Annotated in this window: 62 protein-coding genes and 2 tRNA genes (2 of these 64 only partly in view); 31 read left to right on the forward strand and 33 right to left on the reverse strand. The window is 37.8% G+C overall.

Going from position 1 to position 55,935, the window contains the following annotated elements:
- On the reverse strand, positions 1-213 hold the 5' end (the start) of the coding sequence (locus tag C7H19_RS02970; protein ID WP_106455398.1) for a HEAT repeat domain-containing protein. 543 nt of this gene lie to the left of the window's left edge; 213 of the gene's 756 nt are visible here — the first part of the coding sequence; it begins with the start codon at positions 211-213; the stop codon falls past the left edge of the window.
- Positions 214-566: 353 nt separating this feature from the next.
- Between C7H19_RS02970 and hslO the strand changes: the two genes are divergently transcribed.
- The 9 genes from hslO to C7H19_RS03015 all read left to right on the forward strand — a co-directional run bounded on the left by hslO (position 567) and on the right by C7H19_RS03015 (position 5,904).
- Positions 567-1,466 (forward strand): Hsp33 family molecular chaperone HslO, encoded by a 900-nt coding sequence (hslO, locus tag C7H19_RS02975; protein ID WP_106455399.1) that lies wholly within the window; start codon positions 567-569, stop codon positions 1,464-1,466.
- 48 nt (positions 1,467-1,514) lie between these two features.
- Complete coding sequence (gene ispF / locus C7H19_RS02980) at positions 1,515-1,991, forward strand: 2-C-methyl-D-erythritol 2,4-cyclodiphosphate synthase (protein WP_106455400.1); 477 nt, start codon at positions 1,515-1,517, stop codon at positions 1,989-1,991.
- Positions 1,992-1,993: 2 nt separating this feature from the next.
- A complete protein-coding gene (locus tag C7H19_RS02985; protein ID WP_106455401.1) occupies positions 1,994-2,581 on the forward strand; it encodes an ATPase in 588 nt (195 codons plus the stop codon).
- Positions 2,562-2,741 carry a hypothetical protein gene (locus C7H19_RS02990; protein WP_106455402.1) on the forward strand — a complete coding sequence of 60 codons (180 nt, stop codon included), beginning with the start codon at positions 2,562-2,564 and terminating at the stop codon, positions 2,739-2,741. The genes C7H19_RS02985 and C7H19_RS02990 overlap by 20 nt, the downstream gene beginning before the upstream one ends.
- A gap of 113 nt (positions 2,742-2,854) precedes the next feature.
- On the forward strand, positions 2,855-4,039 hold the full coding sequence (locus C7H19_RS02995) for a ScyD/ScyE family protein (protein WP_106455403.1): 1,185 nt from the start codon (positions 2,855-2,857) through the stop codon (positions 4,037-4,039).
- A 79-nt stretch (positions 4,040-4,118) separates the two neighbouring features.
- Positions 4,119-4,478, forward strand: coding sequence for a HesB/IscA family protein (locus C7H19_RS03000; protein WP_106455404.1), 360 nt, complete (start codon positions 4,119-4,121; stop codon positions 4,476-4,478).
- A 53-nt stretch (positions 4,479-4,531) separates the two neighbouring features.
- Positions 4,532-4,951 carry a tetratricopeptide repeat protein gene (locus C7H19_RS03005; protein WP_106455405.1) on the forward strand — a complete coding sequence of 140 codons (420 nt, stop codon included), beginning with the start codon at positions 4,532-4,534 and terminating at the stop codon, positions 4,949-4,951.
- A 14-nt stretch (positions 4,952-4,965) separates the two neighbouring features.
- Positions 4,966-5,841 (forward strand): M48 family metallopeptidase, encoded by an 876-nt coding sequence (locus tag C7H19_RS03010; RefSeq protein WP_106455485.1) that lies wholly within the window; start codon positions 4,966-4,968, stop codon positions 5,839-5,841.
- Positions 5,820-5,904: transfer RNA gene (locus C7H19_RS03015), tRNA-Leu, on the forward strand. Before C7H19_RS03010 ends, C7H19_RS03015 begins: the two co-directional genes overlap by 22 nt.
- Positions 5,905-5,964: 60 nt before the next feature.
- Here the strand turns inward: C7H19_RS03015 and C7H19_RS03020 are convergent.
- Both C7H19_RS03020 and C7H19_RS03030 read right to left on the reverse strand, forming a co-directional pair.
- The gene (locus C7H19_RS03020; protein WP_106455406.1) at positions 5,965-6,306 is read right to left on the reverse strand and encodes a helix-turn-helix domain-containing transcriptional regulator; all 342 of its coding nucleotides are present in this window, start codon (positions 6,304-6,306) and stop codon (positions 5,965-5,967) included.
- 332 nt (positions 6,307-6,638) lie between these two features.
- Positions 6,639-7,298, reverse strand: coding sequence for a hypothetical protein (locus C7H19_RS03030; protein ID WP_106455407.1), 660 nt, complete (start codon positions 7,296-7,298; stop codon positions 6,639-6,641).
- A gap of 487 nt (positions 7,299-7,785) precedes the next feature.
- On the opposite strand from C7H19_RS03030, the gene C7H19_RS25490 reads away from it, so the two are divergent.
- Positions 7,786-7,935, forward strand: a complete 150-nt coding sequence (locus C7H19_RS25490; protein ID WP_181280513.1) for a hypothetical protein — start codon at positions 7,786-7,788, stop codon at positions 7,933-7,935.
- 14 nt (positions 7,936-7,949) lie between these two features.
- Here C7H19_RS25490 and C7H19_RS03035 read toward each other — a convergent pair whose 3' ends face one another.
- Complete coding sequence (locus tag C7H19_RS03035) at positions 7,950-9,296, reverse strand: TRAP transporter large permease (protein WP_106455408.1); 1,347 nt, start codon at positions 9,294-9,296, stop codon at positions 7,950-7,952.
- 9 nt (positions 9,297-9,305) lie between these two features.
- Positions 9,306-9,929, reverse strand: coding sequence for a TRAP transporter small permease subunit (locus C7H19_RS03040; RefSeq protein WP_181280514.1), 624 nt, complete (start codon positions 9,927-9,929; stop codon positions 9,306-9,308).
- Between the two features lie 96 nt (positions 9,930-10,025).
- Between C7H19_RS03040 and C7H19_RS03045 the strand changes: the two genes are divergently transcribed.
- The 3 genes from C7H19_RS03045 to C7H19_RS03055 all read left to right on the forward strand — a co-directional run bounded on the left by C7H19_RS03045 (position 10,026) and on the right by C7H19_RS03055 (position 13,558).
- Entirely contained in the window at positions 10,026-11,156 is a 1,131-nt protein-coding gene (locus tag C7H19_RS03045) for a TRAP transporter substrate-binding protein (RefSeq protein ID WP_106455409.1), read from the forward strand.
- A gap of 220 nt (positions 11,157-11,376) precedes the next feature.
- On the forward strand, positions 11,377-13,200 hold the full coding sequence (locus C7H19_RS03050; protein WP_106455410.1) for an acyl-CoA dehydrogenase family protein: 1,824 nt from the start codon (positions 11,377-11,379) through the stop codon (positions 13,198-13,200).
- The gene (locus C7H19_RS03055) at positions 13,169-13,558 is read left to right on the forward strand and encodes an acyl carrier protein (RefSeq protein ID WP_106455411.1); all 390 of its coding nucleotides are present in this window, start codon (positions 13,169-13,171) and stop codon (positions 13,556-13,558) included. Before C7H19_RS03050 ends, C7H19_RS03055 begins: the two co-directional genes overlap by 32 nt.
- A 43-nt stretch (positions 13,559-13,601) precedes the next feature.
- Here C7H19_RS03055 and C7H19_RS03060 read toward each other — a convergent pair whose 3' ends face one another.
- Entirely contained in the window at positions 13,602-14,573 is a 972-nt protein-coding gene (locus C7H19_RS03060) for an FkbM family methyltransferase (RefSeq protein ID WP_106455412.1), read from the reverse strand.
- A gap of 204 nt (positions 14,574-14,777) precedes the next feature.
- On the opposite strand from C7H19_RS03060, the gene C7H19_RS03065 reads away from it, so the two are divergent.
- The 4 genes from C7H19_RS03065 to C7H19_RS03080 are packed head-to-tail and all read left to right on the forward strand — an operon-like array spanning position 14,778 to position 19,384.
- On the forward strand, positions 14,778-16,238 hold the full coding sequence (locus C7H19_RS03065; protein WP_106455413.1) for an MBOAT family O-acyltransferase: 1,461 nt from the start codon (positions 14,778-14,780) through the stop codon (positions 16,236-16,238).
- On the forward strand, positions 16,238-17,215 hold the full coding sequence (locus tag C7H19_RS03070) for a hypothetical protein (RefSeq protein WP_106455414.1): 978 nt from the start codon (positions 16,238-16,240) through the stop codon (positions 17,213-17,215). The genes C7H19_RS03065 and C7H19_RS03070 overlap by 1 nt, the downstream gene beginning before the upstream one ends.
- Positions 17,216-18,457, forward strand: a complete 1,242-nt coding sequence (locus C7H19_RS03075; RefSeq protein WP_106455415.1) for an NAD(P)/FAD-dependent oxidoreductase — start codon at positions 17,216-17,218, stop codon at positions 18,455-18,457.
- A 36-nt stretch (positions 18,458-18,493) separates the two neighbouring features.
- Entirely contained in the window at positions 18,494-19,384 is an 891-nt protein-coding gene (locus tag C7H19_RS03080; protein ID WP_106455416.1) for a hypothetical protein, read from the forward strand.
- A gap of 2 nt (positions 19,385-19,386) precedes the next feature.
- Here the strand turns inward: C7H19_RS03080 and C7H19_RS03085 are convergent, their stop codons facing one another.
- The 7 genes from C7H19_RS03085 to minC form a co-directional block, all read right to left on the reverse strand.
- Positions 19,387-19,917 (reverse strand): GIY-YIG nuclease family protein, encoded by a 531-nt coding sequence (locus C7H19_RS03085; RefSeq protein WP_106455417.1) that lies wholly within the window; start codon positions 19,915-19,917, stop codon positions 19,387-19,389.
- Between the two features lie 3 nt (positions 19,918-19,920).
- Positions 19,921-20,247, reverse strand: a complete 327-nt coding sequence (locus tag C7H19_RS03090; protein ID WP_106455418.1) for a hypothetical protein — start codon at positions 20,245-20,247, stop codon at positions 19,921-19,923.
- A 175-nt stretch (positions 20,248-20,422) separates the two neighbouring features.
- Positions 20,423-23,479, reverse strand: a complete 3,057-nt coding sequence (gene ppc, locus C7H19_RS03095) for a phosphoenolpyruvate carboxylase (protein ID WP_106455487.1) — start codon at positions 23,477-23,479, stop codon at positions 20,423-20,425.
- Between the two features lie 90 nt (positions 23,480-23,569).
- A complete protein-coding gene (locus C7H19_RS03100) occupies positions 23,570-23,764 on the reverse strand; it encodes a hypothetical protein (protein ID WP_106455419.1) in 195 nt (64 codons plus the stop codon).
- Between the two features lie 5 nt (positions 23,765-23,769).
- On the reverse strand, positions 23,770-24,057 hold the full coding sequence (gene minE / locus C7H19_RS03105) for a cell division topological specificity factor MinE (RefSeq protein ID WP_106455420.1): 288 nt from the start codon (positions 24,055-24,057) through the stop codon (positions 23,770-23,772).
- A 41-nt stretch (positions 24,058-24,098) separates the two neighbouring features.
- Entirely contained in the window at positions 24,099-24,899 is an 801-nt protein-coding gene (gene minD / locus C7H19_RS03110; RefSeq protein WP_106455421.1) for a septum site-determining protein MinD, read from the reverse strand.
- A 29-nt stretch (positions 24,900-24,928) separates the two neighbouring features.
- Positions 24,929-25,825, reverse strand: coding sequence for a septum site-determining protein MinC (minC, locus tag C7H19_RS03115; RefSeq protein ID WP_106455422.1), 897 nt, complete (start codon positions 25,823-25,825; stop codon positions 24,929-24,931).
- A 322-nt stretch (positions 25,826-26,147) separates the two neighbouring features.
- Between minC and C7H19_RS03120 the strand changes: the two genes are divergently transcribed.
- The gene (locus C7H19_RS03120) at positions 26,148-26,615 is read left to right on the forward strand and encodes a hypothetical protein (RefSeq protein WP_106455423.1); all 468 of its coding nucleotides are present in this window, start codon (positions 26,148-26,150) and stop codon (positions 26,613-26,615) included.
- Between the two features lie 72 nt (positions 26,616-26,687).
- Here C7H19_RS03120 and C7H19_RS03125 read toward each other — a convergent pair whose 3' ends face one another.
- The gene (locus C7H19_RS03125; protein WP_106455424.1) at positions 26,688-27,791 is read right to left on the reverse strand and encodes a class I SAM-dependent methyltransferase; all 1,104 of its coding nucleotides are present in this window, start codon (positions 27,789-27,791) and stop codon (positions 26,688-26,690) included.
- A 235-nt stretch (positions 27,792-28,026) separates the two neighbouring features.
- On the opposite strand from C7H19_RS03125, the gene C7H19_RS26175 reads away from it, so the two are divergent.
- Positions 28,027-28,179 (forward strand): HAD-IIB family hydrolase, encoded by a 153-nt coding sequence (locus C7H19_RS26175; protein ID WP_146136486.1) that lies wholly within the window; start codon positions 28,027-28,029, stop codon positions 28,177-28,179.
- Between the two features lie 214 nt (positions 28,180-28,393).
- Here C7H19_RS26175 and C7H19_RS03135 read toward each other — a convergent pair whose 3' ends face one another.
- Positions 28,394-29,710 (reverse strand): four-carbon acid sugar kinase family protein, encoded by a 1,317-nt coding sequence (locus tag C7H19_RS03135; protein WP_106455425.1) that lies wholly within the window; start codon positions 29,708-29,710, stop codon positions 28,394-28,396.
- A 465-nt stretch (positions 29,711-30,175) separates the two neighbouring features.
- Here C7H19_RS03135 and C7H19_RS03140 point away from each other — a divergent pair, with 465 nt between their 5' ends.
- Complete coding sequence (locus tag C7H19_RS03140; RefSeq protein WP_106455426.1) at positions 30,176-31,186, forward strand: LysR family transcriptional regulator; 1,011 nt, start codon at positions 30,176-30,178, stop codon at positions 31,184-31,186.
- 35 nt (positions 31,187-31,221) lie between these two features.
- Positions 31,222-32,190, forward strand: a complete 969-nt coding sequence (locus tag C7H19_RS03145) for a M48 family metalloprotease (RefSeq protein ID WP_106455427.1) — start codon at positions 31,222-31,224, stop codon at positions 32,188-32,190.
- Here C7H19_RS03145 and C7H19_RS03150 read toward each other — a convergent pair.
- The 5 genes from C7H19_RS03150 to C7H19_RS03170 all read right to left on the reverse strand — a co-directional run bounded on the left by C7H19_RS03150 (position 32,187) and on the right by C7H19_RS03170 (position 35,569).
- Positions 32,187-32,576, reverse strand: coding sequence for a YidH family protein (locus tag C7H19_RS03150; protein ID WP_106455428.1), 390 nt, complete (start codon positions 32,574-32,576; stop codon positions 32,187-32,189). The two genes, C7H19_RS03145 and C7H19_RS03150, sit on opposite strands and share 4 nt — an antisense overlap.
- Complete coding sequence (locus C7H19_RS03155; RefSeq protein ID WP_106455429.1) at positions 32,573-33,007, reverse strand: YidH family protein; 435 nt, start codon at positions 33,005-33,007, stop codon at positions 32,573-32,575. Before C7H19_RS03155 ends, C7H19_RS03150 begins: the two co-directional genes overlap by 4 nt.
- A 137-nt stretch (positions 33,008-33,144) precedes the next feature.
- Positions 33,145-34,335: a TRC40/GET3/ArsA family transport-energizing ATPase gene (locus C7H19_RS03160; protein WP_106455430.1), complete on the reverse strand. Its 1,191-nt coding sequence runs from the start codon at positions 34,333-34,335 to the stop codon at positions 33,145-33,147.
- A gap of 53 nt (positions 34,336-34,388) precedes the next feature.
- Positions 34,389-34,772 carry a DUF2358 domain-containing protein gene (locus tag C7H19_RS03165; protein ID WP_106455431.1) on the reverse strand — a complete coding sequence of 128 codons (384 nt, stop codon included), beginning with the start codon at positions 34,770-34,772 and terminating at the stop codon, positions 34,389-34,391.
- A 14-nt stretch (positions 34,773-34,786) separates the two neighbouring features.
- A complete protein-coding gene (locus tag C7H19_RS03170) occupies positions 34,787-35,569 on the reverse strand; it encodes an endonuclease/exonuclease/phosphatase family protein (RefSeq protein ID WP_106455432.1) in 783 nt (260 codons plus the stop codon).
- Positions 35,570-35,663: 94 nt separating this feature from the next.
- On the opposite strand from C7H19_RS03170, the gene C7H19_RS03175 reads away from it, so the two are divergent.
- The 4 genes from C7H19_RS03175 to C7H19_RS03190 all read left to right on the forward strand — a co-directional run bounded on the left by C7H19_RS03175 (position 35,664) and on the right by C7H19_RS03190 (position 38,439).
- Positions 35,664-36,296, forward strand: a complete 633-nt coding sequence (locus tag C7H19_RS03175) for a restriction endonuclease subunit R (RefSeq protein WP_106455433.1) — start codon at positions 35,664-35,666, stop codon at positions 36,294-36,296.
- Position 36,297: 1 nt separating this feature from the next.
- On the forward strand, positions 36,298-37,257 hold the full coding sequence (locus C7H19_RS03180; RefSeq protein ID WP_106455434.1) for an Npun_F2552 family protein: 960 nt from the start codon (positions 36,298-36,300) through the stop codon (positions 37,255-37,257).
- A gap of 364 nt (positions 37,258-37,621) precedes the next feature.
- Positions 37,622-37,819: a TLTLP motif-containing protein gene (locus C7H19_RS27340; RefSeq protein WP_106455435.1), complete on the forward strand. Its 198-nt coding sequence runs from the start codon at positions 37,622-37,624 to the stop codon at positions 37,817-37,819.
- A gap of 107 nt (positions 37,820-37,926) precedes the next feature.
- Positions 37,927-38,439, forward strand: coding sequence for an inorganic diphosphatase (locus C7H19_RS03190; RefSeq protein WP_106455436.1), 513 nt, complete (start codon positions 37,927-37,929; stop codon positions 38,437-38,439).
- Positions 38,440-38,528: 89 nt separating this feature from the next.
- Here C7H19_RS03190 and C7H19_RS03195 read toward each other — a convergent pair whose 3' ends face one another.
- Entirely contained in the window at positions 38,529-39,014 is a 486-nt protein-coding gene (locus C7H19_RS03195; RefSeq protein ID WP_106455437.1) for a glutathione peroxidase, read from the reverse strand.
- Positions 39,015-39,139: 125 nt separating this feature from the next.
- On the opposite strand from C7H19_RS03195, the gene C7H19_RS03200 reads away from it, so the two are divergent.
- Positions 39,140-40,003: a dienelactone hydrolase family protein gene (locus tag C7H19_RS03200; RefSeq protein ID WP_106455438.1), complete on the forward strand. Its 864-nt coding sequence runs from the start codon at positions 39,140-39,142 to the stop codon at positions 40,001-40,003.
- 4 nt (positions 40,004-40,007) lie between these two features.
- Here C7H19_RS03200 and C7H19_RS03205 read toward each other — a convergent pair whose 3' ends face one another.
- Positions 40,008-40,571 (reverse strand): Uma2 family endonuclease, encoded by a 564-nt coding sequence (locus C7H19_RS03205; RefSeq protein ID WP_106455439.1) that lies wholly within the window; start codon positions 40,569-40,571, stop codon positions 40,008-40,010.
- Positions 40,572-40,656: 85 nt separating this feature from the next.
- Here C7H19_RS03205 and C7H19_RS03210 point away from each other — a divergent pair, with 85 nt between their 5' ends.
- Positions 40,657-41,130 (forward strand): hypothetical protein, encoded by a 474-nt coding sequence (locus C7H19_RS03210; RefSeq protein ID WP_245927254.1) that lies wholly within the window; start codon positions 40,657-40,659, stop codon positions 41,128-41,130.
- On the opposite strand, the gene C7H19_RS03215 is transcribed toward C7H19_RS03210, so the two are convergent.
- The 3 genes from C7H19_RS03215 to C7H19_RS03225 form a co-directional block, all read right to left on the reverse strand.
- Complete coding sequence (locus C7H19_RS03215) at positions 41,094-41,798, reverse strand: lipoate--protein ligase family protein (protein WP_106455489.1); 705 nt, start codon at positions 41,796-41,798, stop codon at positions 41,094-41,096. The two genes, C7H19_RS03210 and C7H19_RS03215, sit on opposite strands and share 37 nt — an antisense overlap.
- A gap of 66 nt (positions 41,799-41,864) precedes the next feature.
- Complete coding sequence (locus tag C7H19_RS03220) at positions 41,865-42,344, reverse strand: YbjN domain-containing protein (RefSeq protein WP_106455440.1); 480 nt, start codon at positions 42,342-42,344, stop codon at positions 41,865-41,867.
- A 350-nt stretch (positions 42,345-42,694) separates the two neighbouring features.
- A tRNA-Ala gene (locus tag C7H19_RS03225) sits at positions 42,695-42,767 on the reverse strand.
- A gap of 75 nt (positions 42,768-42,842) precedes the next feature.
- Here C7H19_RS03225 and trhO point away from each other — a divergent pair.
- Together trhO and C7H19_RS03235 are read left to right on the forward strand one after the other, a co-directional pair.
- Positions 42,843-43,706 (forward strand): oxygen-dependent tRNA uridine(34) hydroxylase TrhO, encoded by an 864-nt coding sequence (trhO, locus tag C7H19_RS03230; RefSeq protein WP_106455441.1) that lies wholly within the window; start codon positions 42,843-42,845, stop codon positions 43,704-43,706.
- A 48-nt stretch (positions 43,707-43,754) separates the two neighbouring features.
- Positions 43,755-44,471 (forward strand): LmeA family phospholipid-binding protein, encoded by a 717-nt coding sequence (locus C7H19_RS03235; protein ID WP_106455442.1) that lies wholly within the window; start codon positions 43,755-43,757, stop codon positions 44,469-44,471.
- A gap of 140 nt (positions 44,472-44,611) precedes the next feature.
- On the opposite strand, the gene C7H19_RS03240 is transcribed toward C7H19_RS03235, so the two are convergent.
- Complete coding sequence (locus tag C7H19_RS03240; RefSeq protein WP_106455443.1) at positions 44,612-45,190, reverse strand: globin family protein; 579 nt, start codon at positions 45,188-45,190, stop codon at positions 44,612-44,614.
- A gap of 232 nt (positions 45,191-45,422) precedes the next feature.
- On the opposite strand from C7H19_RS03240, the gene C7H19_RS03245 reads away from it, so the two are divergent.
- A complete protein-coding gene (locus tag C7H19_RS03245; protein ID WP_106455444.1) occupies positions 45,423-46,079 on the forward strand; it encodes a HEAT repeat domain-containing protein in 657 nt (218 codons plus the stop codon).
- 116 nt (positions 46,080-46,195) lie between these two features.
- Here the strand turns inward: C7H19_RS03245 and rne are convergent, their stop codons facing one another.
- Both rne and C7H19_RS03260 read right to left on the reverse strand, forming a co-directional pair.
- Positions 46,196-48,172 (reverse strand): ribonuclease E, encoded by a 1,977-nt coding sequence (rne, locus tag C7H19_RS03250; RefSeq protein WP_106455445.1) that lies wholly within the window; start codon positions 48,170-48,172, stop codon positions 46,196-46,198.
- A 582-nt stretch (positions 48,173-48,754) separates the two neighbouring features.
- Positions 48,755-49,915 carry a cysteine desulfurase family protein gene (locus tag C7H19_RS03260; RefSeq protein WP_106455447.1) on the reverse strand — a complete coding sequence of 387 codons (1,161 nt, stop codon included), beginning with the start codon at positions 49,913-49,915 and terminating at the stop codon, positions 48,755-48,757.
- A gap of 320 nt (positions 49,916-50,235) precedes the next feature.
- On the opposite strand from C7H19_RS03260, the gene C7H19_RS03265 reads away from it, so the two are divergent.
- Positions 50,236-50,427: an antitoxin AF2212-like protein gene (locus tag C7H19_RS03265; RefSeq protein WP_106455448.1), complete on the forward strand. Its 192-nt coding sequence runs from the start codon at positions 50,236-50,238 to the stop codon at positions 50,425-50,427.
- Between the two features lie 104 nt (positions 50,428-50,531).
- Here the strand turns inward: C7H19_RS03265 and C7H19_RS03270 are convergent, their stop codons facing one another.
- The 5 genes in view from C7H19_RS03270 to C7H19_RS03290 are tightly spaced (at most 12 nt apart) and all read right to left on the reverse strand, a layout consistent with a single transcriptional unit that may run on beyond the window.
- On the reverse strand, positions 50,532-51,461 hold the full coding sequence (locus C7H19_RS03270; protein ID WP_181280515.1) for a glycosyltransferase family 2 protein: 930 nt from the start codon (positions 51,459-51,461) through the stop codon (positions 50,532-50,534).
- Between the two features lie 2 nt (positions 51,462-51,463).
- Entirely contained in the window at positions 51,464-52,927 is a 1,464-nt protein-coding gene (locus C7H19_RS03275; RefSeq protein ID WP_106455450.1) for a lipopolysaccharide biosynthesis protein, read from the reverse strand.
- Complete coding sequence (locus C7H19_RS03280; protein WP_181280516.1) at positions 52,924-53,712, reverse strand: DUF6817 domain-containing protein; 789 nt, start codon at positions 53,710-53,712, stop codon at positions 52,924-52,926. The genes C7H19_RS03275 and C7H19_RS03280 overlap by 4 nt, the downstream gene beginning before the upstream one ends.
- Before the next feature lie 7 nt (positions 53,713-53,719).
- Positions 53,720-54,910, reverse strand: coding sequence for a glycosyltransferase family 4 protein (locus C7H19_RS03285; RefSeq protein ID WP_106455452.1), 1,191 nt, complete (start codon positions 54,908-54,910; stop codon positions 53,720-53,722).
- A 12-nt stretch (positions 54,911-54,922) separates the two neighbouring features.
- A protein-coding gene (locus C7H19_RS03290) for a glycosyltransferase family 2 protein (RefSeq protein WP_106455490.1) crosses the window boundary here: on the reverse strand, positions 54,923-55,935 show its 3' portion. It continues 43 nt past the right edge of the window; 1,013 of the gene's 1,056 nt are visible here — the last part of the coding sequence; its start codon lies beyond the right edge, outside the window — the gene reads right to left on this strand; the stop codon is at positions 54,923-54,925.

The raw sequence follows: 55,935 nt of genomic DNA on the forward strand, positions 1-55,935 counted from the left end.
AATCAAATGAGGGATCGCCCGTTCTTCTTGCAATTCACAAAAAGCTCTCGCCGCAAGCATTCTTTGCGGTGCATCAGGGGCTCTCAACAAGAGTAACATCGGTTCTGGATCTTGAAGTGAGGAGGGACTCTCTTCGATTGGATCTAGATGATCCAGAGGGCTATCGATTTCGTCTTGTAGGGTTAATAAATTAAATTCATCGTCGTCGTACATAATACCTAGATTACCATTACCTCAGTACACTTGGGAATTTGATTTAAGAAAAAAATTAATGCTTTTCCGATACCTTCTGCTAAACGTGGCGGTACAGCATTACCAAGAAAGTCACATGGCTTTCTTCTAATTCTCTCATTTACTACACACATTATTGTAATCTTGTCAATAGCGAGTTTTTGCGAAGAAAGTCCACTTTATTACTCTGAGAAATTTTGTTAACTTATATGAAGGGAATCATAAAAAGGCGTGAAGAAACAAGGCGAAACGAGTAAAAAGACGATCGGGTAATTTCATGCTCTTGTTTTTCTTTTACGTCGACATACACTCTTATTTTATAGGTTACATTTACGATGGCAGCAGATCAATTAATACGCGCAACAGCCGCAGATGGTGGAATTAGAGCAGTAGGAGTGATTTCAACACGTCTTACAGAAGAAGCACGCCAACGCCACAAACTTTCTTATGTCGCTACAGCCGCGTTAGGACGGGCAATGACTTCGGGCTTATTACTAGCATCTAGTATGAAACGGGAAGGCTCACGAGTCAATATTCGCATCAAAGGTAATGGCCCGATGGGAGGTTTATTAGTCGATGCGGGTTTAGATGGTACAGTACGAGGTTATGTTGATAACCCAGATGTCGAATTACCTCCTAATGCTAAAGGTAAATTAGATGTTGGTGGTGCAATTGGACACGAAGGATATTTATATGTAGTTAGAGATGTGGGTTATGGCTATCCCTATTCCAGTACTGTTGAATTAGTTTCTGGGGAAGTTGGGGAAGATATAGCCAATTATCTCGTCACTTCAGAACAAACACCATCAGCTTTATTAGTTGGGGTATTTGTTGGACCCGAAGGCGTGACCGCATCTGGTGGTATCTTATTACAAGTGATGCCCAAAGCGGCCAGAGATGAAGATTTAGTCGCCATCCTAGAATCACGAGTTAGTGAATTAACGGGTTTTACGCCCTTGTTACGTTCGGGCAAAACCTTACAAGAAATCTTTCAACAATTACTCGGTGATTTAGGTTTAGTTATTTTACCAGAAGTTCAGATGATACGCTTTGACTGTAAGTGTTCTTTTGAACGGGTTTTAGGCGCACTAAAATTACTGGGTAAAGATGAGTTATTGGATATGATCGAAAAAGATAACGGTGCAGAAGCAACCTGTCATTTTTGCGGCGAGGTGTATCATGCGAGTAGTGACCATCTCATGCAGTTAATTGATGATTTACAGGCTACCGTATAGAGATAAAATCATCTAGACAAAGATATTCAAAACGCAGCAAAAATATAAATGTCTATTCGTATCGGTAACGGTTACGATATCCATCGCTTAGTAGAAGGAAGACCCTTGATTTTAGGGGGTTTAAAAATAGCTCATACTGTAGGATTATTAGGACACAGTGACGCTGATGTACTGACTCATGCGATTATGGATGCTATGCTTGGGGCATTAAGTTTGGGAGATATTGGGCATTATTTCCCCCCATCAGATCCTCAATGGGCGGGGGCGAATAGTCTGTTATTATTGGCTTCTGTCAATCAGCTTATCCAAGAAAGAGGCTGGCAAATCGAAAATATTGACTCGGTTATTGTTGCAGAAAGACCCAAACTTAAGCCTCATTTACCCCAAATGCGCGAAAAAATAGCCAAAACTCTGAAGATTTCCCCCGAACAAGTTAGTATTAAAGCAACGACTAATGAACAGTTAGGCCCAGTTGGGCGAGAAGAAGGTATTGCAGCTTATGCGGTGGCGTTACTGGTTTCTTAATTATGCCTAATGTTTATATTATTGGCGGTGCAAATGGCTCAGGAAAAACGACTGTAGCAAAAAGATTATTACCCAACTTTCTTAACGTTTTTGAATATGTTAACGCTGATGAAATAGCAGTAGGATTATCGCCTTTTAAGCCAAATTCAGTAGCTATTCAAGCAGGAAAGTTGATGTTAGAACGGATCGAAACATTAAAAAATACGGGTGTTGATTTTGCCTTTGAAACTACTCTAGCTGCTCGTAACTTTGTTCGTATCCTACAAAGTTGTCAAGCTTTTGGCTATACGGTCAATTTAATTTATTTTTGGCTCTTAACTCCAGAATTAGCTATTTTTAGAGTTCGTAGACGAGTAGAAAGTGGAGGACATGATATCGCAGAAGAAGTGATTCGTCGTCGTTATGAACGTGGGCGTAGCAATTTAACTCAATTGTATTTACCTTTATGCGATCGCTGGATTATTTATAATAACTCTAGAAATGAGCCTCAATTAGTGGCTGAACGCCCACTTAATAAACAACCTATTATTTATGATTCCTCAATCTGGCAACAAATAACAGAAGTAACTCATGAAGAACAAAATTTCTGATCAATTATCCAGTCAAATCGATGCGGGTGTCAAAGCGGCTATTGCAGAAGCGATCGAAAGACATCGTAAACTAGGAGAATCTATCAGTATCTTAAAAGATGGTCAAATTGTCACCCTAAGCGCCGATGAAATTTTTTCTTTGACGGAAAAATCTAATTAACCTAAATTAAATATAGTAGTTCGTTACAAACTGTTAGAGATTGCAGAAAATTGTTATGTCTGTGGGTAAAATCGGGAAACATATCTCTAAACGATTGATTCATAGATTAAAAAATGTTTAAAACAATTTTAGGATTGTCATTAGCGACTTTAGCGATTTCTAGTCAGTCCGCTTTGGCTAGTAATTTTGTTCCTACGGTTCTCCAAACAGGTTTACAAAGTCCCAGAGGCATGACTTTCGGTCCCGATGGTAAACTATATCTTACAGAAGCGGGCACTGGCGGAAATGGGGCTTGTGTTCCTTCGCCTAGCGCACCTGGTCAAACTCTATGTTATGGTGCTACAAGCTCCCTTGCACGTCTGGATCTTCAAAGTAATACACTTGAACGCATTACAACGGGTTTACCTTCTCTTGCTTTAGCAGATGGAGGAGATGCTACGGGACTTCAAGATGTTTCTTTTGATGCGAATGGTAATTTATATGGTGTGATTGGATTTGCGAGTAATCCATCGAATCGTGATACCGTTATTGAGGTACAAGATTTCGCTCATTTGATTAAAATTGACTTATCGAATCCCTCCCAATGGTCATTAGTAACGGATATTGCCCAATACGAAATAGATAATAATCCTGATGGGGGCGATGTCGTTAGTAATCCTTTTTCGGTTGCGGTTCAAGGGAATAATATTTATGCAACAGATGGCGGAGGTAATGCTCTTTATACCATTAATAATGATGGAACCATTTCTACAGTTACAGTAGTTCCAAAACGCGATGTTTCTAATCCAATTCCTGGGCTACCAGATCCTTTCCCCATGCAAGCTGTACCAACTGGAATAGCGATCGGTCCAGATCAAGCAGTCTATTTATCTGAGTATACCGGATTTCCTTTTCCTCCTGGTGGCGCGAATATTTATCGCTATAACCAAGGAAATTTAGACATTTATGCCAGTGGTTTTACGAATATTATCGATATTGCTTTCGCCCCAGATAATAGTCTTTATGTCCTTGAATATGCCACCGATACTTTAGGAGGAAATTCTCAGGGTAATCTCTGGAAAGTCAAGCCAGATGGAACAAAAGAGAATGTTTATAATCAAGATTTAATAAATCCTACTGGTTTAGCAATTAGTCCCGACGGAAAAATATATATTGCAAATAAAGGATATATTGCAGGTGAAGGAGAATTAATTCAATTACAATCAGTTCCAGAAAAACAAACACCATTAGGTGTATTATTAACGACATCTTTGTGTGTTTTCCTCTTAAAAAAACAAAATAAACAGATTAACCCTTAGCTAAAGAATTCTTGAACTCGCTAGAATAAAGAATAGAACTAGATCAACTGTAATAAAAACAAAGAGAAGAGAAAAACGGATGACTCAAGCTACTCAAACCCAAGCCCAAAGAGGCATTCAACTCACAGAAACCGCCCTGAGACACGTCACTATGTTACGAGATCAGCAAGGGAAAGATCTATACTTGCGCGTCGGAGTTCGTCAGGGAGGATGTTCGGGAATGTCTTATATGATGGACTTTGATGATCCCAAGAATATTGGCGAACATGACGAAGTTTTTGACTATGATGGCTTTAAAATTATCTGCGATCGCAAAAGTTTACTCTATCTCTATGGTCTAGTACTAGATTACAGCAACGCCATGATTGGTGGTGGCTTTCAATTTACGAACCCAAATGCGGCTCAGACTTGTGGGTGTGGTAAGTCTTTTGGTGTTTAATAATAAGTTGGGTGGGCATAACCCACCTTTGACTTTACATGAAAGGAAAATAAATGACAGAAATAGCAACAACCCTCTTTGAAGAAGGATTAAAACGGTATCAAGAGGGAGAAGCACCCGAAGTATTACTCCCAGTTTTTCAAGATATTTGCGATCGCACCCCAAAAAATGCCTCGGCATGGGCTTGTGTAGCATGGTTATACTTATTGATGGATAAACCCAAAACCGCCCTCAAAGCAGCCCAAAAAAGCGTTAAACTAGATGCAACTTCACCTCAAGCTAGAATTAACTTAGCCTTAGCAATCTTAGATTCTGGTGAAAAGGGCGTGCGTCCCCATATTCAAGTTGTCCAACAAATTATGACCCTAGATGCTGAGATCCGTAAAGATATCGAAGAAAATATCGAAGATGGACTCAGCAGAAAACCCGACTGGGAAAGCTTAAAACGTATTAAATCTTGGTTGAATTCTTAACCTACAATAATTCTATGGGACTCGAAAAATCCTTACTCATTGGACTAAGAGCAGATGATTTTCGTCATCCTCTTGACTTACAAGCGACTAATACCCTAAAACAGTTACCAGGACTAGATGTCGCCATTAGAAGCTTACTAGGAAACGTAGCCGAACAGTTTTTCTATCTCAACAATATCGCCTCTAGTGTTTTGGTGGGAGAAAAACAACTCCCCCACTTGCATAAATTACTCATTGATGCTTGTTCGACTCTAGACTTAGAACCGCCACAACTCTACGTTCAACAAAACCCCGTACCCAATGCTTATACATTCGCCATGCGGGGAAAACAACCCTTTATGGTGTTGCATACTTCCCTCATTGATCTCCTCACCCCCGAAGAAATTCAAGCCGTGATCGCCCATGAATTAGGTCATCTAAAATGTGAACATGGGGTTTATCTGACGATGGCAAATATCATGATTCTCGCGGCGGGACTTTTTCCCAATTGGGGTACAATGATTGCTCAGTCGCTACAAATGAGGATGCTAGAATGGGTTAGATGTGCTGAATTCAGTTGCGATCGCGCAGCTTTACTCGCTGTACAAGATCCCAAAGTCGTCATGTCAGTGTTAATGAAACTCGCGGGCGGATCTCCCACACTTGCCCCCCAGCTTAACTTAGATGCCTTTATCGAACAAGCTAGAGCCTATGAGACATTCTCGACAAGCGAAATAGGAGAAATGCTCAAATCGGCTCAAACTCAACAGTTAACCCATCCCGTCCCCGTATTAAGAGCAAAAGAGATCGATCGCTGGGCTAGTTCTCCAGCTTACTCCAGCTTGCTAGAAAAGCGCAAAACAGGTTATAATAGTGAAGCGCAATTCAAGGGCGAATGGCGGAATTGGTAGACGCACCGCACTCAAAATGCGGCGGGGCAGCCCCCCGTGTCGGTTCGAGTCCGACTCCGCCCATATATTATTCTGTAGGGGTTTGGTTGTTAAACCCGTTTGGTGGTCAAAACCCACATCTATTTATTTATCGTTAGTTTTTTCTTTTTTTTCTGCAACCTGAACCGTAATATCAACATTTAACCTTTTACGAAACACATTAAGGATAGCAATTAAATTGTTCATTGTCGGGTTGCCTTTTGTCGACAACATTCTATGAAGACTTTTGCTTGGTTTAGAGGTAGACATTGCAAGTTCTTCAAATCCCACAGTTGAATTAACAAGCTCTTTTAATATAAGCTTTGCGGTTTCTGTCTCACCGTTTAAAAAAAGATTAATCGCTTCATTAAATAATGCTCTGGCGAATTCGGGGTCTTTTTTAACTCTCTCGTTGACTGTTTCTTTAAAATCTCTAGTTAGTTTCATAGTAATTATCGCTCTTTTTTGAATTTTTTCTCTTTTTTAACCTCTTTTTTGCGTGTTTTATACTCTTGATATAATTTTTTGGCTTCTTTAATATCAGATTGTTGGCTTTTCTTTGTTCCACCACCAAACAAAATTATAAGATAAGTAGTTAAGCGAAATAAATTACCTATCGAACAGGAATGAAATTTTTGCTATACAAGGAAAGTTATTAGTAAATAATTTAGCACAGGTACTTATCATTTATAGCCGCAGTTAACACCCGCGACTTTCAGTCATGAGTGTTCACGGCGGTTATAAACTGGTTGAAATATAGTTTAAAATCGCACCTCGAATTAATTTCCTTTGAAGCGATTGTTTATTTCAATATTTTCACCAGGAAATATCTGCTGATGAGTGATAACTGTAGCTGAAGCTGACAAAACCATTATTAGCAAAATAATAACAGCGCATCCACATCCACATCCCATCATACCTACATCAGAGTTTTTTTGAGCATTGAGTTGATGTTGTTCATAAATTTCTAACTCAGCTTCCACTATGAATAATCCTTCCTCAATCTTATCGGGATTAGAATAATTTTCCACTATTTTTTGTAAAATATAGCCCCCCGCAGGAGACGTGGTAATTAAACAACGTCTTCCATCAAAAAATTCCAGTTCTAAATTAATTGTAACTACTGAAGCTCCTGCCGATGCACCAACTACTGTCCCGATGATTGCTCCAGTTTCTCCAAATAATAAACCTCCTGCCAATCCTCCTAAAAGTCCTCCTGCCACAACTTCATTGGAGTCAGATTTTAAGGTGTGATACAAAACACTTTTTAATTCATTTCTTAGATCTAAAGCCAGTTCATAAATTTTATAATTAGAATTTCCTGTCAAACCCTTATAAACTTTTTCTTTGGTTTTTAACAGCATTTCATAACCGTTCGCAGTTAATAATTGATAAGTCCCCTTTGGAATATCCCCTATCAAAACTGTTAGGGTTTCCAAATTATCGGGTTTTATGATTTCATTGACTTCAATAATTTGGTAATTTTGTCTAATTTCTTGGTGTGAAGATAGGCGATGTGTACCCTTTTATGGTAAATTTCTTGACGGGGAGATTAAATTACTACTCGACTGATTCTCTATAAATTCTTTTTTTCCACACTTACTACAAACCCATCGATTACTCGATTTTAGAAACGACATTTTATTGTCGCAGTTTTTACATAATTTAGTTTCCATAAGTTAATACCCTCAAGGTTACAGTGATAGTGTTCCCTGAGAAATGGGTGAAATCGACAGTTGCAGAGGTGAAGAACTCAACTGGTCAGGATAAGTACATACAATTCGCTTTAAACCGATGTCTTGACCAACGGTACTGATAAGGACAGGTTGGCAGCAATCAAAATCGTTTTTGACAACGCTCACAAATGGCATGAGTGCCAACTGGAACAAAGACTAGAAAAAATTGAAAAAATATTGATGAATAAAGATGATAAATAAAGCACGACAAGACCGACTGGTTAAACAGTTCCGCAAAAGATATCTTCATGCTTGGATAACAAGTCTAGAGGATGATGCCGAACTAACCGAAGCTATCGATGCTATTTTCGGGGGTTGCCAAACCCTTATAAAATTCTAATACTGGTTTAATATCTAACTAACCCCAGTTGTCGTCGAAAGATCGATCAACCAACGCACCGTCTGGGGAAATAGCATAACAATCACCAAGACAATAAACTGTAGTACCATAAACGGAATCGCGCTTTTATGAATTTCTAGGGTACTAATTTCTTTGGGGGCGACACTTTGTAGATAAAACAGAGAAAAGCCCACAGGAGGCGAAATAAAAGCCGTCTGTAAATTAATCGCCATCACTACACCAAACCATACCATATCTATACCGATCGCTTGTGCTGCGGGAACAAATAAAGGCATCGCAATAAAACAAATCTCGATAAATTCGAGGAAAACACCCAGTAGAAAAATCGCAATATTACTAAAAATGACAAAACCTAAATAACCACCGGGTAAACGAGTCAGCAAGCTTGTAATTAAAGTTTTTCCTCCCAAAGCATCAAAAACTAAACCAAACAACGAAGAACAGAATAAAATCATTACAACTAAAGCAGTAATGATAGCCGTTGAATGGGCGGCATCTCGAAGCAGTTGCGGGGTGAGACGTTTGTTAAAAAAGGCGAGTAAACAAGCTCCGACGGCTCCGACGGCTCCTGCTTCAGTTGGAGTGGCTAAACCAAAGAAAATACTTCCTAAAACGATAAATATTAAAATAATTGGCGGGACAACGGCTTTAAAAATCTGTTTTGTTAAATCTTTGCCTTTAGGTATTTCGAGATCTTCTGGTAAAGCGGGAACCATTTCGGGTTTAAAGACGGCTAAACCCAAGATGTAGAGCATATAGGAGCCTGATAACATCAAACCCGGAATTAATGCCCCTAAAAATAAATCTCCCACTGAAACCCCAATTTGATCGCTCAGAATGACTAAAACTAAACTTGGGGGTATGAGTTGCGCTAAAGTACCAGAAGCGATAATGACACCAGCCGCTAACTTTTTATCATAGCCATAACGCAACATAACGGGTAGTGAGAGCATACCCATAACAATGACAGTAGCTGCAACGACTCCTGTAGTAGCTGCTAAAAGAGTACCTACAATAACAACAGCTAATGCAAGTCCCCCCCGTAACCGGCCTAAAATAAAACCAAGGGTTTCTAATAATTCTTCGGCTAATCCTGATTTTTCTAAAACTGCTCCTAAAAAAACAAAATAGGGAATTGCAAGAAGGGTAAAATTAGACATCGTGCCGAACCAAATATTTGGTAACAAAAGTAAGCGATGAAGGTCAAAAGCACCTACAATTAAACCAATTAGTCCGAATACGATCGCTGTTCCCGCAAAAGAAAACGCAACCGGATAGCCACTCATTAAGATAATAAAAAAGCCAAGAAACATTAAAATCGCCAGCCATTCAAAGCCCATTTTTTCCCTCTATTCGATGTTAATGTTTTCTGAAGTTTCGATACGGATGCGTTCTGCTACTGTCTGATATCCCAGTAAAACGGCTAAATATTTGATCGCTTGAGAGATACTTTGTATCAAAAGTAACAGTAAACATAACGGAATCATGCTTTTAATCGGTGCGCGAGGTAAACCATCTGCATCAGGCGACATTTCCCACGTTCCCCATGTTCCATTCGGTAAGTAACCCCAAGATTGTAAAACGGGATTAAAAGTAACCCAAATACCAATTAAGCAAAACGGAATTAGAAAAAAAATTGTACCTAAAAAATCAATGAGCGATCGCTGTTTTTCCGTAAAATGAGCATATAAAAAATCGACTCGCACATTTTCGCCATGTTTGAGGATATAAGCAAAACCGAGTAAAAATGTCAAGGAAAATAAATACCATTGAAGCTCAATAAAAACATTAGAAGCGAGAGTAACACCAATAAAACGCCCAATATAGCGAGCTATGACGTTATAAAAACCCACACCCACCGTTAATAAAACGAGCCAATTGATGAACCATCCTATCTTATCTGTAAAAGTGTCGATCGCACTCGATAATTTAAGGAGCGATCGTATTTGAGGAAATCGTCTTGAGTCGCGCATACCGTCTAATCAAATACCCCATTCTACCGAAATTCAAGGCTCATCTCATGATATTCTGAAAAAAAATTATCGAAACGTGAGTGCGGTAACTTGTCTATGAAACGTCGAGCAGTAGTTAGGGCTTTTACATCTGGGGCAATGGCAGCCGGTGGAGTGGCGATCGTTGGGGGATGTCAAGCCGCCCAAAATCAGTCTACTGGACAACAAACTAATACAAACGCTCTACCGAATATCGAATGGCAAATGGCGACAAGTTGGCCCCCATCACTAGAAACGATCTTTGGTGGCGCACAAGTATTAGCCGATCGCGTAGCCGCACTCACTGGCGGTAAATTTAAGATTACGCCTCGTTCTGCTGGAGAAATAGCCCCCGCCTTAGAAGTTCTCAGCGTCGTGTCTCAGGGCGCGGTACAGTGTGGCCATACCGCATCTTATTACTATATTGGGAAAAGTCCGGTGCTGGCGTTTGGTACAACAGTTCCCTTCGGTTTAACCGCACAACAACAGAATGCGTGGCTGTATGAAGGAGGCGGATTAAAAAAATTACAGGAAATATACGCCAATAAATTTAACGTGATCGAGTTTCCCTGTGGTAATACGGGAACTCAGATGGGAGGATGGTTTCGCAAAGAAGTTTCATTTCTTAATGATCTCAAAGGCTTAAAAATGCGGATACCGGGGTTAGGGGGACAAGTTATGTCAAAACTCGGCGTAACCGTCCAAAGCTTACCCGGTGGCGAAATCTTTCAAGCATTGCAAACAGGGGCGATCGATGCTGCCGAATGGGTTGGCCCCTATGATGATGAGAAACTAGGATTAAATAAAGTAGCCAAATATTATTATTATCCGGGTTGGTGGGAACCTGGAGCAACATTAGAGCTACAAGTGAACTTGAACGAGTGGAAAAAACTACCGCCTCAGTACCAAGAAGCCATTACGACAGCCGCTTTTGAATCAAATACAACCATGTTAGCCCGTTATGATTCTCGTAATAATGAAGCCCTGCAACGACTTTTAACCAGTGGAACCCAAGTACGCCCTTATAGTCAAGAAATATTAGCAGCAGCCGAGCAAGCGTCTTTCGCGCTTTATGATGAATTTGCCGCCAAAGATGCAGATTTTAAAGCCGTGTATGATGAATGGAAACAGTTTAGAACAAGAATTTATGCTTGGCACAAACTCAATGAGGGCAGTTTTACGAATTTTGTCTATTCGCAATTGAAATAAAGATCCGAAATGCCAAAGCTTATTTTAAAAGAAATATTTTCTAAAACGGGAATCATAAGAATAATCAAGCAAAATCACTAAAGATCCGCTTGCACCTTTGAATAAATGTAGTTAGAATGAATGCTAATTTTTGTAAACTATCGAGCCCTAGCGCGACAGTCTAAACCTGATTGTGTTGGAGATAGTCACAAAAAAAGAGTTGATCTAACATAAGAGGGTTATGCAAAAGCTCAAACCGTATTGGGTTGCTGAGGCGCTCGAAAAAGATTTAGGAGATCCTTTAAACCCAGACAGTATCATGTCATACAAACGGGTTGTGGAACTCGATGAACTAGAAGCATTTCCAGAACAAGAAATTAACTGGCTCTACAACTGGAATTTACAACATTATTACGTCCCTGTTGACTGTAGTGGTGAGTTTACCTCTTTTGAAGAGTTTGTCGCTTTTGTTCGGGTTCTCTGTCGTCGAGATCAAACCATTGGAATTAGCTTTACGACTCTTTTTTGGTCATTTATTACCTGGATGGCAGGAACAGACGAACAAAAGCAAAAACTAGCCCACTATATCAAAAACGAACACGGGGCGATGTGTTTGGGTTATTCCGAACGCGCTCACGGAAGTGATTTAGTAGGAGGCGATCTCACCGCGAGAAAAGTTCCAGGCGGTTATATTCTAAATGGCGAAAAATGGCCAATTAATCGCGCTACGATTTCTGGTGTAACTTATATTTTGGCTAAAACCGATCCCAATGGCGGGCCAAAATGTCTGACATTGTTCATGGTAGACAAACGGGAACTCGATCCAAATCAATACTACAACTTACCCAAAATCTTAACGCATGGGATTAGGGGATCTGATATGAGTGGCATTGGTTTCAAAGATTGCTTTGTTCCCGACTCCCATCGCATAAAAGACGAAGGAGATGGCTTAGAATTCGCCCTCAAAGGCTTCCAAATTACTCGAATGCTCTGCGCGGCGTTTTCTCATGGTGCAGCCGATACCGCCCTTAGAACAACGCTAGGATTTGCTACTAAGCGCATTGTTTACGGAAAAACGGTGATGGAACTTCCCCAACCTCGTAAAACCCTAGTTGATGCGTTTTTAGATATTTTGATTTGTGACTGTGAAACCATTGGGGCGGCGAGAGGTTTTCATATTATTCCCGAACAGTTTAGCGTGTGGGCTTCGGTGGTGAAATATTTCGTCACAACTCAACTCGAAACCATGATTAATAATGTTTATGTGGTTTTGGGATCTCGCTTTTATATGAGGGAAGAACACGAAGCGGGAATCTTTCAAAAAGTGTTACGAGATAACTCTATTATCAGTATGTTTGATGGTAGTACGGTAGTGAATCTCCATGCGTTAATCTTACAATTGCGCCCCTTGACAAAATATCGCTCTCGCCGTAAACCAGAAACAATGGAGAAGATTCAAGCTCATTTAGAGGCTATTTTCTCTTTGAATCAAAATGTACCCCCATTTCAACCCGAAAAACTCGAATTATTTGGGCGTGGGGTTGATGATCCTTTACAGGGTTTAGAAATAGCCATTAAGCAACTCGAAGCTTTAAAAAATCAGGCTGATGTAGATGCAAATGTTCTAGAAAACCTGTTATATTTGAGCGATTTAGTGTTACAAGAATTAAATGCTCATGATGAACAGATTAGCAATTCTAAATTTGAGTATGGTCATGATCAGTCACCGGAACTCTTTGAAATTGCGAAAAAATACTGTACTTTACATACTGCCGCTACCTGTTTACATATGTGGATTTATAATCGGGAAATCGGGAGTGATTTTTTTGCAAAAGGCGAATGGTTAGTTCTAAGCTTACATCGATTATTACGCAGCCCGTTATTAAGTACAGTCCGAATATTACCCTACTCAATCTCTGATGAATATGTAGAAAACGTCGCTCAAGAACTACTTAAGCTTTATCAAGAAGATAAACACTTTTCAATTGTTCCTTTTCAACACGCCCAATTAAATCAAAAAGAGGATAAAATTTATGCAGACTCAAAACTCCAACTTCAAACTTAATGAGCAAAACGACGAATTAAATGTTAATCAAGCAATTCAATCTTGGTTAGTTCAACAGTTAGCTCAACTTTTATCTTTAGACACAAAAACAATTAATGTAACAGAACCTCTAACCCGCTATGGACTTGATTCTATTGATGCTGTAACCTTAGTGGGTGATTTAGAAGATTGGCTAGATGTTGAGTTACCTTCTACTCTTTTTTGGGATCATCCAACCATCGAGAAATCCTCTCAATATATTACAGAAAACTGCGATATTCCCAGCACTTCTTTAGCAAATTCTGAATCTGAAGTTGAAGCGCAGAAAGTCCCTGAACCCGCTAACAGTAAAAAAGGTTGGGGATTATTTGGTCGTTAAATCTATTGGGTAGAGACGCAATTCGCTCACGTCTCTACATCTTTTAGGCTTTAATTGCGTACAAAAATCCAATATTGTTACTAGCTGGTAGGCGTGAAAAAGAAGCAAAACCCGCTTGATTTAGATAATTTAATAGGGGTTCGGGGCCTTTTTTATGCCATTCCATCATGACCATTTTAATTCGATTAATTTGTCCTGTTTCGCTTAATACTTTGAATATTTCATACTCAGCCCCTTCACAATCTACTTTCGCAATAATATCAACATCTGGATATTGTTTTATGATGGATTGGAAAACCTCATAAGTTGCTTTGAGTTTCATTTCTGCTGTCGCTATTTTTTTATCGGGAGAAGGCTTAAAGTTATTGTCAATTCCTGACATTCCAATACTTCCTTTAACATCATAGTCAAATTCAATTGTTAAGGTTTGTTCTTGTTCAGCAATTCCATATTGATAAGGCTTAATTTTCTGAGCAATTTCTGGATTGAGAGCAAAATTATTTAAAGCTTGTTTATAGGTAATTTCAAAAGGCTCATAACCAAAAACAGCTAAGACATTACTACGACTAGCAAAATAAAGACTCGCAAATCCTACATTCATGCCGATATCGATAACAACAACAGGCTTTTCATGGACAAAATTATAAATGCCTAAAAAATAAATTTCATTGATAATAGAAATGTCTTGCTCACTTTCAATTATAAATTTTGCGCCTTTTAATTCGGCAATTAAATTATTATGTTCATCAATATAAAACTTAGTTTTTAAAACATTTTGGAGAATTTTAGCACGATTAAAAATATCTGATTTTAAAATAAAATCATGCTGCCCTTTGCTTAAAAATATATTGAGAGGCTTGAGCAACAATTGATGAGTGTTAGCATCTAATTCAATCGCTGTAGGGCTAATGTTATTTTGCGATAAACGTTCAGCCCAATATTGATCGCCAAGATGAGAAAAATTCCTAAATTCTTGATATTTTTTATAGATATTTGTAATTTTTTGAGAAAGCATTTACAGGAACTCCCAAGATTTATAAATAGACAGAATAAAGTTATGGACAAGTTTGACAAAATTTGGTAGACTTGTCAAGAATTTAATAGAGTTCACTGATAACTAAAATGCCAAGTTATCAATTCCAGAGAAAATAAGAAGATTAAATGATCTTCTAGTCATGGAATATATTAGTTGATATAGCTTATTGTTGAAGAGAAAGCCTTGAATTACTCAGATTTTTCTTTTTGGTGGATTCTCCTAGGCTTTGGCATACCGTTTTTAACGGTTCGCTATATAGCCAAGTCGTTTAATCTGTGGCGAGATATTTTTGATGCGATCGGATTAGCCTTTCTATCGTTAACGATGTTTCGCAATGCTAGTCCAACTAGCTTTATTATCTTTATTTTTGAACTCATTTTTAATTATCTGATGGTGCGGTGGATGCTGCGCTGTTCGGGAGACAAAGCTAAAGCGATCGCAACAGTCTTGATTATATTTAATCTGTCTGTTCTAGCCTATTTTAAATATCTCATCTTTTTTGTTGAAGGAGTGATAGGACTATTTGTCACCATTCCCGAAAACTGGCAAAATTATTTACCGATTACCGTTAAAAATCGCATTCCCCCAGGAGTCTCATTTTATACATTTCAGATGGTTGCTTTTGTCGTAGACTCCCTGACAGCACGAAAGAAGAAACCGATTGGTATTTTAGATTACATTAACTTTATTTCTTTTTATCCTCAGTTAGTCGCAGGTCCCATTGAGCGTAGAAGTGATTTATTACCTCAAATCGAAAATTTTCGCCTAAAATTCACCATCGAAAATATTGAGCTTGGTTTACGCTGGCTTTCTTTGGGATTATTTATGAAGTTTGTCGTCGCTGATAATTTGGCTCCTTATATTGAGCTAGACAAACAAATCGATAATCCTTGGATGATTTGGTGTATGACGTTGTTCTTTACACTAAGAATTTATTTTGACTTTGCGGGTTACAGTTTTATCGCACTTGGCCTCGCCTATTTTCTGGGCGTGCGACTCACAATTAACTTTCTTGCACCTTATACATCCCAAAGTATCAATGAATTTTGGCGACGCTGGCACATTACTCTAAGCACTTGGTTTAGAGATTACGTTTTTTTGCCTCTGATGGGATCAAATAAAAAATGGGCCCCATTTTATCTATTTATTACCTTCACTCTGTCTGGATTTTGGCATGGTGCGGCATGGAACTTCATTATTTGGGGAGCTTATCACGGTGCGTTGTTGTTAGTCTTACGCTATTTGGGTAGACCTTTTTACGGATTTGTCGGACGCTATGTCTCTCAACCACAGATTATTTCTTGGGCGTTAACTTTTGGGGCTGTAACTTTTGGCTGTCTTTTCTTTATGGAATCTGATATGTCTCGGTTAATGACCAAATTACAAACGATTATCACTCCCTGGAAATACTCATTAACCAATATTGGAGCGTTTTTGAGTTCCTATAGCCTCAATCAAGGCACAGCTTTAGTGGTTACTTTAGTTTTGGCTATGTTCGTTTTATTTTTAGAACATCTGGCGGTTTGGCAAAAGAAATTTGAATACGAATTGCTCCTATCTCGTTGGCTCTCACCTGTTTTACTAGGATTAACTATACTATTAGCAGCAAATACTAATTCTGACTTTATTTATTTTGAATTCTAATGAATAAAACTAATATATCTAAGCTTTTTCCCTGGTTGATTTCGGCGGGTGTCGCTTGGACAATCGGCTGTATTTATAACGTTTATTATGGTGGTGAACTAAGCTGGCTAAGGCGTATGTATGAGCAAAAAGCGGCTTATGCGGCACAGATTGAAGCACCTAATCGTTTAATTATTACGGCAGGTTCAGGCGTACATTACAGTGTAAATGCCGAATGGATGGAAAAAAAGCTCGGTATTCCTGTATTTAATTATGGATTACAAGGGGATATGGGATTAAATGTGATTAAACCTTTGATCCTAGAACAAGCTCGCAAAGGCGATATTATCGTTCTAATTCCTGAATATTTAATGCTAATGGATAAAGATGGTTTAGGTGATGGTGATGGGTTATATGGTTCGGCTCCTTTTGGTTGGGCGGTAGGTCAACCAGGTTTAGGCGGTATTCCTCCGAAGAAGCTCATCGAGGACACTTGGTTATTAGGTGTAACGACTTTACGGGCGGCAACTAAATCGACGATTGATGTGATCGAAAAAGGTCGTATGACTGGATATCTATCTGATCCCATTACAGAACATGGTGACCCAACAAAAGTAAAAGAAAGGACAGGGAAATGGTGGGAATTAAAATTAAATAACTCCGTTTCTCCTCATTCAATAAAAGTAATTGAGCAGTTTCGTAAAGATCTTGAAGCGAAAGGAGCGCATTTAATCGTTGCTTTGCCTTGGATTTATGGTTCGACTGATCAAACCACAAAAGACAGCATTCAAAAAAGCGCAGACAAGCTTTCTCAAGTAGTTCCAACTCTCTATAATCATCAAACCTTAAATATTCAAACAGATAGTAGTATTTTTGCCGATACTCACTATCATCTACTCCCTCCGGCTCGAATCGTGCGATCGCAAGAACTGATTGATCAACTCAAACCGTATCTTGCTGAATATATCAAGCAACCTGAGTTACAGACTAAAAAATAAATGAATATCGCTCAACCAATTAATATTTGTGTTTTGGGTGGTGGATTTGGCGGACTGTATACGGCTCTTTACTTCAGTCATTTTAGCTGGGTGAAAAACCGAAAATGTCAAGTTACATTAATTGAACCAAACGATCACTTTTTATTTACACCTCTTCTTTATGAATTATTAACAGGAGAGTTACAACGTTGGGAAATTGCCCCATCCTATCAAAAATTATTACAAGGAACTCATATTCAATTACGTCAGCAAACGGTTAAAACAGTTGACTTAAAAGCGCGTTCCGTTGACCTCGAAAATGGGGAAATTTTAACCTATGATTATTTAGTCTTGGCTGTTGGAACCCAAAATCGTTGGGCAAATATCCCTGGTTTAGAAACCCATGCTTTATCCTTCCGTACTCTAGCTGATTTAGAACGTCTGCAAACTCAACTCCACATCCTCGAAAATTCAGAACGTCAATATCTCCGTTTAGCTGTCATTGGCGGTGGACCCAATGGCGTAGAATTATCCTGTAAGTTAGCCGATCGCTTGGGAAATCGTGGACAAGTTCACCTCATTGAGCGGGGTGAATCCCTTCTTAAAAACTTCTCCAGTGCCATCGCTAAGGCATCATACAAGGCTTTAAAGACTCGTCGGATTGTAATACATCATAATTCTGAAGTTGAGGCGATTACAGCCGATTCCGTGGGGATTACCCAAAACCAACAAACCCAAAATCTCCCGTTTGATTTAGTGATTTGGACAGCCGGAACTCAGTCTAGGGAATGGTTACGCCATCTAGAATGTCAACAAACTGAGCTTGGTAGACTATTGATTCGTCCCACACTACAATTACTAGATTATCCCGAAGTGTTTGCCCTGGGTGATATTGCTCAAATTGCCCACTCGCGTCAAAATATTCCAGCTACGGCACAAGCCGCCTTTCAACAAGCCAGTTGTGCGGCCAAAAATCTTAAAGCTATTCTTTTAGGACAGCCCTTAAAACCGTTCTTTTATCTTCATTTAGGAGATATGCTAACTTTAGGCAGAAGATCGGCAATTATTTCTAGTTTTGGGATTAATATTGATGGCCGAATTGCTGATATTAGCCGACGATTTATTTATATTTTGCGTCTACCTACCCAACGACATAAGATACAAGTTCTTAAACATTGGGGAAAAAACACACTAATCAAATTAGGTCGCTGGTTACGTTGGCAAAGACAACAGTTATTTTCTCAAAAACCCGCCAAACCTTAGAGCAAATTATATTATTTTTGTCAGGAAGAATTTTAAATGTTAAATCCTTTTAGAAAATTTTCGGAAAGATTGCAAAATATTCAAAATGAGCTAAAGCAACTAAACACAACTAATAAAGCTCTTTTAAAAACACAAGAATCACTGAAAAATATAATGATTGAAGATTATCTAAAAAATCATTTAATTAATAATCCTAAATATAGTGAACCAAAAAAATTAAATAAATATGAGTTTAAAGCTTATTCTCAAGGTGGCGAAGATGGAATTATTAATGAGATTTTTCGTCGAATTGGTACAACAAATCAATATTTTGTAGAATTTGGTGTTGGTGTTGGACTCGAAAATAATAGCGCTTTGTTACTAACATTAGGATGGCGTGGACTTTGGATCGAAGGAAGCGAGAAATACTGTAAAAACATTAAAGAAAAGTTTAAGTATATTATCAAAAATAATCAATTAACTCTAATAAATAATTTTGTTGATGCTGACAATATAGAATCTTTATTTAAAAAAGCCAATGTACCAGAAGAATTAGACTTATTATCAATTGATATTGATGGGAATGATTACTGGATTTGGAAAGCGATTAATCAATATCGTCCGAGAGTAGTTATTATAGAATACAATGCTGCTTATCCTCCTCAAGTCAGTTGGACAATTGAATATAATCCGAATCATCGCTGGGATTATAGTAATTATATGGGAGCAAGTTTATTAGCTTTAGAAAAATTAGGAATTTACAAAGGATATAAATTAGTCGGCTGTAGTTTTACAGGGGTAAATGCTTTTTTTGTTCGTGATGATTTAGTCAATGAGCATTTTCTAGAACCTTATACAGCAGAAAATCATTATGAACCTGCCCGCTATTTCTTGTGTGAACAAACTGCGGGACATCCCAGATCATTTGGTAAATTCGAGACAGTATAAATTTATGGTTTTAGGTCTAATAATCCTTCTTCTTTAAGTTTAGGTGAAAATCGTATTTCTAGTTGTACACCGCGTTCTTTTAGCTGTTGCAAGATAGTTTCTTCGACGCGGCGAGACACTTTCTTTAAAAGTTTAATTTGTCCCATTTCATCCAATTTTTGATAGTCTTGTTTTTCGGTTTCACTCATCACTAATTTAGCATCGATTGGTTGTGTCCATTTGGCTTCATCCATTTGAATTGAGCCATTTTCACTCAGCCAAGCTTGACGAATTTCTTCTAAAATCGTTCGACTAGGACGACTAATTGTTTGTAATTTTATCCAATAACAATGATTTGGTTGCCGGACCAAATGTTGTTTTAAACTCAGATAAATATCTCTAGAATAACCAACGAATTGTAAGACTTTTTCTTGATCAAAAATCGCATAAACGCCAATTTTTCCTTGGATTTCTTCAGAGATTATACCGTTTTCATCCAAAAAAGGAAGATAATCAAGACTGCTAAGAGAGAGAATTTCTGTTTGAGTCGTCATAAATTAATAAAAAACCTTACGATAAATAGCACAAAGCCGGCTTGGTTGAAAAATTTTGGCTTTAAACATAAAATGAGGCGGCACATTAATAATTATATATTCCTCCGAATTATGATAGGGTTCAAACTCGCAAGGCATACCTTTAGGGGTTTTTAGACTATAAGGAACGGGTTGAAAAAATAATTCGGTAAATTCAATGTTTGCGCCTTGAACCTGTTGTCTAATCTGTTTTAAAAACGACTCATCAGTTAGCAAATTGAACAATGTCGCTTTAGTATTAGGTTCAAGATGAAAACTTGTATCGTAGTTTTCAACGATTTTTAGCTTCATAAAATTACTTTGGGGAAAGAAATCTTTACCCCGACAAATTAATTCTTTACAATAGTAGGGGTTTAGTCACTAAACCCTACTATCAATTGATCATATCAATGGTTCGCAATCAACAAAAAGTGCATCAATTATCATTTACAAAACTTTACTGATGACTGATGACTGTTAACTGAAATCAGCCCGTATTTCTCATTCCTGCCGCAATACCATTAATAGTTAACATCGCACCTCGTAAGAGATCTTCTTTGTTATAACGATAATGAATAATTGCTGACTGAGCTTGGAACTGACGTAAACGTTTAATCAAAGAGACTTGTAAAAAGCCCAAAGGAAGAATTGAGCGATTTCGTAAATCGACAGAACGTTGTAAATTGGGATCACCATCGAGCAAACGGCCATGACCTGTAATCGCTTGAATCAGAGTCCGAGTTAGATGATATTCTTCTGAAATACGATCGTATAGCCGTTCAAAACGTTCCTTGTCTTCGGGTTTCGATAACTCTTCCACATAATGACGCGCCATCTGTAAATCAACTTTTGATAGCGTCATTTCGACTTTGGAGATGACTACTTTAAAAAACGGCCATTTAAAATAGTAATAGCGTAACAGTTTGAGATTTTCTTCGGGATCTTGCACCAAAAACAATTCTAACGCCGTTCCCACGCCATACCATGCAGGTAATAAAAAGCGGCTTTGTGTCCAACTAAAAACCCAAGGAATAGCTCTTAGGGTACTTAAATCTTGTTTTCCGCTTTTCCGTCTAGCTGGACGAGAACTAATCTGTAATTGGCTAATTTCGGGAATGGGTGTCACGGACAAGAAAAAGTCGATAAAATCGGGATCTTCATAAATTAATTGACGATAGACTTTTCTAGAAGTGCTGGATAAATCTTCCATAATTCTATTCCAAGGTTCGATATCATCAAAACCACTCCCCAATAAACTCGACTGAATAACCGCCGTTACCATCGTTTCTAGGTTATACAAAGCCAATTCGGGCAAAGAATACTTAGAGGCTAAAACTTCCCCTTGTTCAGTAATCTTGATTCGTCCATTTACTGTGGCTCTTGGTTGCGCTAAAATCGCTGCATAGGATGGACCACCGCCTCGACCGACTGAGCCACCGCGTCCATGAAACAAACGTAAGTTAACTCGATAAGCTTGGGCGACTTTGTGTAAGGCTTTTTGGGCTTTGTGAATTTCCCAGTTACTACTTAAAAAACCCGAATCTTTATTACTGTCTGAGTAACCGACCATGATTTCTTGTAGGTTAGCGGGTTGCAGGACACTCGGCGGTAATTCTTGATCACAATTTCCTTTTAGCTGTTCGATGTAGTCGTAACCCCCGGCTAAAGTCGCCCGATACAAAGGTAATTCAAACAACGTTTGCATGATCTTAGGGGCGTTTTTGAGGTCATCAACCGTTTCAAAAAGTGGGGCAATGCGAACCGTTGAAGTACTGGTCGCTGGGTCATAAAGTCCCGCTTCCTGGGCAAGCAGAAGAACTTCTAGAACGTCGCTTGCTTCATTGGTCATGCTGATAATGTAAGTCTGGCAAATTTCTAAGCCAAACTCAATTTGTAATTGTTTGAGCATTTTCAGGGTATCGATCGTTTCGCGGGTTCTTTCGCTAAACGGCATATCCTGAGTGATCAAAGGGCGACGACTTTTGAGTTCGGCGGCTAACCAAGCAATACGTTCTGTTTCCGAGAGTTCGGTATAGGGTTTGGGCAGAATTTCGATATATTCGGCGATTTCTGCGATCGCTTCGGCGTGACGAGTTGATTCTTGTCTAAAATCGAGTTGAGCGAGATTAAAGCCGAAAATTTCTACTTGAGTGATCAAATTAGTTAACTCAATACAAGTTAACCCCGTTGCTTCTAAACTACGTTGAATTAAACGAAGATCTTCTAGAAAGTCATTTCCTGTTTTGTAGTAATTGAGGTCTTTTTGGCGGCTTAAAAGTTGTCTTTCTTCAGGATTTGTTAAACGTTGATTTCGCTTGATGGTATTTTCTAGACGAGTTTGAATGTAGGCTAATTTGAGCCGATAGGGTTCTTGGCGATAACGCAGGGCTAGATTATCATAAATTTCTGGCATATCCTGTTTATCTTGTTCGAGTGAATCAATCAAATCGGTTAGGATGCTACACCAATGACGAGACGGACTCAAAACCGCCGATAATTCTCCCATCGAATGGAGATATTTATCGAGGACTTTGCCTCTTTGGTAACAGGCTGTATCCCATGTGACTTCTGGGGTTACGAAGGGGTTACCATCACGATCGCCACCTACCCAAGAACCAAATCGACAGAAATTATTTTTTGGCGGACGCAAAGACGGAAAGGAACTTTGTAAACTTTTTTTAAGACGGCCAGCTAGTTGGGGAATTGCCTCAAACAGAACTTCATCGAAATAATGTAGAGCATAGTCTACTTCATCTAAAACCGTTGGTTTAAATTGATGTAGTTCATCTGTACGCCACCAAAGGCGAATTTCTTCCATCAATTGTTCTTTAGCGGCGATCGATTCCCAGGAGTTGCTTAAACCCATACCGCGAAAAGATTCTTCAGCCTGATCGAGTTTGCGAAGAATATTAGCAATGCGTCTTTGTTTACGACGAATAGTATGACGGACGATTTCAGTCGGATGGGCTGTAAAAACTAAACAAACATCGAGTTCATCGAGTAAACGCTGGATTTGTTGAGGTGGGACATTAAGTTGTTTAAGATAGGGAAAAAGCCAGTGAAACAAGCCAGCTTTTTGGAAAGAATCATCGTCTGACCAGTTTTTTTCGAGCCAGTCTTTACCAACGGTTTCGGCAATTAGTGAATCTTCGGCTTGTTCTTTTGTTTTCTCTTTGTTTTGTTTTTTTTCTTCATGATAAGTAGCACGACGCGACAGTTGTTGATCTCGCTGTTCGTAGTGTTGTTCAACGATATTAACCAACTGAAAATAGAGAGCAAAAGCGCGAGATGCTTTAACGGCATCATCTAGATCTAATTCTTCAATCAGTGCGCTGATCGAAGACGCTAAATTTTCTCCTTTGTGTCCATCAGCCGAACAAATCGATCGCAGTTGGTTTAGTAAATCAACGAGAGCCTGTCCGCATTCTACCTGTAAAACTGCTTGCCACAAGTCTTCGACTAATTTCAGCCGTTGTTGGAGAAACAAATCCGAAGTCGAAAAATAATTCATTGCAGTTTCACACTCTGGGACGAGAACATTCATAGAAACCTCAAGACGCTTATCGATTTTAATCATAGTATCGATAAGGGAATCTCTGTAAAGTCATTGTGATCACAATTCTTTAATAACTTTTTAGGATTCTGATGAGGTTTGGTCTTCTTTGCTGGGAAAGTTAAGGACTGGTAAGCGATCGCCTCGAAAGACTTCTTCGCTGTTTTTTCCTGCTTCAGTCAACCATTCTGAAACCGATCGTAACCCTAAATAGGCCAATAAAAAAGGGCTGGTGGCTAAACTCAACCAAAAAGATGTCGTTGTCGATTTTTTCATTTTTTTTAGGTTTCGGGTGGGATGTCTTGTTTAATGCGCCGGATGGGTAAGTTAGCAATAAGGGCTGTCACTCGCTGATCACTTTCTAGCGATAGTTCGGTTTCGCCAGGGTCGATTTCAACGTAGCGGTTTACCACTTCTAGAATATCTTTTCGCATTGATTCTAACATTTCTGGACTAATGCCAGATCGATCATGAGCAATCACTAATTTAAGACGTTTTTTCGCGGTTTCTCCGCTTTTGATCGGGTTACGCCATGAAAACAGTCGTTCTAGTAGTTCACTAATTACCATGTTGGTGAGTGGATCACATAGGATAGGGTTGATAAACAATTTTAAGGACCAAAGAAACGACGACGAAGACGTGTGAGTAGGGTATCATGAGCCGCCATTAAGTCTAAAAAGGGAACTAGATCGCCTTCTAAACGTTTGGCTATATTTTTAAAGGCTAACCCCGGTAAAGATAGTTTTTCTTCTAATACGAGAGGTTCGCCTTTGTTGGTTGAAACAATAATACGCTGATCATCAGGGATAATCCCCAGTAAGGGAATCACTAAAAGATCTAAAATATCTTCAACGCTAATCATTTGGTTAAGCTGGATCATTTCGGGTCGTAGTCGGTTAACGATCAATTTAATACTTTTAATCGATTCATTTTCCAATAACCCAACCACTCGATCCGCATCTCGTACCGCCGCCATTTCTGGTGTTGTCACAATGATAGCTTCAGAAGCTGCCGCGATCGCATTTCTAAAGCCCATTTCGATCCCAGCAGGGCTATCGATCAATACATAATCATGGCTTTTGGAGAGTTGATCGACGATGATTTTCATCTGCTCTGGGGTTATTGCCTCTTTGTTGCGGTTTTGGGCGGCAGGTAATAGTACTAAATTCGGTTGACGTTTATCTCTAACTAAGGCTTTTTCTAAAGAACAATCTCCCGCTATGACATCGATCGCTGTATATACGATACGCTGTTCTAATCCCAAGAGTAAATCTAAATTTCTTAATCCAAAATCTGCATCAACTAGGGCAACTTTACAGCCTAGCTGAGTGAGGGCTGATCCTAAGTTAGCGGTTGTTGTCGTTTTTCCTACGCCCCCTTTCCCAGAGGTAATAACAATGACTCGACTCATAATATTTTCATTAATTAAGTTTATAAAAATTAACGTTCTTTTTCTGACGTTACCTTAATTGGCTTCATTAAAAACGTTTTAGACAAATTATAAGCTTGTGTGATGCGAATTCCTTCCGGACTAATATAAGCAATTTCGGGGTCATATTGATTGGGAGATTGAGCCGGCGATCGCGCTACTCGATCCGCGATGCGTAACTGGGTGGGTTCCATGCGTAAAGCCATAATACGGCTTTCGGTGTTGCCGTTTGCTCCTGCATGGGCTACCCCGCGTAAGGTTCCCCAAATAATAATATCGCCATCTGCGATCACATCTCCCCCTGGATTTACATCACCGACAATTATGATTGTTCCAGGGTGTCTAATTTCAACACCCGATCGCACTGTTGTTTTTAGGTACAATGGATCTGCTAAAAGAGGTTGTGTGATTTTTGGTTCCTCAATTAGAGACGGTGAAATCTGAATTTGTTCTACTGAATAACCTGCCGTTACAGCAGCTACAGCCGTTTGACGGCGCGAAGTCCGAACACATTTTAAGACTAGATCGGCTTCTTGTAAAATATCTGATAAGATTTGTAACTGTCTTGTGTCAAGTAAGCGATCTTGTGGTACTAAATATACAGGAGTTTGACTAGCCCAGGTTTTTTCGTGATTAAGAAGAGAATATTTTAAGCCAGAGCAAAGCTGTGCCCAATCATTACCCGTTTCTGTTGATTGGAGTTTGGGTAAAATGATCTCAAGTCGATCGCTCCAAGTTTTTAGATGTACTTGAACATAGCGTTCAATAATGGGGCGTTCAATAATGGGGCGTTCAATAATGGGGGTAGAGGTAAGGGAGGAGTTTTCGGGGGGTTCGAGTGGTTCGAGTGGTTCGAGTGGTTCGAGTGACTCAGAATCATTTAGAGAAGTCGCAGGAGCAGAATCCATCGTTTAATCAAATTGCTTAGTATGTTCGATCTTAAAGTAAAGGTTGTCTTTTTGGGCTGACAATTCTAAGACATAAATCAGTAATCCTTGTTCCCAACAGCCTTTAGTCTTTAGCTGAGTTTATTTTTCCTAACCCCATCTAAAATGTAAATGTCTTTTTAGGAGGTGATGTTATACCTAATTATTAGTCAAAAATCCTTGTTTCAACTGTTTTTAGCTTTTATTCTTATTTTTAAATGGTTTTAATGACACCACATCCTGTAATCTTAGATTAATCTACTTCTAATCCCTTAAACTTTTGTCCTTTACTGATGAGGTTTTTATGTTTTCTCGTACCATTATTTTAGGGATTTTAGCTTCGCTTCTGGGCTTAAATTTACCCGTTCGCGCCGAAACCTGTACCCCTCTTACTTTAGTGGGCGGGCGGGGCAGCGAAATAACTAAGACTGTTGCTCAACCGACGATTCCTGGTCCTTTTGGGATTAAGATTACTCGCAATAATTGGAATACAGATTGGGCGGTTCCTGGGGGTATTCTTTTTAATCGCTATGTCGCTACTATGACATCTGCTGATGGCGGTACTTTTGACATCATTCTGTATCTCAAATACAGCGATCAAACCGAAGATGAATTCTTCAATAGCCGTCGTCTAGAATTGGCGGCGGGAAAACCCTTAATCATTGAGGCAACGCCGCGCCCCGAAGAACAACCCTTTCACGTCAATCTTTTCGTTAATGGGGTGGCTTCAATCGGTGAAACTTATACAGCTTCTGTCGTTGCTTGTCGCTAATAATTACTTTTTCTGAGGTTGGGGTAAAGTAGATCCAATGGCGACTTTTCACTCTTTACCACATCAAAAGTATTAGACAGGCTCCATTAAATATTGAGCGTTTCCTAATACTTTACCCTCATTTGCCTCGAAATATGCAATACACCAAAGTAAATAGAGTCTCCACATCCGACGGAATTTTTGATACTCCATGCCATAATCTAAGTTTTGTAATTGTGTTTGATGGTCATCAAAATTCTTTAGCCAAAATCGCAGCGTTTTCGCATAATTATAGCCGTTCAAATACCAGTGATTAATAACTTTGAGATCTCGCTTGGGTGCAAATGGCTCCTCATAACGCCAAACCCGCATTCTGGGGAAAATATATTTATCGATGAAAGGACTTGTACCATTATGAGGTAGTTTAAATGAAATGATATGATAAAATACTTTTCCTTCTTTTTTGAGAAATTTTGCGATTTTTTGCCAAGCTTGAGTTAAATTTCCGATATGCTCAAATAATCCGATCGCAATAATTCGATCAAATTGATTAGCCAACTGCACTGTATTAAAATCTTCTTCAATTAAGGTAAATCGTCCAGAACTTAGATAACTATCTGGCTCTTGCATTTTTTGACGCATATAATCACATTGAGTCTGACTGAGATTTAGTGCTGTCACTCGTACATTAGGGAACTTAGAGAGAATATAATTAGACGCTGATCCCCAACCACATCCAAGATCTAAAATTTCGTCTCCGTCGGTTATTCCTGCTTTTTGGATGACATCATCTAGCATCGCTTGTTGTGCTTCAATTAGGGTCGTTGCTTCTTTTTCCCATAAAGCTACAGTGTATTTAGGATAAATAAGCTTATTTTCGGTGAGCATAAGTCGAAAAAGCTCTGTAGGTAAGTTATATTGAACTCGCATCAGTTCCTTAGAGTTTTCGGCTAAAACTTCGCTTTCTTGTAAGATCCAATCATCGATTACGAGTAGGAAAGAAAAATGTTGATAAATCAGTGAGATAAGCGGTTTAAGAGTGTTTAAAACCAAAAAATCGGGTATTTCTAGACCATTGATATAGGCTTCGCTGACAGCCATTTGAAGCTTATTAGATAAGGCGATCGCACTATGAGGAATATTAGATGTAGTAGCCGAGTTTAAATAGTCTTGAGAGAGAGGTAATCTTAAATTCATTGAAGTTCTCCCTAAATTAATCTTATTTCTAAAAACCTCAATTTATAGCTTTACTTTTCCTTAATTTAGTTATAAAACTTCATATAAATCATCCATAAGGGTGAATGCTAGATCACACCTTGGGTGCGTGTCTTTATTGAAAAAGGTTATTTATTATTAGAAGTAATCATGAAAATCTAAATTAAACTATATTGGCGTTATTTTAGCCATAAAATCAATAATTACGATATTTTATATGCCTTATTTAGCAGTAGCCTCGGATTACGATGGAACCCTCGCCACTCATGGACAAGTATCAGAAGAAACTTTAGGATCTCTAAAACGTTTACGAGAATCTGGGCGAAAACTAATCTTAGTGACAGGACGAGAATTAAACGAACTTCGGTAAAGTATTTCCTGAGTTAGATTGGTTTGATGAGAATACTTGGCTGTATCATTTACATCAACAAGATTATTCTCGTTGGTTTCGAGAAGCAATTAAAGATGAAGCTTTAGCCGAAGAAACCTCACAAATTGAGAATAGTTCTGATTTATCAGCAACCGAAAGCCGCGATCGGATTAAAGAATTAATTGAAGAACGCTATACTTTACCTGCTTAAAAATCATTTTAACCGACGATAAACGGTGGCTAAACCCCCTGCATCTCCCACATTCCCTGGAAATAAAACTACAGGTAAATTTGGGAAATGGGGGTGATTTTCGGCGGTACGAACCATCGAACAACCAGCTAAAATTTGTCCTAATAATCGCGCTGATCTTAAATTTAAACCCGTACTTAAAACATCATTAGACGTAATGCCACCTTTACTAATTAAAAAACCAATATCTTTCGGTAAATTTTGCACAATATCCATCAATAATGCCGAAACTGCAACCCCAAAATCTAAACGTTGTTGTACTGTATCAAAAGTTAATTCCTGACGACTGGTATAGATAACAGGGGTTTGATTTGATTGATGTATTTGTTCGATTTTTTCTAAGGATTCTTGTAAAATTTCGTCGCGTTGTTCGGGATAATCTCGCAAACGCGTCACATCTATTTCTAGACCAAATGTATCAGATTCTTTGAGAAGATTTTCTAATTGTTCGGTGGTTTTTTTTACATGAGAACCGACAATGACTGCGCCCGCTTTATTTGTTGGTTTATATTTGGCCATTTCTTCTGCGGGAATTGGTTGCGGTCCGAGTTGAGCCAAAGATGTTAAAATACTAGCTGCACTGCGAAATAAAAATCGTTTTCCTGATGCAGTTGCTTGTAAGATATCTGTAGCGAATTTGTCTAAATCTGCTTGAATTTCTCCATCAACTACACCACATTGATTATTTTCTAAAGTTATTAATCGCTCTAAACTTCCTTGATGAATATCATTGAGGACAAAGCGTTCAACTTCACTAGATTTAATTCGTCCTTTGGTTTTTTCTTCCACATAATCGGGTAGATAACTATAATGATAGGCAAAGACAGAATCGCGGGCGAATTCAGTTTCATGAACAGGAGTCGCAACACCATTCATATATAGATAATGAATGCTCTCACGGGTTACTCTTCCGCCTTCAAAAAAAGCAGGAATGAGAAAATGTGCATCAAATTTTCCGAGTTCTTCAGCAATGACATCTGTTTCAATGGGATAATGTCCTCTAAGGGTAGAATCAGAACGACTAACTACTAAGAAATCTTGTATATTTTCGGCTTGTAATGCGATTTTCAGGTTACGACAAACTTCTTGAGTCACTTCGGCTGCTTTTTCGGGAGTTAAGGCGCGAGTATTGGTTAAAATAAAAAAGATCGGAACCTCATCGGTTAATCCTAAACGAAGTGTATCGACATCCCACTGCATCAAAAGTAAGCAACTGTGAACGGTTTGCGAACCCGTTGGATCATCATCAAGAACAATAATTTTAGGTTGACTTTTTGACATTTTTATGTATGATAAAGATTGAAGAATTTTACTCTAACATTTCATCGAGACTATTTATTATATTCTTTTAACTGTTCTAAATTACTGGCTTTGAGTTAATATTTTGTCTATAGTCAAAATGTAATCTAAAAGAAACGGATCATTGAATAGGTTCGACGGTTTAAGGAGCAATTTTTAATAACGACGATGGCACATTATTCTTAAAAAAATTTAATTTTTTATTCTTTAAGTGAGTAGGGATAATTGTTATACAGCAATCAGCCCGAAAAAAAGTAACATGGGAAAATTGTGAGCCATTTCGTTGAAAACTTCGATCCGATTCGCCATTTGATCCCCGTGTTGTGGTACTGTCAATGTCAGTGTATCAATGCAACAGTCGTGTTGCTGCTGTCGTCCTTTTTGCTTATAAGAAAGCTGGATTGTTGCTGATCGTCCTACTCCTTACACATTCCATGAGCCAAGCCTATGTCTGATATCCCTTTCACTCTAGATCAACTCAGAATTCTCAAGGCGATCGCTGCTGAAGGGAGTTTTAAACGAGCCGCCGATACGCTTTATGTTTCCCAACCTGCTGTTAGTTTACAAGTACAGAACCTAGAAAAGCAATTAAATGTACCGTTGTTTGATCGGGGTGGACGTAAGGCGCAATTGACAGAAGCCGGACATCTATTACTCAGTTATGGTGAGAAAATTATCACCCTGTGTCAAGAAACTTGTCGGGCGATCGAAGATTTACAAAATTTACAAGGTGGAACCCTCATTGTCGGGGCTTCTCAAACAACGGGTACATATTTACTACCTCGAATGATTGGGCATTTTCGCCACAAATACCCAGAAGTCACGGTACAACTCCAAGTACATTCTACCCGTCGCACGTCTTGGGGTGTTGCTAACGGACAAGTGGATCTTGCTATTATTGGGGGTGAAGTTCCCGCCGAACTACAAGAAACTTTACAAATTATTCCCTATGCTGATGATGAATTGGCGTTAATTTTGCCAGTTTCTCATCCCCTTTCAAAAGTCGAAATGATTCAAAAAGAAGATTTATATCGCTTAAAATTTATTACTCTTGACTCACAATCAACGATTCGTAAAGTCATTGATAAAGTATTAAGTCGTTGTGATATTGATACCAAACGTTTAAAAGTAGAAATGGAACTTAACTCGATTGAAGCGATAAAAAATGCCGTTCAATCGGGTTTAGGTGCTGCTTTTGTTTCAATCACAGCAATTGAAAAAGAATTACAAATGAATGTACTGCACGTTGCGCCGATCAAAGATGTTGAAGTCAGACGCACTTTATCGGTTATTCTTAATCCGAATCGATATCGTTCTAAAGCGGCTGAAGCTTTTGTTAGAGAAATTTTACCCGAATTTTCTACATATCCTGAATATTTAGCTCAAGCTGAATTAATACAAAATCCTAGTGCTCATCCCATTCATACTGAGATTTCGACGAATGGAAATGGGATTTAATAAAAACCATTCATTGATTTTTAATAATTAAACCAATGGCAAGTTATCCAGGTATTTCGAGTCAAGCGTTTAAACATCCATTAGATCAACAAGCCGAATTAGCTTTAAGAAGTGTTCCAGGTTTTGATCTTTTAGCGAGTCGTTTTTCTGAATATATTTATGAACGTCCGCAACAGATTTATTTAATGGGAAATAATCTTAAAGTCAACCCAAGACAATACTCGACGCTTTATGGAATTTATCGAGATTGTATTCAAGATTTAGATATTTATCCTGAACCATCGTTATATGTTAGCCAAAATCCTTTAGTAAATTCTTATTCCCTAGGACGCGAACACCCTTATATTGTAGTAAATACAGGTTTACTCGATTTACTCAATGAAGACGAAATCAGAACCGTAATGGCTCACGAATTAGGACATATTAAGTGTGATCATAGTATTCTAATTCAGATGTTTTTATGGGTAAGAAATACGGCTTCTTTTATTGGTGATATTACTCTAGGAATTGGTAAAATTATGACAACGGGTTTGATTTATGCTTTTTATGAATGGCGTAGAAAAGCAGAATTATCAGCAGATCGAGCCTCAATGTTAGTGATAGATGATGTTAATCTTATTTTTAAAACGATGATGAAATTAGCAGGAGGGAGTCAGAAATATGCTCATGAATGTAGTTTGCAAGAGTTTATTAAACAGTCTGATGATTATCATCGAATGGATGAAGATAGTTTAAATCAATTTTATAAAATTATGATTTATAACGGAGCAAATGATACTTTTTTAACTCATCCTTTTACGGTGGAAAGAGTTAGATATTTACAAGAGTGGTCAAATTCAGCACAATATCGTCAAATTAAACAAGGGAATTATCCAAAAGCTGGAAAAGAAGGCTCAATTAATGTTGATGCGACTCCAAAAAATCAAGAATCTGAAGATTTAAAGCAAAAAATTGCTGATTTACAGGCAGAAATTGAAAGAATTAGAAATGCTAAAAATAGCTAAGAATGTAAGATAATACTAATGATAAAAGTGACTAAGCCAAAAAGAATAACAGAACCGACAAGAGTTGTATAAAAAAGACGAGGTGGCTGATAATTCTCTTTTTGAATTGAATCTATTTCTGATAAATAGGCAAGAACCGCAGTAAATAATAAAAATATACCGATGGCAATGGCATTTAAACCAATAATTTGAGTAAATCGTGTATTAAGCAGTAAGTTATTATTAGGAAAAGAGCGATTAATTGCCAAAAAAATTTCATCAAAAGCAATCCCAAAACTAATTAAAGATAAACAATGTTGTATCCAAGTTGTTAAAGTTCGTTCGGCTGCTTCACGGTTACGCTCTTTCGCTAATTCATTCGTTGTACCGATGGGCTTTTGATTCATAATAAAGAGTGATGATTAGTCAAATAAGCCTTAATTAGAATACTAATAAACGCATAAATACCAATACAAATTAATGCGATCGCAACTGTTAAACCCAAAGAACGACGGGGCGTATAAAGATAATCTACACTACGTTGAATATGACGCAATTCTCTTTTATGTTCAATCGCTGCACTAATCATCGCATAAATTCCTAAAGCGATAAAAGATAGACCCAAAACACGAGAAAATCGAACATGATTTAAGTTTTCTGAGACTTTGTGAAAACTCAAAATAGCACCAACAATACTATCAATTCCAAAGCCAAAACTAATCAAAGAAAGACAAGTTCGTATCCAAGCCATCAAAGTTCGTTCAGCAGCAGCGCGGTTTCGTTCTTTGGCGAGTTCTGCTTGAATATTTGGCGTTTGACGAGGTGGAAGCTCATTCATAGATGAATTTATGATCTGATAAAAACATCTAATAGTTTAATCGATAAATATGGGGTAACGGTTTGGATACCTTAACCCTACAATATGATTATGGTTGATGTTGTAGGGAAATGATTTCCAAACCAAAGATTAGTCTTTTAAATGGCGACAGCACCCGTAAAGCGAATTTTTAGATAATCATCTTCCATTTTTGCACCATCTGGCTTTAACGCGGCTAAAGCTTGCGGTAGGACTAAATTTCGGCGATGATTACCGATACGGATATTTAGTTCGTCTCCAGTTTTATTGAGTTGAACTTGTTCTTTGGGAATTCCAGGTAAATACAATTCTAGGCTGTAGTTATTTTTGTCTTGAACGACACGAATTGTATTTTCTTTGTAATACACTTGTGTTGGATCTTCGTCTTGAGAGAAAAGGGTATTTTTTAAGCGTTCTAAGGCTTTTAAACCGCACATCTCCTCGGAGTATAGGGGAACTTCCTTGACGGGTAAAGGATGGAAATTATCGTAAATCTCTTGTTTATAAAATTGCTGATTTTCTTTCCATTTTTGGAAAAAAGGATCAGTCACTTCATTAGGAATGATGCGGTTAGCGACAATGAGATCTGTTGCGACGTTGTATAAGCTAAGATAAGCATGAGCGCGTAAAGACTCTTTAATTACCATTTTTTCGGGATTTGTCACCAAACGTACCGATGTTTGAGTATTATCGGTTAAAACTTTTTCTAATGCTTCGATTTGCTCGTAAAATTCATAGGGTGCATCCATCACCTCTTTATCGGGAAGTGAAAAACCTGCGATCGGTCGGAAAATTGGTTCTACAATAGGTCTTAATGCGGCTGACATTCCTTGTAAAGGTTTGTAAAATCTTCTCATATACCAGCCACTCACTTCGGGTAAACTCAACAGGCGTAGGGCGGTTCCAGTGGGCGCAGAATCGATAATTAGAACATCATAGGTTCCCTCATCGTAATGACGTTTCATCCGTACTAAGCCGAAAATTTCATCCATTCCAGGTAAAATGGCTAGTTCTTCTGCTTGGACTCCTTCTAAACCTCTTGCTTGCAAAACTTGGGTAATATAACGTTTTACAGCCCCCCAGTTTTGTTCTAACTCCATCAGTGCATCGAGTTCAGCCCCCCATAAGTTCGGGCTAACCTGTTTCGGCTCATGTCCTAATTCTAAATCAAAACTATCGGCTAAAGAATGCGCTGGATCGGTACTTAAAACAAGGGTTTTGTAACCTAGTTCTGCACATCGAAGCCCTGTAGCCGCCGCGACGGAGGTTTTACCGACACCCCCTTTACCTGTCATCAGAATTACACGCATGAGTCCCTTTATGAGAAAAATTTACAATACTTATTTTTATTATGACGATAAAATCAGCGTTTAGGGAATATATGCTGTTTAACTACATCCCATCGTGAACAATTCCAATAATCGACATGAGAAATAATTTTTTGATGCTCGTCTAAGGTTAACTCAGTTCGTCCAGGAATTGCGATCCGAGGTTGCCAAGGTAAAGGTGTTGTCCAATTGAGCGTCCATTTCATGTAAATTATATTTTGTTCAGGGTAAATTTCATGGAGATCCATTTTAATATTTTGGAAAAAAGTTCCCATAAATTGAATCATTGCTTTATATTTATTGATTCCGCGAAATTCATTTAAAGGATCTTTGAAATAAACTTCATCAGCATACAGATCATAGTGTTGATCAATAGGAAATCGCTGATAATCTTCTCGCAAAATTTGTATAATATCCATAGCTACCTTTAAGTTTAAAATAAAAATTCTCCAATGACTGGACAATGATCAGACGCGTAAATCTCTTCCCATTTGCCTTGATCAACTTTAATACTTTTTAACTCAACTCGACAATCATAATAAATGGTATCAATGGCTAAAAATGGTTCGTCTGTAAAATCATGAAAACTGAGTTGCTTAGATATTTCAATATTAAATAAACTATCTTTTAAGTAAATTTCATTCGATAAAGTTTGTAAAAAGGTTTTTCTTTCTATTGTATCGGGTGTTGAATTAAAATCACCAGTCAAAAATAAATAACTATTGCTTAAATCTAAATCACTCAAACGCTCTATAATTAATTTAGAACTAAGCTTTCTGGCGATTTCGCTATTGTGATCTAAATGGGTGTTGTAATGAATAATATTAATGTTTTCGTCTAATGTTTGGAATCTTCCCCAAGTCACCATACGCGGGTAACTATTTTTCCAATGTTGTGTTACACTTCCTAGAATTTCTGGCGTTTCACTGAGGAAAAAATCCCCCGTTTCTATACATTTTAAACGCTCAGTATTATAAAAAATTGTACACCTTTCCCCCGTATCATTTCCCGTTCTGTCGCGTCCAATACTTTGATAATTTGGTAACATTCGATGTAAGTCTAATAATTGATGAGCTTTACCTTCTTGTGTGCCAATTAAATCAGGTGCATAATGAGTAATTAAAGAGGCGAGCGCTTTTCTTCTAACTCTCCAATTTTTCTCATATGGATCTGGTTTATCATAACGAATATTGAGACTGATAATTTTGAGTAGCATTGTTAAAAAAAAGTTAATATTAAACCGCTTGTACTATTTTTTTATTACAATTAAAACTAAGATAATTCAAGAGTTTATTTTATTTTAGCGTATTATGACACCAACCCTATTTGCTCAATCAGTCGGTTTAGATGACTTAATTAGAAACTTTAATCTTCAACGAGTAGATGAGCAAGATTTTTTTTATGAATGGCAAGAAAGCTTACCTGATATCTCTGATTTTGAAAAACAGCAATTAGATAAGGTTAAAGCTGGGTATTGGAATTTACTTGATTATCCTCCTGTTTTAGAAGATATAGTGAGAATGACGATTTTAGATCCGATTTTGTTTATTGGAGATTTTTATCTAAAGCCTTTTTATCTTCGCTCTGAAGAACCTGTAGAAATTGTTACAGAAGACGAAGGAATAGTAATCAAAGGGAAGATGGATACATTAATTTTGAAAGAGCGGCTTTGGGTGATGGTGATTGAAGCAAAAAGATCATCTTATTCTGTAGAAGCAGGACTAGCGCAAATTTTAGCTTATATGTTAGCCAATCCTCAACCCGAAAAACCAAATTATGGCATGATTACCAATGGTGGTAGTTTTATGTTTATTAAACTGGTACAAGGAACGATTCCTCAGTATTGTAGATCACGTATATTTAATACTCTTAATCCTGGGAATGAATTGTATGATGTGCTTAGAGTACTCAAACATCTAACACAAATTGTGATTAATTCTTAATATGTACACAGTCAGTTTAAATCGTGCAAATTCCTATGATATTCCAACGTTATATTCTTCTCTCTTAAGTTTATTAGAACCCTTGGGAGGAATAACCGCGTTTGTTAAACCAGGAGACAGAGTATTACTGAAACCTAATTTATTGACAGGGAGTCGCCCAGGAAAAGAATGTATTACTCGTCCCGAACTGGTATACTGTGTAGCGAAGTTAGTAACTGAAGCAGGGGGCAAACCGTTTTTAGGAGATAGCCCAGCGTTTGGTAGTGCGATGGGAGTCGCCAAAGCAAATGGTTATCTTTCCTTGATGGAAGAGTTAGATATTCCGATTGTTGAATTTCACGGTAAACGCTACGAAACTGTTAGTAATGAGTTTAGTCATTTGCGTCTATCTAAAGAAGCGATCGATGCAGATATAGTCATTAATTTACCAAAAGTTAAATCTCACGTGCAACTTACTTTAACGTTGGGCGTAAAAAATCTTTTTGGTTGCGTACCTGGAAAAATGAAAGCATGGTGGCACATGGAAGCGGGCAAAGATGCAAACCGCTTTGGAGAGATGCTAGTAGAAACCGCAAAAGCAATTAACCCAGATTTAACCATTATAGATGGAATTATCGGGCATGAAGGCAATGGCCCCAGTGGCGGTGAACCGAAATTTTTGGGCATTTTAGGGGCTTCTACGGATGTATTTGCCTTAGATCGTGCGATGATTGAGTTATTAGGTGTAGAACCTCATCTAGTGCCTACTATTGCCGCGCAAATTCGTTTAGGGCATTGTAAAGAACTTTCTGAGATAGATTTTCCCCTTTTAAATCCCTCACAATTAAGGGTTGAGGATTGGAAATTACCAGAAGCATTAGTACCGATTGATTTTGGCTTACCTCGTGTGCTTCGTTCGACATTTAAACATCTTTACATCCGATTAATCAAAGAACCTTTAGCATCATATTCAAACAAATAAAAGCAATTTAATGATGGTTCGGTTAAATTGGCTACATCAAAACCCTAAATTTTATCGTAATCTCATTCATATAAAGACATAAAGTCAATATCACCCTCCGATTGCAAAAAAAAAGAATAGCTGAGGTCTTTACTGTGTAAACATCCTAGCTATTCTTATTATTTATGTTAAAAAATTTTAACGATTAAATCGACAAAGCGTAATTACACTTATTTCTTTAGATGTGCATGATGAATAATGATGTTTTTTTATTAAAGAAATGAAATTTTTTAATAGAAATGGGTACAATATAGTTAGAGAGAGTTGAAGAGTGAAAAAATCTTTCACAAAAAACTCTCTATGTCGAATTCACAAAAAAATTTTTATGGAATCTAGTAGTTCTTCAGTCAAAGCTTCTGAACCTCACAGTAATAGGTGGGCAAGCTTCATAGGAACGACTATTGCAATCTTAACCTTGACGATCCCTTTGTTAGCCATTAGTTACTACTCTTCACCCAATAGCGATTTACCATTGCAAAATAGTTCATCTCTACTGCTTCAATCCAATCCTCTTAAGGAATAACTATTTACCATCTATTCAGATTATCCCTCTTGTGGGTAAAATGCTTTTTTATGAGCAAGTCATCTAACTTGCTTTGATACTAAACTGTATAGCCTTCGGAGAGAATTGTGGATTTATCTCGTATTCCTGCTCAACCTAAATCTGGTTTAATCAATGTTTTAATCGAAATTCCTGCCGGAAGCAAAAATAAATATGAATTTGATAAAGATTTAAACGCTTTTGCTTTGGATCGTGTACTGTATGCGTCGGTACAGTATCCTTTTGATTATGGCTTTATACCGAATACTCTAGCCGATGATGGCGATCCACTTGATGGTATGGTGATTATGGATCAACCTACATTTCCGGGTTGTGTGATTGCCGCCCGTCCCATTGGTATGTTAGAAATGGTTGATGGTGGCGATCGAGATGAAAAAATTCTTTGTGTACCAGCAAAAGATCCCCGCTATGCCGAAGTAAAATCACTCAAAGATATTGCCCCGCATCGCTTAGAAGAGGTTGCCGAATTTTTTAGAACTTATAAAAACCTAGAAAAGAAAGTCACTGAAATTCTCGGATGGAAAGATGTTGATGAAGTTGCCGCTTTAGTCGAAAAATGTATTAAAGCTTATACCGAATAAATTAGTTAATGTGGTTTGGTTGCCAATTCCCGACAAATTAGACGAAAAATCTGATAATTTTCGGGTTTTAGTCGCCAAACCCAGTTTTTTTAACGATTTAATTCTTTTTCAATTGCTTGTACTAAATCAGAAGAATCAGGTGTGACACCACTTTTATAGCGGGCAACAACTTCACCGTTTTTATTGATTAAAAATTTCTCAAAGTTCCAAGAAACATCGCCTTTTGGTTCAACTGAATGGGTTAAACGATAATATAAAGGATGCTGCTGTGATCCGATCGCATGAACCTTATCAAAAAGATCAAAGCTTACGCCATAACTCGTTTCACAAAACTTAGCAATTTGTTCATTACTCCCAGGTTCTTGCGCCCCAAAATCATTGCAAGGAAACCCTAAAACCGCTAACCCTTGATCTTGATATTTTTTGTTCAATTGCTCCAAACCCCGATACTGAGACGTATAGCCACAATAAGAGGCAACATTAACAATTAGGAGAACTTTACCCAAATAATCGCTTAATGGCTGATCTTTTCCATTAATGGTTTTTACGGTGATATCGGAGATACTGTTACTCATCGCTTTAATTTACTAAACATAACTTTACATTTTATCTGAATTCGGTAATCTGTCTCTTGGATAGTTTCCTTAAAGACAGAAAACTGGCAAAATACAGCTTTAAACAAACTTAATGAGGTTAACTAATGCGTAAGTATCTCGGACTAGCTTTAATGGGTTTTCTAGTCATATTGCTAAGTACTGGACTATTTTCCCCAACTGTAGCACAAGAAACAGCCCGACAACTTTGGTCAGCCCATCAGAGCGATCGTCCGATTCCTACACCGATTATTGCACACAATCCCGAAGTTCCAGTCACAGGAAAAGCCGTCACCTATGGCACAATTAACGGAAAACCAATAACGGGATATCTTGCCACACCAAGTCAAAAAACAACCGCTTTACCCGCAATTATCGTCATTCATGAATGGTGGGGACTCAACGATAATATCAAAAAAATGACCCAGAATTTAGCCGGGCAAGGATACACCGCTTTAGCTGTTGATGTATACGGAGGAAAAGTAGCGGATAATCCAGATATGGCGATGAAATTAGTCACAGAGGCCCTAAAATCACCCGAAATTATTAAAGATAATCTTAGTCAAGCTTACACATATCTTCAACAAGAACAAAAAGCCCCGAAAATTGCGAGTATTGGCTGGTGTTTCGGTGGACGGTTATCATTAGATACAGCCTTATTATTTCCTAAAGATCTCGATGCAGCCGTTATTTACTACGGTGCAAACATGGAAACCAGCCCAGATAAGCTGAAAACGCTACAAATGCCCATTTTAGGAATTTTTGCTCAATTAGATAAAAATCCACCTGTAACCACTGTCAAACAATTTGACACGACTCTTAAAACATTAGGGAAACCTGCCGAAATTTACATTTATCCTAATGTAAATCATGCTTTTGCTAATCCTTCGGGCATGAATTATAACGCTGAAGCTGCCGAGGATGCTTGGCACAAAACAACCGTATTTTTAGAAAAACATCTGAAAAATTAAAAGACTAAACGGATAAAATTTCTCGAACACTTAAAGATAAATTGGGAAAAACTGAAGAAACAATTTTTTGCTCACCAGTATAAATCGTTTCTTCATATAATCCTTCATTTAAAATGAGGATAGAAACTTGATTTTTTAGAGGATCTACAATCCAATACTCAGGAATTTCTAAAGCTGCATATTCTGATCGTTTAAAGCGATAATCCCGTTTAATTGAATCGGGACTTACTATTTCTACTGCTAAAATGGGAGGAATTTGATCAATAGCTGATTGATCTAAGCATTCTGTAACTTGTTCTGAGTCATGAACTGAGACATCCATTAGACGAGATTTACGCCATCCTGTTCTTACTCCTGCTTCTCTAAGACAGATTAATGGCAAATTCATCTGTTTAATTTCTGCATCAAATGTCCGTTCAAGAAGTTTAGCAATCAATAAATGTCTAAATGTAGGAGGGTTCATCTGTTCAAGGCTACCATTAACTAATTCATAACGATTTTCTGTGCCATCATCATAGGTACAGTATTCCTCAAAAGTAAATAGCTGTTTTCGGGTTGTTGCTGTCATGGCTAAATCGAGAAATTAATACTAAAATTATATAACTGATTGAAAAGCGAAAGACAGTAAATTTTAAATCAGTTTCGTAAAAAGTGTGAATAAACATACATTAGATTTATCTGATATTTTGCAAAAAAAGCAAAAACAACAAGTTTTTAAACCTTTAAAATGGACAATTATTTTAGGTTTATTAACTGGATTGATTTATCTAGGTTTTCAATTTGCTTTACCTTGGCATTGGCAATTATTTTTTAGATGGTTAGTACGCGGTGGTGATGTTAATACTATTCCGACATCTTTAGCTCAAGAATTAAATAATTTGTGTCAAACTGCTAACCGAAGTCATCATGTGAATGGATATAATGGAAGTAAAGCAATAGCTTATTCTTTAGGGAAATTTGAATGCAAATTATCGAGAGATCAAAAATTTTGGTTAATTTATGATATTTATGGTTTTGATTCGACTAAAGAAGCGATGAAAGGAACACCGATCGCTGTATTAATGATTAAATTAGCTGGTCAGGATTATACTTATAAAATTAAGGCTTCTATTCCCAAAAAATCATAAAAAATTTTAATTTGTTGCCACTCGGAGTCGGAAAGTGGCTGATAAATTAAGTCAATATTAAAACACTGACAAGCCGATTTTATTAAAGTATCAATAATCACAGAAATTGTTTCAAAATTGAAGTGAGAAAAAGGTAAATTGACTTTAGGAGGAGAACAATTAAAAACTTGCTCAAATAGATTATTATCAGGATTTAATACCATTGAGCCATGTTGTAGAATATTGTTTCCTTGGCGAAGTTGTGCGCTACCAATAAATTTATTATTGTGTTGATCGACTAAATCTGCATTCGTCGCTGTGGCAAAACAATTGGGATGATGAATATATCCACGTTCTGCCTGACCATAGTGTAACTCAACACCGAGCGATCGCCATCCTTGGATTAAAAATTCGCAGATTTGCTGATAAACATGGTTAAAATGACCAAAAAAGCCAGAACACACCACCATATAAGTTAAATCGCCCTGATGCAAGACCGCACGACCTCCAGTAGGACGACGCACCAGATCAATTGATTTTGAGTGCCATGTTAAATTAGACCAATGGCTAGGATAACGTTTTTGATGATAGCCCAGAGAAATAGCGACTGGCGACCAAGTGTAAAAACGGAGTGTAGGAGGATGTAAACCTTGGCGATGTTGATGGAATAGCCATTTATCTACAGCCATTTGCACTTGTCCAGATGCTTCTAGTAAAGGAATAAACCGCCAAGTCGTTTCTCGGTTCAATATTATTTAATTTCCTCCAAAGGTCTCTTTTAGCATCTCATCATTATCATCGGCAATTGTCGCAACCAAAGTAATAGCGCGAGAAATTTCTTCAGCCGACAAGTCTGCTACCGTTCTTTGAGAGAGAACCACCACCTGTTCATTCATTATACCAAAGCGTGATTCATAAGTTTGAGACCAATTCATTTCTAACAGCTTACGCATTAATTCCAATTCATTTTTAACGGGAAATTTTAAAACCGATGCCCAAACCGTGAATAAATCTTCGTCAGTTTCTCCCGATAGTTGTACAAAGACTTCTACAGAACCATATTCAAATTTCCAAAGATTACCACTCTCTGTCTGACTAACCATTGCACTATTGTTTTGTGCCAGACTTGAAATCACCGTTTCGATAACTTCTTTGTGAGTGCTATTATCGGCAACAAAGTTATCCGTGATTTCTTCTAAAGTTTCAGAGTTCATTACTGGATTTTCAGATGTCATAATTTTTTTAAGTGAATCCAAATAAAATTATTATACTCTTTGTGGTGTTGATACTTATCAGTATAATATTAAAATTATTTAATACTACAAAATTACTGTCTATTTCTAAACTTTCTTGAGCATTCTTGCTATTTTTTATAAATTAATTGCTTAACAAATTAAGTTAAATAGTGATGAGATTTAAGCAAAAATTAATAATTAGTTAATCTACTTTTGCCATTAGGAAGTTTAACGGCTTGAAATTGCTCATTGTCTGTCTATGAATAATTGTCTGTACAAGACATCATAGAATAATGTTTAATTTTTCTTAAAAAAAATCAAAGTGTTACAAACATTCTTTAACTAACTTATGGAGGTTAGCGGACTCGAACCGCTGACATCCTGCTTGCAAAGCAGGCGCTCTACCAACTGAGCTAAACCCCCGTGAGGCTTTTTTTTACCGCCTTTGCTATTATACACACATACCCTAAAAAAGATCAATCCTTTTTTTCAACTTTCATGACTCAAGTTGTCGCCACCTTTTATAAATTTGTCAATCTCCCCGACTACAAGGAAAAACAAGCATCTCTTTTAGAATGTTGCCAAACACATCAGATCAAAGGTACTATTTTACTCGCTTCTGAAGGAATCAACGGAACGATCGCCGGCTCGCGTCATAGCATCGATCAAGTATTATTGTACTTAAAAACCGATCTACGTTTAGCCGATCTCACCCATCGGGAATCTTTAGCGAAAGATCCTCCCTTTGAACGGATGAAAGTTAAACTCAAAAAAGAAATCGTTACCCTCGGAGTCAGCGAAGTCAACCCAAATGAACAGGTAGGAACCTATGTTACACCGCAAGAGTGGAATAATTTGATTGAAGATCCAGACGTATTAGTCATCGACACCCGCAACAGCTACGAAGTGGATATCGGAACCTTTAAAAACGCAGTAAACCCAAACACCCACTCATTCCGAGAATTTCCCGACTATGTAAACCATAACCTAAACCCCAACCAATACAAAAAAGTAGCCATGTTTTGTACTGGAGGGATACGCTGTGAAAAAGCCTCATCTTTTCTGCTAAAACAAGGATTTACCGAAGTTTATCACCTCAAAGGCGGAATATTGAAATATTTAGAAGAAATAAACCCAGACGAAAGCTTATGGGAAGGGGAATGTTTTGTCTTTGATGAAAGAGTTGCAGTAACACACGGTTTAGCCCAAGGAAGTCACCAGATGTGTCTAGGTTGTGGACATCCCATCAATGATACCGATCAAGCGTCGCCACACTACCAAGATGGCATATCTTGTCCATATTGCTACGATCGCCTAACACCCGAAAAATATGCCCGTCAGCAAGCGAGACAACAACATTAACAAGAATGCTATATTTAATGGTTAAACGTGTGTGAGTGTGTGAGTTAGATGCAAATTAGTTCAAAAAGTAGCATTATTAGTAATGTCTTATCGCCTGCTGTTAAAATTTGGTTGCGATCGCAAGTCGAACAAATCGAAGAATTAGATATCCGTATCACTGGGCAAGATCGTCAAATTATTAAAGGATATATCCCCAGTGTTTCCCTTTCTTCTCACCAAGCAATTTATCAAGGATTACATTTAAGAAAACTCAATTTACAAGGGGACAATATCCGAATAAATATCGGACAAATTATTAAAGGAAAACCCCTACAATTATTAGAACCCATACAAGTCACTGGAGACATTAGACTCTCGGAAAAAGATATTAATAATTCTATGTCTTCACCTTTATTATCAAGTGCATTCAAAGATTTATTAGTATTTCTTTTAAAATTTCAAGGTATTTCCGACGCGAGAGCAATTTTATCGACCTATCAACTAGAATGGCAAAAAGTTACTATCGGCGATAATTTATTTACACTCGATGGCTTTAGTATTGATCAAAAAGGAAATAAATCACCCCTAAAAATTAGTGCAGGAATCAAACTAGAACCGCCTAACACATTATGGATTTTTCCGAAAACTATTCAACTCATGCCCGAATTCTCAGCATTAACTTTCCAAGCCTTTAAAATTGAGCTAGGAACCGATGTCGCCTTAGAAAAAATGAGTATGACTGAAGGAATATTAACCTGTTATGGTCAGTTATTAGTGAGAAATTAATTAAAGTTGGGTTTGGCAACCAAACCCCTACACAACTTATGCTGAAATTAAATGCTCAAAATAAGGACTTAAATTAGCTTGCTCATCTATTAGTGAGAAATTAATTAAAGTTGGGTTTGGACTCCCTACTCCTACACAACTTATACAGTAGTAAACTGTTTCATTGCTGAAATTAAATGCTCAAAATAAGGACTTAAATTAACTTGCTCATCTTCAGTAAATTCCTGCAAACCGAACACTTTTAAATTTGACAAACCTAAAACCATTGCCTCAAGAGGGACACGCAATTCTTCATAAAGTAATTGCATATTATTTAACCCTTCCTGACTGGTATATTCTATTTTACTGGCAGCAATTCCATAAGTTATACATCTCAAGAAATGCCAGTAATCTCGCCAACAAGCCTCAGCCCTAGCAGGAGGATATAAATCGCCCCCAGGTTCAGTAATATTGGGAAATGTTTCTAAGACTTTTTGTCGTGCTTTAGCAATAATTTCAGGGGCTTTATCCCGTAATAATTGAGCTTTGGCTAAACCCGTTGCCGTTTCAGGAGAAAGCATTTTAATGTGTTCGCTATCAGAATCACTTAAATAAATTCCTTGATCATCGGCTTTTTGAAAGATTGAAATAACTTCATCAGAATAAGAGTCTTTCCAGTGAGAAAAACTAACAATTCTAGACTTAACGATTAATTCTTTTGCTCTTTCGCTTAATTGCATAAATTTTCTGAGATTGGTTTAATTAAATGAATTGAGTATTTAGATTGATTCGACTCATAAAGAATCATTCGGTAATCTCTTCTTGTATTTTCTCAGATTTAGCTACCAATATCAGTTAATAAGACCCGAAGCACTGAAATAAAATACGGTTATAACCCCTCTTTTATCTTCCCAAAACACGTTAGTGTAAGTAAAGTAAAGATTAAAGAGTGTATAAGCCAATACTCCCCTTATGGACATCAATCAAATCGAAGCATATTTATCTGATACTGACTCACAACAGCGTCTTAAAGCCATTGTCGAATTGAGAAATTATGAACCCGATGTCGCTGTACCCCTACTTTTGACAAAAATACAAGATCAAGAATTTTTAGTCCGTTCCTTTGTCGCAATGGGTTTAGGGCGAAAACGTACCGCAGAATCTTTCGCCGCTTTATTAGAAATGATGAAGTTTGATCGAGATCCTAATGTTCGCGCTGAAGCATCTAACTCATTATCTCTGTTTGGTGATGTATCTGCCCCTCATTTGCGATCGCTGTTCGTCCAAGATGATCACTGGTTAGTCCGTCGTAGTATTCTCGCAGCAATGACCGAATTAAACTCACCAGAGGAAATTTATGAGACTTGTGCTTATGGTTTAACTGCCGATGACGAAACCGTACAAACTTCATCTATTGATGTTTTAGGATTATTAGCCAATACAGCGAAACAAAACGAAGCCCTAAAACTACTTCTATCAATGGTAACAAATCCATCATGGCGCATTCGTTTTCGTACCGCCAAAGCATTAGCTAAATTCTCTGTTCCTGAAGCACTCGACGCATTAAACTATCTTAGACAAGATGAAGATCATCGAGTCGTTGGCGCAGTTTTGGAAAGCTTACTCTAATAAAATAATAATTTGTAGGGGTAAGGATTCTCAACCGCCGAAGCGCGCGATCGCCTCTTGAAAGGCGGTGCATTCCCCACCCCTACAATGTGTAGCCGACATTCAAAAATTTAAGCTTACGCTTCTTTAGCCGAAGAACGACGACGACGACGACGAATTACTGGCCCCGATTCTTCAGAATCGATATTGTCTTCATTTTCCTCACCAAGCAATTCTAAAGGTTCGGGTTTATCCTGATTAAGATCTTTATTTTCAACAATAGGCGGAGTTTCTACTATACTTGGTGGCGGTGGTTCAACTGTTACTACTTCCTTATCGCTACTTTCACCAGGAAGTTTAACAGAAACAACCACAGACTTAGGCTCTTTAAATTCCCGATTTACTAAAACAAGAGGCGAAATTCCCATCCGAGAATAAACATCCTGTTCTAAAGGAGTCATTTCGACTGAAACTCTTTCGACTGGAACTTCTTCGCGGCGCGTTTGTCTAATGGTGCGATCTCTTCTATCTCTCTCGCCTCGCTCATTTCGCTCTCTATCTCGTTCTTCAATTCTCGGCGGCTCATATTCGGGTACTGGCTCTGAGTTCGTCGGATTAACATAGGGTTTATTTCCGACTTCATCTTTAAATAATAAGTCAGCACGACGACGACGACGACGACGGTTATTATTATTTCCTTGGTCTTGATACGTCGGGTGATAGAGTAGCTCTAATTGAGGGCTAGTCTCTTCGGTTTCAAATTCTGAGAAATTATCAAAGTATGCGGGTTCTGGATCTGATGAAGGTCTGTCGATGACTCTAGTAGATGCGACTGATGGCGGGGCAACCGCAGGAATCTCTAAGGCGATGAGTTCAGTTTCTCCAGGAAGATGAGCTAAATGCCCTAATCCGCCACAATGAGGGCAAATTTGACCAAAAAGTTCATAAATATTTTTTCCTTGGCGTTTACGAGTGAGTTCAACTAATCCGAGTTCTGAAAGTTGAGCAATTTGGGGTCTAGCTTTATCGGCTTTGAGTTCGCGGTTAAAGTGTTCGAGTAGTTTGAGTTGATCTCGTCTTGCGTCCATATCAATGAAATCAACCACTATAACCCCGCCAATATTCCGCAAACGTAGCTGTCGCGCAATTTCGGTAGCCGCTTCACTATTGGTCCAAAGAACAGTTTCACGAGCGGTCGCCGAACGAGTAAAAGAACCAGAGTTGACATCGATGACAGTTAATGCTTCTGTCGGTTCGATGATAATATAACCACCCGATGGTAAATCGACTCTAGGTTTTAGGGCTTCTCGAATCGCTGCATTTACTCGGAAGTAATCTAAAATGGACTGTGTTTCCCGATGATGATCAATGTAAACCCCTTCGGGTGCGCGTCCACCGCCCCAGTTAATCAGTTGTTGTTTAACACGTTTCACGGCAGCAGGCGTATCGACGACAATTCGATTCACCTCTGAGGTATACATATCCCTTAAGACGCGCTGAATAAAGTCGTCATCTCGATTGAGTAAAGCAGGGGGACGGCTACTCACAGCTTGCTGTTGAATGGTTTCCCATTGTTTGAGGAGAGATTCTAAATCCTCCATGATGGCTTCTTCGGCTTTGCCTTCTGCTTCTGTCCGTACTAATAAGCCCATACCCGCCGGTTTGACTAAAATCGCCAAAGCCCTTAACCGATTTCGTTCATCATCACTTTTGATGCGTCTAGACAAGTTTACACCACGTCCATAGGGCATCAAAACTAAATAACGTCCAGGTAAAGTAATATTTCCAGTTAGACGCGGGCCTTTATTGCCTGTCGGTTCTTTCATGACTTGTACAAGAACTTTTTGTTGTGGGGCTAAAAGTTCTGTAATGGCACCGGATGTCTTTTTCAGACGTAATGGACCTAAATCAGTTACATGAATAAAACCGTTTCTTTCTGCATCCCCAATGTTGACAAAAGCAGCATCAATTCCAGGGATAACGTTTTCTACTAATCCTAAATAAGAATCACCAACCTGTTGATTACCTGTGGCCACAACTAATTCTTGTATTTGATCTTCCCAGAAAACTGCTGCAAGATGATGCTGTTCGGCAATAATAATTTGTTTTGGCATTTAATTTCCTCGATTCTTTTTATAGCAAATAGGGACAGCCCACATCGGCTGTTCATTCCACTAATATGATTTGAATCACTTAAATAAAGTGATTAGTACACCTGATGAGCAGTAAACTAAATTCTACCCATCTTTTTTGTAGTTCTGAGCAACAGGACTGTTTAATAAAAACAGTTTTTTTCTCCGATTTAAAACCAGGATTCTGCTTTCTTTTTGAACTCGGAATGTCCAATGCGAGAAAATCATCATCCTTCGCTTTCGTTCGTCGTGATCTCTCCTTGATAAAACTGACTGAATGCAAGTTTTGAAATGATTGCTTAAATCTAAAAAAAGTCAAAAAATACAAAATAAACAAAATTTCAGATTGCATTCAATTGTCCTTTGACTGATCTTGCTTCTATAAGGAAGAATCTTCTATGGCTTGAGAACGTTTAAATAGCGCTCTTTAAGAGTGTTGGCTAATCTTGCCTCTGGAGCCACCGTAACACAAGGATGGTGCTATTTTCTAAAAAGATTTTAACTAGAATATAACCTGAAAGAGCCACAATTGACAAGAGAAAATCCCTCAAGATCTATCAATACTTATAATGTTGCTCCTCTAAGAGATTGAATTGTAGCGATCGCACTTGACGCGACCTGCTCAATTTCCGAGAGCGTATTAAAGCGACCGATCCCAAATCTTAAAGAAGCATAAGCTAAGGCTTCTGGATGACCCAAAGCGGTTAAGACATGAGAAGGGGTGTTAGAAGTGGATGAACACGCGGAACCCGAAGATACTGCGACCACTGATTGTAATCCTAATAATAATGCTGAACCGTTGACACCAGCCACACTCACATTAAGATTACCCTGTATTCGCTTTTCTCGATGTCCATTCAAGTATATACCTTCTAGCTGACTTAATTTGTTCCACAGTGTCTCTTGAAGTAGACGCAGATGTTTTGTTTCATCAAGCATTTGTGCTAGTCCAATTTCAATCGCTTTAGCAAAACCGACAATACTAGGGGTTACCAGTGTTCCCGATCGCAGTCCTTTTTCTTGTCCTCCCCCTTGGATCTGAGCCGCTAAACGCACTCTCTTGTTACGACGACGCACATAAAGCGCACCAATTCCCTTCGGACCATAAACTTTATGTGCCGTTAAAGAAACAAGATCTAAGTTCATTTGTTCTACATCAAGGGGAATTTTCCCGATCGCCTGTGCTGCGTCAGTGTGAAACAAAACTTCATGTTGGCGACAAATTGCCCCAATCTTTTCTAGTGGTTGAATCACGCCAATTTCGTTATTAGCCGCCATTACAGAGACTAAAATTGTATCAGGTCGAATTGTCTTTTCGAGTTGTTCAAGATCGAGCAAACCATCGGCTTGTACAGGCAAATATGTAATTTCAAAACCAAGACTTTGAAGATACTGACAAGGATCTAAAACGGCTCGGTGTTCAGTTTGAACGGTAATTATATGTCTGCCCTTAGTAAAATAAGCTTCCGCAATACCTTTGATCGCTAAATTATTTGCTTCTGTCGCACCACTGGTAAAGATAATTTCTTCTGGACTACAGTGAATTGCTGTCGCTAAAATTTCTCTAGCTTTCTTAACTGCGGCTTCAGCTTCCCACCCATACAGATGAGTAATACTAGAAGAATTCCCGAAATATTCTGTAAAGTAGGGCATCATTGCCTCTAACACCCGTTGATCCATTGGGGTCGTGGCATGACAGTCAAGATAAATAGGTCGAACTGACATAAATTACTGTGATCAAGATCACAACTGATCTGTGATAACTACTATTGCTAATCAGACAAGGATAGAGAACACTAAATACTATAAACTCAGTATCTATGAGTTTCTTCTCTCCCAGATAGATTGCTCTCATCAGTAAGATAGAGTTTGTCCCAATGCAGCGCTCCAACAAAACGCTTTGTAAGAGTGTTAGTGCAGTGCAAGTCAAACATCTTCTATCAATCTCGTAAGTCTTGTAACCTCTTTCAAGGGGTCTAGTCTTGAGCGGAATGTGAGAGCAGTTATTTCCTTCTTCTTTCTATTCTAATCGTTGAAGGTATGTTATGACTCAAAAATTAAAAGCCATTTATCGAGATGGTACTTTTATTCCTCAAAAAACGTGTCATTTACCTAATAATGCAGAGGTTGAGTTGACGGTGAAACATTATCAAAATTTTAATTTAGATATTATCGATCCTGAAGCGAGAAAAGAAATTATGAAATCTCTTCTGCTCCGGATGCGTCGAAATAATTAAATTTCTGCAATCATTCGTCATTTTCCCTCAGTTCTGTGTCAATGCCCTCGTTTGTTTGATTTTAGTTCCATTTCTTTTTCCTTGGAGTAAGCAAGCTAATTTTTTCAGGATTTGGTTAACCAATTTCTACTGATTATCTGTGACTTTTTTTTGTGTTGAAAATTTGTCCAAAAAAAACCAGAAATATTAGCAACTTGTGAAAGAAAAAGGAGAAAAGCAAGAGGAATTTTAGGAAGAGGGGCAGAAATCTTAAAGGGATAGAGTAATAAATCGAGATAAAAGCTAAATGGTTCAACTTTAACCTTTTGTTGATTGCGCTGCGAACGGACTTGATGAAAGTAAAATGCACCACAACCATAATTAAAATGTTGTCGCCAAAATTTTGACAAAGTTAAATGATGAGAATGATTAATAATTGCTTTGGGTAAATATTGCATTGGATAGTTATGAAATAACCAGCGATCGCAAAATTCTCGATCTTCTCCTGCTGCTAGAGGAAAATTAGTATCAAACCCCCCAACTGTTTGAAAAAGTTCTTTAGATAAAGCAAAGTTATTCGATGTAAAAAAACAAGCTTGCTGAGAATCTGTATTATAATAATCATAAAGATAATCGACTAAAAGTTGACTGGCTTCTGAATATAAATTTTTTGAAAGATAGTTAATTGTATGACCCCCTAATAAAGCCGTAGAATTTTTTTCAAAACCTTGGGAAAATATTTTTAACCAGTTACTATCGACTTGACAATCATCATCTGTAAAAACTAAAAATTCTCCTTGTGCTTGACTCGCTCCTTTATTTCGTGCCGATGCCGGGCCAGCATTATTTTGTCTAATTAGTTTAATTTGTAACTTTTCTTTAAAATTATTAACGATCGGATCGAGTGGTTCAACACTTCCATCATCGACAATAATCACTTCAAACTGTTTGTATGAAAAATCTAAAAAAGTCAAAGATTCAAGACAAGTTTTTAATCGTTCAGGACGATTATAAGTAGGAATAATAATAGAAAATAATAAGTTTTTTTCATTCATAATTAAGTCTCAATTTTTTTACGTGAAGTGGCTATTTTAACAATTTCAATGATTTTTTGTATGATGTCTGGTGCAATTAAATAAATGGCTAACCCATAAACAACCGCACCAAATAAAGAACCAAATATAAGAATAAACACTGGAGAAAATAACCAATAGTTGAATAAAATTTTTAGAGAATAAATGACTAAAATCATAATAACAGAACCGACAAAAGAAGGAATAAACTGACGTAAATACTCACCCCAAGTAATCTTTAATAATTTACTAATTGCCCATTGTCCAACAGGAAAAGCGAGATAAAGACGAATGACATAAGCCCAAGTTACTGCTACAATACCAAATGGATAAGCAATTAAAAAACCAATTAAATTAAAAAACATTTTCAAAAGTCCTAACTGAAACCACCAAGAAGGTTTATTCATAGCCACAAAAACCGAAGCTGTAAAATAAGTAACTGAGCGCAAAAGTCCCATCAAAGATAGAATGGAAATTAAAGGAATAGCTGATAACCATTGTTGACCAAAAAAAACAATAATTATCTCAGGAGCAAATACAGCAATTCCTGAAAAAGTGGGAAAAGCAATTAAGCTTGTAAATTGCGTCGCTTGAGAGAAAGCTCTACACAGTCTTTCAGGCTCATTTTGCAGCCGAGAAAATGCTGGTAAAGCGATATCTTGACTCGTTTTAACAACAACTTGAGTAACAATAGAAAAAATCCGTGAGGCGAGGCTATAATAACCCAAAGCAACCGCGCCCAGAATATATCCAATTAAAAAATCATTAGCTTTATCATTAAAAAAACTAACAATTTTAAACCCAAAAATATGAATACCAAAATTAGATAAATCTTGATAACACTCTCTAGAAAAATACCATCTAGGTCGCCAGTCACTCACCTTCCATAAGACAATTGTTCCCACCGTAGCTTGTACAATTTGCTGTGTTACCAAACTCCAAACACCATAGCCTCTCAAAGCCATTACAACCCCAATAAAACCCCCGATTATAGTCCCAAAAAGCAAACGAGTAGCAATCACTTTAAAAGCAAATTTTCGTTCTAAGAGTGCTTGTTGAACTTGGGATAAGGAAAAAATAAAACATAGCAATGAGAGCCATTGAACCACTAAAGTAAGTTGGGGTTGATGGAAAAAATCAGCAAATAAAGGGGCTGTCATCACTCCAAAAAGAGTCATCAAAACACCAATAACCAAAGTTGTCCAAAAAGCAGTATCTAAATAATCTTGATCTAATTCTTGTCTTTGGATAAGAGATTGAGTAAAACCTTGTTCTAAAAAAATTTGTAAAACAGCTAAAAAAACATTAGCCATCGCCACTAAACCAAAATCTTTGGGTGTTAATAAACGAGCCAGAACAGCAAAAATAATCAGAGACAGAATTTGATTTCCTAAACCTTGAGCCGCCGACCAGAATACACTATTAATAACCTTCTGTTTAAAGCTCATATTTTGGTATTTTTCCTCTTAAAAAAAGAACGAGCTAACAATTTAAGATTAGTAATTAGGCGGTTTATCAAATAATAAAACCAAGCTGGTAATTGTCTTTGACACGATTTCGGAAGAACCAAACTCGAAAATTTTTGACCCGTTGGGTTACATAATTCTTGTGGAATAGTAGCTAAAAGTGTTTCTTGTAAAACATGAGCAATTTCAGTTCCTAAAGCTGGATAACCTAATTTTTCGGCCATTTCTACCAGTAAATAAGAATCATGCTCCTGGTAAAGTTGATGTTTTGATTCACCACAATAGAGTAACCCAAAATCTAAATATTCTTCTAATTCATTGGCGAGCCGAATTAATAAAACATCTTGTGCAATCGCATCCAATTCATCAAAACGACGATAAATCTCGGAAATTTGCTGAGTATTCCAAGACAAAGCCGTATAAAGAGTTACATACTCTTCAACATCTCGACCGACAGCCTGTCTAACCCGTTCCCGTTTCCTATAATTAATACCTTGTTGACCAAAACCCCCGAAATCACCTTGAGAATAGACAGCATGTAAAAGACCTGCGGCAACCACTTTAACCGAAACCTGAAAACTCGCTAAGATACTAGCCGTTCCTACTAAATGAGCAATAAATGTCTTACCAGAAGCACGAAACTGACCCGTAAACAAGTTTAATATTAGCTGATAGGATGCGGCAATCAGTTTAAGATCATCGTCAGTATAATCACTTAAACGAAGCTGATGATAAAGTTGTAAATTGGTTTGTGCATAGCGATACATAGTCATCCTAAGCGTAATACTGCTGATAAATTTGCTGATAGAGTTCTAAAAAATGTTCAGTCCGTCGATTTTCGCTAAAGTGAGTTAGAGCGCGTTCACGGCCCGCTTGTCCCATTTTTTCAGCTTTTTGAGGATTAAACAATAACTCAACTAAAGCATTAGCCAGTCTTTCAACATCATTAGGAGGAACGAGAAAACCCGTAACACCTTCCTTAACAATTTCAGGCTGCGCCCCAACTGCACTAGCAATGACGGCCGTTCCGCGCATCATCGCTTCAGTAGTCACATTTCCGAACGGTTCATCCCACAGAGACGGAACCACCTGTACCCAGGCTGAATCAAAATGGTTTTCTAACTCAGTTCTTGAAAGGTGTCCTAACCAGATAATGTGTTGAGAAATCCCTAATTTTTCCGCTAAATTGACAAGTTCTGTTTTTTCGTTACCTTGTCCAGCAATTAATAAACGCGCTTGGGGTAATTTGGCGACAACTTGAGCAAAAGCTTCTAACAAAACCTTAACGCCTTTTTCTAAAGACAAACGCCCCGCAAAAGCAACGAGAGGAGGGTCACTTAAAGGGGGACGTTTAGGACGCTCAGGGACACCATTATAGACCACTTGTACTGGTTTAATTCCTTCGGCTTCAAGTTTATTTTTCATGCCATAACTAAGGGCGACGACTAAATCAAATGCTTTTCGCCATTTTTGCCATAGTTGACGTTGTATCATCAAAATAAACCATGATGGCGGTGTTAAACAGCCCTGACGCAAACAAGCTAAACCAGGTTTATCCTGACAGGGCGAGCCATCGGGTAAGATTTTTTTGCCAGTTGGACAAATTGCTCGATACATCGCCGTTTGGTACAGACAGGGGACATCTTTGAGTAGAGGTAAAATCAACGGTGAAAGTTGTCCCATAAAGATTCGGACGTGGACAACATCGGGTTTAAAATCATGGAGAATTTGACGCAAATATAGATATGCAGACGGATTGACCGTTTGTGAAAGAACTTGCAATTTAGTATTTGTACCGAAACAACAGTAATCTGATAAAACTTCTGTATTAGCAATCGGACTAATTGAGCTAGAAAGCAGGCGAACTTCATGACCTCGCTCACGAAGTCCTTGGCGTAAAGACAAAATTTGTAGTTCTGCCCCTCCTGTTGCTGTCCCGAAATCATTCAGTAAAAGAATCTTCATAAAACAAGGCTCTTAATGAACAGAGGAAGTCTCTAAAACTCCTTCAGATAAAACAGAAACGTCATTTTTAGGCTTAGATAAATAGCGGTGTTCATACTGTGTGGTTAAGTAACGATTCAGTAATTTTTCAACTGGGGCAAACAGTCCATACATAACTATTTTGTTGAATAAACGGTTTTTGCTGCCAAATGTTACACGTTCAACTAAAGGCTGCAAAATTGTTTTTCTCCGTCTCCAACCTAGAGCCTTATACTTATGTTGGAAATAAATATCTTCATCTAAATTCCATTTTTGCCGTAGATGATTTAGGCTTTTTAATTCCCAATCATCACTCCATCTGAGCATATAATAATGCCAGTCCGTCCAATCTAAAGGAGGGCCTGAAACATAGGTAACAATACTATCCGCTTCAAAATAGACAGTTTCTCCAAGCTGTCTAACCGTCATACAGAAGTCAAGATGCTCTTTAGTATTCATGAATTTTTCATCAAAGAAACCCGTTTGTTTAAAGATTTCTGTCCGAACTAACATACAGTGAAATTCACATAATTCTGTTATTGTTCTGGTTAATTTTGTTTTGATTTTCTGAACTTGATGCCCTTGTTTGTACATTTTTTCCCTTAAGCGTGTTCTTCCTTTAATATCGGTAAAAATGTGGGCTTCTCCTCCTGCAAAGTGGACTTTTTCATGGATGGGCTGTTCTTGACACATGAGTGGCCCAACAATTGCTGCGCCCGTCTCTTCGGCACATTCAACTAATGCACTTAACCAACCTGGAGAGACAACAATATCATTGTCGGCAAATACAACATATTTTGTATCAACTTCGGCTAAACCAATATTTCTCGCCCGATTTGGCGTAAGATAATAATCTGTCCGAATGATTTTAAATCCTTTTTTTTGTGCTTTATTTTCCAAATATTCTTTAATCTGAATCGGTGAATTTCCATCCACATAAATTAGCTTGAAAGGAATATCGGTATATTGATAAATACTCTCTAAAGATTCCCTAACGTAGCTAAAAC

Source organism: Aphanothece hegewaldii CCALA 016, assembly GCF_003007785.1.
GTDB classification, from domain to species: Bacteria; Cyanobacteriota; Cyanobacteriia; order Cyanobacteriales; family Microcystaceae; genus Chroococcus; species Chroococcus hegewaldii.

What these genes read in the sequence shown, in the direction of transcription:
- hslO (WP_106455399.1), top strand. Translation starts at nt 567, where the DNA reads ATGGCAGCAGATCAATTAATACGCGCAACAGCCGCAGATGGTGGAATT.
- ispF (WP_106455400.1), top strand. Translation starts at nt 1,515, where the DNA reads ATGTCTATTCGTATCGGTAACGGTTACGATATCCATCGCTTAGTAGAA.
- C7H19_RS02985 (WP_106455401.1), top strand. Translation starts at nt 1,994, where the DNA reads ATGCCTAATGTTTATATTATTGGCGGTGCAAATGGCTCAGGAAAAACG.
- C7H19_RS02990 (WP_106455402.1), top strand. Translation starts at nt 2,562, where the DNA reads ATGAAGAACAAAATTTCTGATCAATTATCCAGTCAAATCGATGCGGGT.
- C7H19_RS02995 (WP_106455403.1), top strand. Translation starts at nt 2,855, where the DNA reads ATGTTTAAAACAATTTTAGGATTGTCATTAGCGACTTTAGCGATTTCT.
- C7H19_RS03000 (WP_106455404.1), top strand. Translation starts at nt 4,119, where the DNA reads ATGACTCAAGCTACTCAAACCCAAGCCCAAAGAGGCATTCAACTCACA.
- C7H19_RS03005 (WP_106455405.1), top strand. Translation starts at nt 4,532, where the DNA reads ATGACAGAAATAGCAACAACCCTCTTTGAAGAAGGATTAAAACGGTAT.
- C7H19_RS03010 (WP_106455485.1), top strand. Translation starts at nt 4,966, where the DNA reads ATGGGACTCGAAAAATCCTTACTCATTGGACTAAGAGCAGATGATTTT.
- C7H19_RS03020 (WP_106455406.1), bottom strand. Translation starts at nt 6,306, where the DNA reads ATGAAACTAACTAGAGATTTTAAAGAAACAGTCAACGAGAGAGTTAAA.
- C7H19_RS25490 (WP_181280513.1), top strand. Translation starts at nt 7,786, where the DNA reads ATGATAAATAAAGCACGACAAGACCGACTGGTTAAACAGTTCCGCAAA.
- C7H19_RS03035 (WP_106455408.1), bottom strand. Translation starts at nt 9,296, where the DNA reads ATGGGCTTTGAATGGCTGGCGATTTTAATGTTTCTTGGCTTTTTTATT.
- C7H19_RS03040 (WP_181280514.1), bottom strand. Translation starts at nt 9,929, where the DNA reads ATGCGCGACTCAAGACGATTTCCTCAAATACGATCGCTCCTTAAATTA.
- C7H19_RS03045 (WP_106455409.1), top strand. Translation starts at nt 10,026, where the DNA reads ATGAAACGTCGAGCAGTAGTTAGGGCTTTTACATCTGGGGCAATGGCA.
- C7H19_RS03050 (WP_106455410.1), top strand. Translation starts at nt 11,377, where the DNA reads ATGCAAAAGCTCAAACCGTATTGGGTTGCTGAGGCGCTCGAAAAAGAT.
- C7H19_RS03055 (WP_106455411.1), top strand. Translation starts at nt 13,169, where the DNA reads ATGCAGACTCAAAACTCCAACTTCAAACTTAATGAGCAAAACGACGAA.
- C7H19_RS03060 (WP_106455412.1), bottom strand. Translation starts at nt 14,573, where the DNA reads ATGCTTTCTCAAAAAATTACAAATATCTATAAAAAATATCAAGAATTT.
- C7H19_RS03070 (WP_106455414.1), top strand. Translation starts at nt 16,238, where the DNA reads ATGAATAAAACTAATATATCTAAGCTTTTTCCCTGGTTGATTTCGGCG.
- C7H19_RS03075 (WP_106455415.1), top strand. Translation starts at nt 17,216, where the DNA reads ATGAATATCGCTCAACCAATTAATATTTGTGTTTTGGGTGGTGGATTT.
- C7H19_RS03080 (WP_106455416.1), top strand. Translation starts at nt 18,494, where the DNA reads ATGTTAAATCCTTTTAGAAAATTTTCGGAAAGATTGCAAAATATTCAA.
- C7H19_RS03085 (WP_106455417.1), bottom strand. Translation starts at nt 19,917, where the DNA reads ATGACGACTCAAACAGAAATTCTCTCTCTTAGCAGTCTTGATTATCTT.
- C7H19_RS03090 (WP_106455418.1), bottom strand. Translation starts at nt 20,247, where the DNA reads ATGAAGCTAAAAATCGTTGAAAACTACGATACAAGTTTTCATCTTGAA.
- ppc (WP_106455487.1), bottom strand. Translation starts at nt 23,479, where the DNA reads ATGAATGTTCTCGTCCCAGAGTGTGAAACTGCAATGAATTATTTTTCG.
- C7H19_RS03100 (WP_106455419.1), bottom strand. Translation starts at nt 23,764, where the DNA reads ATGAAAAAATCGACAACGACATCTTTTTGGTTGAGTTTAGCCACCAGC.
- minE (WP_106455420.1), bottom strand. Translation starts at nt 24,057, where the DNA reads ATGGTAATTAGTGAACTACTAGAACGACTGTTTTCATGGCGTAACCCG.
- minD (WP_106455421.1), bottom strand. Translation starts at nt 24,899, where the DNA reads ATGAGTCGAGTCATTGTTATTACCTCTGGGAAAGGGGGCGTAGGAAAA.
- minC (WP_106455422.1), bottom strand. Translation starts at nt 25,825, where the DNA reads ATGGATTCTGCTCCTGCGACTTCTCTAAATGATTCTGAGTCACTCGAA.
- C7H19_RS03120 (WP_106455423.1), top strand. Translation starts at nt 26,148, where the DNA reads ATGTTTTCTCGTACCATTATTTTAGGGATTTTAGCTTCGCTTCTGGGC.
- C7H19_RS03125 (WP_106455424.1), bottom strand. Translation starts at nt 27,791, where the DNA reads ATGAATTTAAGATTACCTCTCTCTCAAGACTATTTAAACTCGGCTACT.
- C7H19_RS26175 (WP_146136486.1), top strand. Translation starts at nt 28,027, where the DNA reads ATGCCTTATTTAGCAGTAGCCTCGGATTACGATGGAACCCTCGCCACT.
- C7H19_RS03135 (WP_106455425.1), bottom strand. Translation starts at nt 29,710, where the DNA reads ATGTCAAAAAGTCAACCTAAAATTATTGTTCTTGATGATGATCCAACG.
- C7H19_RS03140 (WP_106455426.1), top strand. Translation starts at nt 30,176, where the DNA reads ATGTCTGATATCCCTTTCACTCTAGATCAACTCAGAATTCTCAAGGCG.
- C7H19_RS03145 (WP_106455427.1), top strand. Translation starts at nt 31,222, where the DNA reads ATGGCAAGTTATCCAGGTATTTCGAGTCAAGCGTTTAAACATCCATTA.
- C7H19_RS03150 (WP_106455428.1), bottom strand. Translation starts at nt 32,576, where the DNA reads ATGAATCAAAAGCCCATCGGTACAACGAATGAATTAGCGAAAGAGCGT.
- C7H19_RS03155 (WP_106455429.1), bottom strand. Translation starts at nt 33,007, where the DNA reads ATGAATGAGCTTCCACCTCGTCAAACGCCAAATATTCAAGCAGAACTC.
- C7H19_RS03160 (WP_106455430.1), bottom strand. Translation starts at nt 34,335, where the DNA reads ATGCGTGTAATTCTGATGACAGGTAAAGGGGGTGTCGGTAAAACCTCC.
- C7H19_RS03165 (WP_106455431.1), bottom strand. Translation starts at nt 34,772, where the DNA reads ATGGATATTATACAAATTTTGCGAGAAGATTATCAGCGATTTCCTATT.
- C7H19_RS03170 (WP_106455432.1), bottom strand. Translation starts at nt 35,569, where the DNA reads ATGCTACTCAAAATTATCAGTCTCAATATTCGTTATGATAAACCAGAT.
- C7H19_RS03175 (WP_106455433.1), top strand. Translation starts at nt 35,664, where the DNA reads ATGACACCAACCCTATTTGCTCAATCAGTCGGTTTAGATGACTTAATT.
- C7H19_RS03180 (WP_106455434.1), top strand. Translation starts at nt 36,298, where the DNA reads ATGTACACAGTCAGTTTAAATCGTGCAAATTCCTATGATATTCCAACG.
- C7H19_RS27340 (WP_106455435.1), top strand. Translation starts at nt 37,622, where the DNA reads ATGGAATCTAGTAGTTCTTCAGTCAAAGCTTCTGAACCTCACAGTAAT.
- C7H19_RS03195 (WP_106455437.1), bottom strand. Translation starts at nt 39,014, where the DNA reads ATGAGTAACAGTATCTCCGATATCACCGTAAAAACCATTAATGGAAAA.
- C7H19_RS03200 (WP_106455438.1), top strand. Translation starts at nt 39,140, where the DNA reads ATGCGTAAGTATCTCGGACTAGCTTTAATGGGTTTTCTAGTCATATTG.
- C7H19_RS03205 (WP_106455439.1), bottom strand. Translation starts at nt 40,571, where the DNA reads ATGACAGCAACAACCCGAAAACAGCTATTTACTTTTGAGGAATACTGT.
- C7H19_RS03215 (WP_106455489.1), bottom strand. Translation starts at nt 41,798, where the DNA reads ATGGCTGTAGATAAATGGCTATTCCATCAACATCGCCAAGGTTTACAT.
- C7H19_RS03220 (WP_106455440.1), bottom strand. Translation starts at nt 42,344, where the DNA reads ATGACATCTGAAAATCCAGTAATGAACTCTGAAACTTTAGAAGAAATC.
- trhO (WP_106455441.1), top strand. Translation starts at nt 42,843, where the DNA reads ATGACTCAAGTTGTCGCCACCTTTTATAAATTTGTCAATCTCCCCGAC.
- C7H19_RS03235 (WP_106455442.1), top strand. Translation starts at nt 43,755, where the DNA reads ATGCAAATTAGTTCAAAAAGTAGCATTATTAGTAATGTCTTATCGCCT.
- C7H19_RS03240 (WP_106455443.1), bottom strand. Translation starts at nt 45,190, where the DNA reads ATGCAATTAAGCGAAAGAGCAAAAGAATTAATCGTTAAGTCTAGAATT.
- C7H19_RS03245 (WP_106455444.1), top strand. Translation starts at nt 45,423, where the DNA reads ATGGACATCAATCAAATCGAAGCATATTTATCTGATACTGACTCACAA.
- rne (WP_106455445.1), bottom strand. Translation starts at nt 48,172, where the DNA reads ATGCCAAAACAAATTATTATTGCCGAACAGCATCATCTTGCAGCAGTT.
- C7H19_RS03260 (WP_106455447.1), bottom strand. Translation starts at nt 49,915, where the DNA reads ATGTCAGTTCGACCTATTTATCTTGACTGTCATGCCACGACCCCAATG.
- C7H19_RS03265 (WP_106455448.1), top strand. Translation starts at nt 50,236, where the DNA reads ATGACTCAAAAATTAAAAGCCATTTATCGAGATGGTACTTTTATTCCT.
- C7H19_RS03270 (WP_181280515.1), bottom strand. Translation starts at nt 51,461, where the DNA reads ATGAATGAAAAAAACTTATTATTTTCTATTATTATTCCTACTTATAAT.
- C7H19_RS03275 (WP_106455450.1), bottom strand. Translation starts at nt 52,927, where the DNA reads ATGAGCTTTAAACAGAAGGTTATTAATAGTGTATTCTGGTCGGCGGCT.
- C7H19_RS03280 (WP_181280516.1), bottom strand. Translation starts at nt 53,712, where the DNA reads ATGTATCGCTATGCACAAACCAATTTACAACTTTATCATCAGCTTCGT.
- C7H19_RS03285 (WP_106455452.1), bottom strand. Translation starts at nt 54,910, where the DNA reads ATGAAGATTCTTTTACTGAATGATTTCGGGACAGCAACAGGAGGGGCA.